We start from the raw sequence: 57,200 nt of genomic DNA on the forward strand, positions 1-57,200 counted from the left end.
GGCGTGCTGCCGCTCGCCATCGCCACCATGGCGCTGGCCATCGGCATCAAGGAAGCGGTCAAGCAGTTCTACAGCGCCGAGGCCTCGCCCTTCCCGTCGCTGATCCCCGGCGGCGAAATCGCCGTGTTCGGCCGCCCGGTGGCGGTGCAGAGCATCGGCGTATTGATCCTCGCCATCGTGGTGGTGCTGGGGCTGACCGCCTTCCTCAACCGCACCTCGATCGGCCACCAGATGCAGGCGGCGTCGCAGAACCCGACAGTGGCGCGCATCATCGGCGTACCGGTCGAGCGGATGATTCTCCTGACCTTCGTCATCAATGCGGCGCTGGTGGCGATCGCCTCGATTCTGATCACGCCGATCTATCTCGCCAAATTCTCCAGTGGCGAGGTGCTCGGCCAGGCCGCCTTCATCGCCGCCATCGTCGGCGGCTTCAATCAGGTGCGCGGCGCCATCGCCGGCGGGCTCCTGATCGGCGTCGTCGACAATCTCGGCGCCGCCTATGTCTCGACCCAGTATCGCGCCGCCATTCCGATGATTCTCCTGATCGTCATCATCCTGTTCCGGCCGCAGGGCCTGCTCGGCCGCGCCGAGGAGCGTACGGTATGACCCGCACCGCCACCCTGATCCGGATCGGCATTGGCGCGGCCGTGATCGCCGCGCTGATCCTGGTGCCGATGAATTTCAACCGTTACGGCCTGTTCATCCTCAGCCAGTGGGCGGTGATGACCATCGCCGCCATGGGCCTCAACCTCACCCTCGGCTATGCCGGGCAGGTGTCGCTGGCCCAGGGCGCCTTCGTCGGCATCGGCGCCTACAGCGCCGCCATTCTCACCACCCAGGGGATTCCCGGCATCGGCCCGCTACCGCTCCTCGGCGCGCTGGTCGTCGCCGTGGCGCTCTGCTTCGTCGTCGGCTGGATCCTCGGCTATCCTGCCCTGCGGGTGCAGCACCATTATCTCGCCTTCGTCACCCTGGCGTTCTCGACCCTGGCCTTCCTGGTGTTCCGCAACGAAGACTGGCTCACCAAGGGCATCTACGGCATCAGCGGCATCCCGCGGCCCCATATCCTCGGCTTCGCGACCGGCAAGCCGTTGCCGTTCTATTATGTCTGCCTCGGATCGCTGGCGCTGGTCTCGCTCGCGGTGTGGTGGCTGATCCGCTCGCCCTGGGGCCGCGCCTTCGTCGCCTTGCGCGAAAATCCGCTGCGGGCGCTATCGCTCGGCATCGATACCCGCCGCTACACGCTGATGGCCTTCGCCATCGGCTCGGCGCTGGGCGGCGTTGCCGGCACCCTCTACGCGCCGCTGACGCAATATATCGATCCGGTGCCGTTCGGACTGTCGCTGTCGCTCGATCTGCTGATGATGGTGATCGTGGGCGGCTCCGGATTCTTCTTCGGACCGTTCCTCGGCGCCATGATCGCCGTGCTGCTGCCGGAGTGGCTGCGCTTCACCCAGGGCTATTACCTGATGCTGTACGCTGTCGCCGTGATCGCGCTGCTGATCTATTCGCCATCCGGCATTCTCGGCATCCTCGACCGCATCCTCAACGAGCGGCGCACCCGCGCCGCCTCGGCCAAGCGCGCCTCTGCCAAGGCCCAGCTGGAGACCGCACCATGAGCCCGGTCCTCCAGGTCAGCGGCATCGAGAAGCATTTCGGCGGCATCACGGCCGTCAACGGCGTCAGCTTCGAGGTCCAGGAAGGCGAGATCCTCGGCCTGATCGGCCCCAATGGCTGCGGCAAGTCGACCTTGTTCAACTGCATTCTCGGCCAGCTCACGCCCAGCGCCGGCGAGGTCAAGGTGGATGGCCGCGTCACGACCGGCATGCGTCCATCCGAGCTCAACCGCCTCGGCGTCAGCCGCACCTTCCAGCTCCTGCAGGTGTTTCCGAAGCTGTCGGTGCGCGAGAACCTCATTCTCGCCGGCCAGGAGCACCAGGGCAGCATGCTGTCGCGCCTGTTCGGATCTTCCGATGCCGGCCTCGGCGGGGCGGCCGACCAGATGATCTCCTTCTTCAAGCTCGACCATCTCGCCACCGAGCCGGCCGGCGGCCTGTCCTACGGCCAGCAGAAGCTGCTCGACGCCGCCATGGCCTTCATGGGCGGGCCACGCCTCGTGCTGCTCGACGAGCCTGCCGGCGGCGTCAATTTGTCGATGCTCGCCGACCTCAAGGAGCGGCTCGCCGCCATCAACCGCGAGAAGCGCGCAACCTTTGTCGTCATCGAGCACAACATGGAATTCGTGATGTCGCTGTGTTCCCGCGTCATCGTCATGGCCGAAGGCAAGGTTCTGGCCGAAGGCAGTCCCGACGCGGTGCGGCGCGACCCGGCCGTGATCGAAGCCTATCTGGGGCATTGAGAGCCATGCGACCTCAAGCACTCGTCCAAGGTTCAATGGCCAGGCCCCGGCCGGGCAGGACGTCGGTAACGGGGGCGCACCATTCGCCCGACACTGACCTGAGGAACGCAGCATGAGCGACACCATCCTCGAAGTGCAGGGCCTGGTCGGCGGCTACGGCAAGATGACCATCCTCAACGGCACGACATTCAGCGTGCCGGCCGGCACGATCACGACGGTGATCGGCCCCAACGGCGCCGGCAAGTCGACGGTGTTCAAGGCGATCTTCGGACTGCTCAAGCTGCGCGAGGGGCGCATCGTCTTCAAGGGCGAGGACGTCACCGGCTTCAGCCAGCGCAAGCTGCTGGCCGCCGGCATCAGCTACGTGCCGCAGGGCCGCAACATTTTCCCGGAACTCTCGGTGCGCCACAACATCGAGCTCGGCGCCGTCGCCGCCGGCAGCGGCATCCCCGACCTGCACGGCCGGATCGAGGCGGCGCTCGACCGTTTCCCGGCGCTGCGCCGCAAGGCCGGCCAGCAGGCCTCGACCCTGTCCGGCGGCGAGCAGAAGCAGCTCGAAATCGTCCGCGGCCTGCTGCTCGCCCCCAAGCTCGTGCTGATCGACGAGCCCTCGATCGGGCTGTCGCCGCTGATGGTGCAGGAAACCTTCGCGATCCTGCGCGAACTGCGCGACCGCGGCGTCTCGGTGCTGATGATCGAGCAGAATGCGCGCTCGGCGCTGGAGATCTCGGATTACGGCATCGTCCTCGAACTCGGCCAGACCCGCCTCGTCGACCACGCCCAGAAGGTGCTGAACGATCCCCGCATCGGCCAGCTCTTCCTTGGCGGCGCCATGGGCGGTGAAACGGGCGGTGAAGCGGCATGACACGGCCGCGGCTCGGCATCGCGGGTTTCGGCGCCATCGGCCGCAAGCACGCCGAGGTGATCCGGGCCCATGACGGCGCGGACATCGCCGGCGTTGCCGATCCCTCGCCCGAAGCCGAGGCCTTCGCCACCGCCGCGGGGCTGCGCTGGTATCGCGCGCCCGAGGCCCTGATGGAAGCGATGCCGCTCGACGGCGTCATCATCGCCACGCCCAATGCCCAACATGTGCCGGTCGCCTGTCACTGCCTCGCCCGCGATATCCCGGTGCTGATCGAAAAGCCGGTGGCCGAGAGCGTCGCCGCGGCACGGCCGCTGGTCGAGGCGGCGGCGTCGAGCCGCGCCGCGGTGCTGGTCGGTCATCACCGCCGCCACAATCCGCGCGTGCGCGCCATGCGCGACATCGTCCGCTCCGGACGCCTGGGCCGGCTCACCGCCGTGACGGCGCTGTTCCTGATCAAGAAGCCGGACGCCTATTTCGACGTCGCCTGGCGCCGCGAGGCGGGCGGCGGGCCGATCCTCATCAACCTCATTCACGACGTCGACAGCCTGCGCTTCATCTGCGGCGAGATCACCGAGGTGCAGGCCATGACCGCGGATGGCGCCCGCGGTTTCGCCGTCGAGGACACTGCCGCCCTGACTTTGCGCTTCGCCGGCGGCGCGCTCGGCGCGGTGACGCTGTCGGATGCGACGCCGGCGCCGTGGAGCTGGGAAATCGCCTCGGGCGAGAACCCGATCTATCCGCATTACGATGAACCCTGCTATCTGTTCGCCGGCGCGTCGGCCTCGCTGAGGGCGCCCGGACTGGAATTGTGGGATTATGCCGGGGAGGCCGGCTGGCACGCGCCGCTGCGCCGCGAGCGGCTCGACGTCGCCGACGCCGATCCGCTGATCGCGCAGATCGGCCACTTTCTCGACGTCGTCGCCGGGCGGGCGGCGCCGGAAGTCTCGCTCAGTGATGCGCTCGGCACGCTGACGGTCATCGAGGCGATCAAGAAGGCGGCAACGAGCGGGACGCGCGTTGCCCCCCAGGCATCCATGGAGCAGGCGACATGAACAAGCGGGCGATTGCCACCGTATCGCTGAGCGGCGCGTTGGACGAGAAGCTGCGCGCCATCGCGGCCGCCGGGTTCGACGCGGTGGAGATCTTCGAGAATGATTTCCTGTCGTTCGACGGTGGACCGCGCGACGTCGGCCGGATGTGCCGCGACCTCGGCCTGGAGATCTGCGCGTTCCAGCCGCTGCGCGATTTCGAGGGCATGCCCGAACCGCAGCGCAGCCGCAACTTCACCCGCGTCGAGAAGAAGTTCGAGCTGATGCAGGAGCTCGGCACCGATCTTCTGCTGATCTGCAGCAATGTCTCGCCGGCCTCGCTCGGCGGCATCGACCGCGCCGCCGACGATTTCCGCGAGCTCGGCGAGATCGCCGCGAGGCACAGGCTGCGGGTCGGCTTCGAGGCTTTGGCCTGGGGGCGGCACATCAACGACTATCGCGACGCCTGGGAGGTGGTGCGCCGGGCCGACCACCCCTCGATCGGGCTGATCCTCGACAGCTTCCACGCGCTGGCGCCGAAGCTGCCGACCGCCGCCATCGCCTCGATTCCGAAGGATCGCATCTTCCTGGTGCAGCTCGCCGACGCGCCGAAGATCGACCTCGACGTATTGTCCTGGAGCCGGCATTTCCGCTGCTTTCCCGGACAGGGCAACCTGCCGCTCAACGACTTCATGCAGGCGATCGCCGCCACCGGCTACGGCGGCCCGCTGTCGCTGGAGATCTTCAACGACCAGTTCCGAGCCGGATCCGCCGCCCGCGTCGCCGTCGACGGCCTGCGCTCGCTGATCCTGCTCGAGGACGACGTGGCGGCGCGGGCGCAGCCGCCGCGGCCCTCGCGCCTGCCGCCGAAACAGGCCAGCCGCGGCGTCGGCTTCATCGAATTCGCGGTCAACGAGGACAAGGCCGGCGACCTTGCCGCGCTGTTCGGCCAGCTCGGCTTCACGCAGACCGGCCAGCATCGCAGCAAGGCGGTGCAGCGCTGGACGCAAGGACAGATTGATCTCGTGATCAACTGCGAGTCCCACGGCTTCGCCCATTCCCACTACATCACGCACGGCCCAGGCGTCTGCGCCATCGCCCTCGAGATCGACGACGTCGATACCGCCATGGCGCGGGCCGAGGCGCTGCACACCCGCACCTTCCATCAGCCGGTCGGCTCGGGCGAACTCGAGATCCCGGCGATCCACGGCGTCGGCGGCAGCCTGCTCTACTTCCTGACGCCGGGTGGCCAGAACTGGGACCGCGATTTCACCGCGCTTGCCGCCGGCGCCGCCGGCGGCCTGACCCGCGTCGATCACATCTCCCAGTCCATGCCCTACGAGGACATGCTGTCCTGGCTGTTGTTCTACACCGGGCTGCTCGACCTCACCCGCTCGCCGCAGATGGATGTCGCCGATCCGGGCGGCCTGGTGCAGAGCCAGGCGATCAGCAACGCCGACGGCTCGCTGCGCCTGATCATCAACGGCTCGGTCGCCAATCGCACGTTGTCGGCGCGCTTCCTGTCGGAATTCTTCGGCGCCGGCGTGCAGCACGTCGCCTTCGGATGCGACGACATCTTCACCACCGTGAAGGCGATGCGGGCGCGGGGCGCGAGCTTCCTCGCCATCCCGGACAATTACTACGACGACATCGAGGCCAAGTACGATCTCGCCCCCGATGTCATCACGCTGCTGCGCGAGAACCAGATTCTCTACGATCGCGAGGGCGACGGCGAATTCTTCCAGATCTATACCCACGCCTTCGACGACCGTTTCTTCTTCGAGATCGTGCAGCGGCGCAATTACCAGGGCTTCGGCGCCGCCAATGCCGCGATCCGCCTCGCCGCCCAGGCGCGCGAGGCGCGCCCGGTGGGCATGCCGCGGATCGGGTGAGTTGAACGGGCGAACGATGTACCGACACAGATCGCGTCGATGAGCCCCTCACCCGGCGCGCTGACGCGCGCCGGGTGAGGGGCATGAGCGAGGCCGCGGGACGGCAGCAGGCCTATCCCCGCCCCTTGTTGACGCGGAAGATCACCGGCACCGTGAAGCTCAAGGTTTCGTCGGCGATCAGCGGCGGCGGCGCCGGCACCGGATCCGAGCGCTTGAGCATCGCCAGCGCGGCGGCGTCGAACGCCGGATCGCCCGAGCTCCTGGCGATGCTGCTCGCCAGGATGTGACCGCGCCGGTCGAGGGTGAAGGACACCAGGATTTCGGCCGCCTTCTCCGTCCGCTCCGAGGGATAGCGTTTGTGGCGATCGAGGTGGGCGACCAGTTCCTTCTGCCAAGTGGTGCGGACCCGCTGCTTGGCTGCGCCGATGCCCTGGGCCGGCGTGGTGGCGCGATCCGACGGCTTGGCGGTTTCCGAGGTCGGCCGCGCGGTGGCTTCGGAAGCTGCGGATTCCGCCGCCGGCGCCGCCTGGGCCGCGGGCTTCACCGGCTCGTCCTTGGGCGGCTTGTCGGTGGCATTGGGGGCGACGACGCGATCGGGCTCCTCGCTCTCGACCGGCACTTCTTTCGGCAACTCGCTCGGCATCAGCTCCGCCTTCTGCGCCGAGGCCGCATTGGACGCCGGCGAAGCCTCGCTGTCGGGACCGGGCGGCAGGTCCGAGGGCGGAGCCTGAGGCGCCGCGAGTTCAAGGCTGATCTCCATGCCCGGCGCGCCGAGCTCCTCATCGACCTCGGCTTCGCTCAGATGCGCGAACGCCAGCACGGCCCCGCCGACATGCAGAAACAGCGCCACTGCGGCAGCGCTCATCCAGAGCACGCGGGAGGGGGAGGCAGGTGCGTCGGCAAAGCTCACGGACGTCGCCTCACGGCTTGGCGGCCGCCGCCGCGCCGCCCGGCACGCCCTCGAGGGCGATCAGCGCCACCTTGAGGTAGCCGCCGCTGCGCAGCAGATCGAGGATGTTCATCATCTCGCCATAGGGCACGGTGCGATCGGCGCGCAGGAAGATGCGCCGATCCTTGCCGCCGTCGCCGCCCTGGCCATCGAGGGTGCTGACCAGATCGACACGTTTCACCGGTGTCTCGCCGATCGCCACCGCGAGGTCGGCCTGGATGGTGACATAGGTCGGCTTGTCGGGCCGCTTCTGCGGCGTCGCCGTCGAGGACGGCAGGTCGACCGGCAGGTCGACCGTCGACAGGGGCGCCGCCACCATGAAGATGATGAGCAGCACCAGGATCACGTCGATGAACGGCGTGACGTTGATCTCGTGGGTTTCGCCGAAATCGTCGGCGTCGTCGACGTCGGTGAAGGTGACGCCCATGGTCGACCTCCGCTATTCCGCCGCCGTCCGCATGCCGCCGCCATGGGCGCGATCGAGATCGCGCGACAACAGCCGGCCGGCGGCGCCGGAAGCACGGCTGACCATCTCGAGATAGGCCTTCGTCACCCGGGCGAAATGATTGTAGATGATCACCGCCGGAATGGCGGCGACGAGCCCGATCGCCGTCGCCAGCAGCGCCTCGGCAATGCCCGGAGCCACCACCGCGAGATTGGTGGTCTGCGCCTTCGAGATGCCGATGAAACTGTTCATGATGCCCCATACGGTGCCGAACAGCCCGACGAAGGGCGACGTGGCGCCGATGGTGGCGAGCACACCCATGCCGAAACGCATCCGCCGCGCCTCGGCGCGGGAAATTTCCGCAAAGCTCGATGCCGCGCGCTCCTTGATGCCGGCGTCACTGGAGATGCCGGCGGACAACCGCGCCTCGCGCAGGGCGGCGGCAAGGAACCCGGCCAGGATACTGGACCGGTCGCCGAGGGCGGACCGCGCCTCCGCGATCGAGCGGGCTTCCGCGATCGCCTCGAGCGCGCCGCGCAGCCGGCGCTGCGCCAGAAGCTGTTCGACGAACTTGCCGATGAAGACGGTCCAGGTCACCAGCGAGGCGAAGGCGAGGCCGACCATGACCGCCTTGACCACGATGTCGGCCGCCATGAACATCGACCACGGCGACAATTCATGCGGTACCGCCAGTGCCCGGATCTGGTGCGGGCCGGCGTCGGTGGCCGCGACCGGCGGCGGTGCGGCGCTCTCCACCGGCGCGGCGACGACAGGCGGCGGCGCCGCAGGAGTTGCGGTCACGGCGGGAGATGCGGCGATCGGCGCGGGCGCCGGCGACGCAAGAGCACCTGGCCGGGCCGCGCCTTGCTGGGCCGCGCCCTGCTGAGCCGCGACTGGAACGGCGAGCAGCGCCGCAACCAGACCGGCAGCAAGGACAGAAATCATACGCCTCATCATGACCGCCTTTCGCAATCCCACTCAGACCTCGGCCCAGTAGCGGATCAGGTTGTGATAGATGCCGGTCAATTTGACCGTTTCAGGGTCGCCGCGCCCGAGCCGCCCGCTCAGGCCCTGGATGGCTGCGTCCAGGTCGAAGATCATGCTGCGAGCGCGGTCGTCCCGTATCATGCTCTGCAGCCAGAAGAAAGATGCCACCCGCGCGCCCCTGGTCACCGGCGTGACCATGTGCAGGCTGGCCGAGGGATAGAGCACGAGATGGCCGGCCGGAAGTTTCACCTCGTGCGAGCCGTAGTCGTCCTCGATCACCAGATCGCCTCCGTCATAATCCTCCGGCTCCGACAGGAACAACGTCACCGACAGGTCGGTGCGGATGCGCAGTCCGGTCAGCGGATCGCCGCGCACGGCATTGTCGACATGGATGCCGAAGTGATGACCGCCGGACGCCGCGTAGCGGTTGAACAGCGGCGGAAAGATCTGCCGCGGTATGGCGGCGGAGACGAACAGCGGATTTGCCGTCAGCGCCGAGATGATGCGCTGGCCGAGGCGGCGCGCCACCTCGCCGTCCGGCGGCAGCTGCTCGTTGTGCTTGACCATCGCGGACTGGCCGCCGGCCGTGGCACGGCCGTCCTCCCACTGCGCCGCGTCCATGACGCGGCGGAAGTCGGCGACCTCCTGCTTGCTCAGCACATCGGGGACACAGATCAGCATGATCAGAACTTCGCAGTGGTGACGAGATAGGCGGCGCGGCCGGGGCCGACTGCGACGAACGGCGCCGCGCTGCGATAGAGCGTGTCGTAATAGAGCGCGTTGGTGAGGTTCTGGACGTAGAGCTTCATGCTCAGATTCTCGTTGACCTTCTTTTCGACGAAGGCGTCGAAGCGCCAGTAGCTCGGCAGTTCGGTGCCGGTGTTGGCGGCGAAGGTGCCGCCGTAGATCTTCGAACGGTAGATCGCCTGCCCGCCGATCTCCCAGCCGCCGTCGAGCTTGTATTTGGTGAGCAGGCTGAAGGATTCGTGGGCGATATTGGCGAGCTGCAGCCCGACATTGCCGGCGATCGCCGTCTGCGTGACCTTGGACTTCATCAGCACGAGGCCGCCGAACAGGCTCCAGCGATCGGTGATGTTGCCGCCGGCCTCCAGATCGATGCCCTGGATGCGATAGGCCGCGCCCGACTGGAGCACGTTGTTGACCGTCTCGCGGGCGTTGGTCTTGTCGGTCTGGAACAGCGCGCCGCTCACCAGCAGATGGCGATCGAACAGCTCCCACTTGGTGCCGATTTCGACGCCCTTGTTGCGCTCGGGCCCGAGGATCTGGGTCGGCGACAGCGTCGGACTGAAACCGCCATAGTCTGCCGCCGTGCCGTCAAGTTCGGCGCCGAACGGATTGGAGGAGGTGGCATAGGCGGCGTAGATGCTGCCGATCGGCAGCGGCTTGTAGACGACGCCGCCGTTGTAATTGACGAGATCGGCGCTGGTGGCGTTCGAGGCGGTGTTGTTGGACGACGTGATGCTGTAGCCGTCGTAGCGTACGCCGCCATTGAGAATGAGAAGATCGTCGTAGTTGGCGGTCTCGATCAGGTAGACGCTCTTGGTATCGACGTTGTAGCGCGTCGGATTGCCGATCAATGTCGGCGACGAATAAAACGGCAGGTCGGTATAGGCCGGACTGAAGATCGACTGGTTCGCCAGCGCGCCGGACCCGCTGAAGGCGCTGGAACCGGCCGCCTCCGAGGCGAGGCCGGTATAGCGGTCGATCGAGACCTTCTCGTTGGCGAATTCGGCGCCGACGACCGCGGTGTGCTTCCAGGGGCCGGTGTCGAACTTGTAGGTGGCATCGCTCTGGTTGGCGAGAACGTCAGTGACCTGGTAGCGGCTCTGCGGATTGGCCGAGAAAGTCCACAGCGCCGGATTGGGGTTCGACGTCTTCGGCTGCTCGGGCAGCGTGCCGATATAGTTGAGCACCGAACGCTCGGCCCGCGACCTGTTGCTGAGGGTGAGGTTCTCGTTGACCCTGAACTCGCCGGTGACGGTGCCGAAATCCTGCTTCACCTTCTGGAAGTCGCGGTAACGGAAGCCGTACCAGGCCTCGCGAGGCACGCCGACCTCGGTCACCGGCACGTTGCCCTGCTTGTAATAAGGCACGCCGAAATCCGGGATCCCGCTCAGATCGGTATGGACGTAATTGGCGGTGATCTTGACGTTATCCGTCGGCGTCCACTTGGTTGCGATGAAGCCGCCCCAGCGGTTGTCGGTGGTGACATCGCGACCGGCGACGCCGGCATCCTGGAACATGCCGCCGGCGCGCATGGCGAAGGTCGGACTGATGACCTGGTTGACGTCGAGGGTCAGGCGCCTGGTGCGATCCGTGCCGAAGGTCGACTCGGCGTTGTAGAAATTGCGGTCGGCGGCCTGCTTGGTGACGATGTTGATGGCGCCGCCGGCCGTGCCACGCCCTGCATAAGACGACGCCGGGCCGCGCAGGATCTCGATCTGCTCGGTGAAGAAGTTCTCGCGGATGCTGACCGCCGGGTCGCGGATACCGTCGATGAAGACGTCGTTGCGCGCATCGAAGCCGCGAATGAAGAAGCGATCGCCGAAGGCGTTGCCGCCTTCGCCGGAGCCGAGAGTGACGCCCGCGGTGGTCCGCCCGATCTCGCGCAGGCTGGTGGCGTTCTTGTCGTCGAGCAGTTCCTTGGAAAGGACGGTGATGCTCTTCGGCGTATTGACGATCGGCTCGGTGAACTTGCCGGACGACAGGCGGTTCACCTTGTAGGGCGCCGCCGCATCCGCATAGGGGTCGGCATCGGGCGGCGCCAGTCCGCCGGCATTGGGGAACGGCACCGGCTGAGCCGCGGCCTCGCGCTGGCGCCGGGCGGCGCGGCGCAGCGCGGTGCGGGCACGAACCTGATCGGCGGTCGGCCTGGATGCCGGTTTCGGTCGCGCGACCGGCGCATCGACTGTCACCGCCGGCAGGGTCGACTGCTGGGCCTCGGCGCCACCGATCGAAGCCACCGCGATCAGGCCCGCGACCGCGGTGACGCGCCGCGCCGGGTAGTCGGCTTCATTCGGAATTGCGATGACGATGTTCGACCGCAGCGATCGCGGCGCCCTGACCCCACTCATGAATAATGCCCCAAAGCCCCAGTGATATTCGCATGTTCGGACGATCTCGCGCCGCAATCGCGATGATGACCGACAGCCGAGGTCTCACATGCGGCGGCTTTGCGGAGCAATTCGAATAGGTCTAATTGGCGGCAAAGCCGCCTTGAATCGTTCCAGATCAAAACCGTTCTAAACTTGCAGGCCGCGGAATGCGCCATCGAGGCCGGGATCGGCTCCAACCCCGCCCGCAGCAGTTGTGGCAAGGCGCCACTTCACGTTTCTTCGCGTGTCTCTTCGGGATCGGGTTCGCTCGGCGGCTTCATCAGGGAGAACAGTTCGTCGACCGTGACCATGGCCGCGCGCCGCACGCGCTCGGTGTCCTCGAGCCCGGCGATGTTGACGCCCTTCACCACGGCGCGGATCTCGTCGCGAAAATCGGTGAGGAAGCGCACCGGATCGGCCTGCTGGTTGGCGACGCGCGCGATCAGGCCGGCGACGAGGATCTGGCACGCGATCATGCGGCCGTTGAGTTCATCCATGAGGAGCTCCAGCGGCGAGACGGACACCATCGACCGCCATCCCGAGGCGCGGCCTGAAGGGCGCGTCTCAAAGGATGAACGATCCTGGCTTCGCTCGCACTTTTGGCCACGCCGCCCTTCGAGGCCCGCCGTGCAGGCGCCGCGGGTGACGTGGGCATGGTTTGTCCGATGCGTTACACGGCAAACCAGCCGAGGCGAAAGCTCGCCTCGGCTTGAATCTCTCTAAATCTGACCGCCATGAGCGCGGTGAGCGCCTCAGTCGTCATCCTGCTGCGCCAGGAGCGCGGCGTTGCCGCCGGCAGCGGCGGTGTTGATGGTGTGCGTCTGCTCGCGGGCGAGGCGCGGCAGATAGTGCGGGCCGCCCGCCTTCGGTCCGGTACCCGACAAGCCATGACCGCCGAAGGGCTGCACCCCGACCACGGCGCCGATCATGTTGCGGTTGACATAGACGTTGCCGGTGGCGAGTCGCGATGTGACGGCGTCAACCGTGTCGTCGATCCGCGAATGAATGCCGAGCGTCAGGCCATAGCCGGTGGCGGCGAGATGAATGCGAGCGCGCCCCTGCATGTAGCGAGTTCTTCAAACGCGCGTCAGATCCAAAACCGCACTAGCAAATAGCCGGGGCGAGAGCGAGGGCGACGGATCTCGATGGCTTATCACCGCCGGTCAGCCGGCCGCATGGATCGGTCCATCGTCATGCGCGCCCTGCGGGGTGCCTTCGGCCGCGCCTTGGCGTATTGCTGGAAGCTCGATCGGCGAAACGGAAACATCGCGCAATGCTGGAGAAGACGCGGCAACAGCCCGGGGCCGACCGCGGCGGGGCGCGGGAACCGATGTCGCGGCGCGCCACCGAAATTGCGCTTCTGGTCGCCAGCGCCTTCTTCATGGAGATGCTGGACGGCACCGTGATCGTGACGGCGCTGCCGGAGATGGCGAAAAGTTTCGGCGTCAACCCGGTCGATCTGACGCTCGGCATGACCGCCTATATGCTGACGCTGGCGGTATTCATCCCGCTGTCGGGCTGGTTCGCCGACCGTTTCGGTTCGCGCCGCGTCTTCGTGCTGGCGCTTGCGATCTTCACCCTCGCTTCGGTGCTGTGCGGACTTGCAACGGGCACCTGGAGCTTCACCCTGGCGCGGGTGCTGCAGGGTTTCGGCGGTTCGATGATGGTGCCGGTCGGCCGTCTCGCGGTGCTGCGCACGACGCCCAAGCAGCATCTGATCCGGGCCATCGCCGTCATCACCTGGCCGGGCCTGATCGCGCCGATCATCGGCCCTGCGGCGGGCGGCTTTCTCACCACCTACGTGGACTGGCGCTGGATCTTCTTCCTCAATGTGCCGCTCGGCCTCGCCGGCATGGCGTTCGCCTGGCGCCTCATTCCCGAGGGCGAGGACAGCCGCGACCGGCCGCTCGACCGCGCCGGATTCGTGCTGAGCGCCGCGGCCTGCCTCGCCTTCACCTACGGCCTCAACCTGTTCGGCAATGTCGACGTGCCCGTGGTTCTCGCCTCGCTGCTGGTGATCGCCGGCCTCGGCTTCGCCGTGGCGACCTACATCCACGCCCAGCGCCACCCCTCGCCGCTGCTCGACCTGTCGTCGCTGAAGATCCAGACCTATGCGGTGAGCGTCGGCGGCGGCACCCTGCTGCGCACCGTCATCAGCACCGCCCCGTTCCTGCTGCCGCTGATGTTCCAGGTCGGATTCGGCCTCGATGCCTTCGAGGCCGGTCTGCTGGTGCTCGCGGTATTCGTCGGCAATCTCGGCATCAAGCCGCTGACGACGCCGATGCTGCGCCGCCTCGGCTTCCGGCGGCTGCTGCTCGGCAACGGCCTGTTGTTCGCGGCGACGCTGGTCGGCTGCGCCTTTCTCACCCCGCAGACGCCGCGGGTGCTGCTGCTGCTCCTGCTCCTGATCAGCGGTGCCAGTCGCTCCACCCAGTTCACCGCCATCGCCACCATCGCCTTCGCCGATGTGCCGCAGCAGCGCATGAGCGGCGCCAATACCTTCTTCAGCCTGATGTTCCAGCTCAGCCTGGGCTTGAGCGTCGCGGTCGGCGCGGTGTGCCTGAAGATCGCCTCGCTGCTGCTCGGCCATCCCGCCGGATCGCTCACCCTGGCCGATTTCCGTCTGGCGTTCCTGCTCACCGCGGGACTGGTCCTGATCGGGCTGATCGACAGCTTCCGTCTGCCGGCCAATGCCGGCGAGGCGGTCAGCCGCAAATCCTGATCCCGATCGACGTTCGATCGGAACGCAATCCCCGACTTTTGTTCGATGCGTCTTCTTCACGCCAAGGAGGCCCGCCTCGCTTGAAAGCGCTTCAGGCCCCGCGCAGCAGGTTGGCGCAGCGCTCCGGCACCTCGACGGCAAAGCCGAGGATCACGGCCGACAGCGCCTTGCCGTAATTGTCGAGGCTGAGGCTGCGCGACACTCCGCCGCCGAGCGCCCCACCAGGCCGAACCCGCCCCGATCCGCAGTGCCGGCACCTTCTCTCCTCCCTTGCGCGAGCGCTCGCGTTTTCTTGTGTCACATTTTTGTGGACCTTCACCGCTTGCGCGGCGGCGCGATCCGAAGAACAATTGCCGCCATGAAGCTGGTTTCCCTTGCGACGCTTGTCGCCCTCGCCCTGGCGCATACCGCCCCGGCATCCGCGGGCGAACTCGCGCCCTTCACGACATCGCTGTCGAACAACACGCCGCTCGCCTTCGGCATGACGGCCGCCGACGCCGCGGCGGCGCTCGGCGCGCCGCTGACGTATGTCCGCGGCCGTCCGGGCGATGAAATTCTGGTTGCGGTCCGCGGCAACGGCGGCAGCGGCTTTTTTCCGCGCGGCGACCGGCTCTATCTCCAGTTCCGCAAGGGCCGGCTCACCGGCTGGAAGGGCGACTGGGGCCGCAACTGGATGTGGCGGTAGCGCAAAGCGCCTCCAGCTGCGGCGCTCCGACGTATCGTGCCGCTGCACGGCCAGCTCACCTGCAGGCGACACGACTTTCCATCGAACGCTCGAGGACATTCTTCATGGGACAGGACATTCAGCTCACCGCTTCCGATGGCTTTCAGCTCGGCGCCTATCGCGCCGATCCGACCGGCGCGCCCCGGGCCGCCGTCGTCGTCATCCAGGAGATCTTCGGCGTCAACCATCACATCCGCAACATCTGCGACCGCTTCGCCGTCCAGGGCTATACGGCGGTGGCGCCGGCGCTGTTCGACCGCAGCGAGCGCAATTTCCAGTCCGGCTATTCCCCGGAGGAGGTGGCGGTGGCGCGCAAGTTCATCGCCAAGCCGGATTTCGAGGCCTTCCTGCGCGACACCGAGGCGGCGGTGAAGGCGGTCGCCGATGTCGGTCCGGTGGGCGTCATCGGCTTCTGTCTCGGCGGCAGCGTCGCCTATCTCGCCGCCACCCGTCTCGACGGCCTCAAGGCTGCGATCGGCTATTACGGCGGGGCCATCGTGCGTTTCGCCGACGCGCCGCCGAAGGTCCCGACCCAATTGCATTTCGGCGAGAAGGACACCGGCATTCCCCTCGCCGACGTCGAGACCATCCGCGCCAAGCGGCCGGACGTGGAGGTCTTCGTCTACGAGAACGCGCAGCACGGCTTCGGCTGCGACGAACGGGCGAGCTATCACCAGCCAAGCGCCGAACTGGCGCGCCGACGCAGCCTCGACTTCTTCGCCAGGCATCTTGAGCGCTGAGCGGCCGGCACACGATCTTGGATCAGCCGACCCGTCCCCGCCGCGCCAGAAAATCGAGCAGCACCCGGATGCGTGAGGGCAGCGGCCCGCCGTTGCCGACATAGACCGCGTGAAAGGCCTCGCGGTCGCCGGGGTTGAGATGCTCGAGAACGGGCACCAGCGATCCCGCCGCAATGTCGCGGCGGACGGTGAAGCTGGCGAGCCGGGCGAGGCCGGCGCCGCCCAGGGCAAGATGGCGCAGCCCTTCGCCGTCGCTCGCCTGTACCCGGCCGCGCGGCGGCACGATCACGATCTCGCCATTCTCCTTCAGCGGCCAGCCCGCCAGGCTGCGGTCGTAGCCGAAGCCGAGACGATCGTGCCGGTCGAGATCGGCGACGGCTTGCGGCTCGCCGAACCGCTCGAGATAGGCCGGCGCGGCGACGATCATCATCGACGTATCGCCGAGCTTGCGGGCAAGCAGACTCGAACTCTTCAGCGGACCGGCGCGAACCGCCACGTCGGTGCGCTCCGCCAGCAGATCGACCACGGTGTCGGTCTGGACGATGTCGAGCGTCACCTCCGGATGAAGGGCGATGAACTCCGGCAGGGCCGGCGCGAGGATGTGGTTGGCATAGGATGCGCTGGTGTTGAGGCGGATGCGGCCGACGGCGTGCTCGCCCGAGGCAACGCGGCGCTCGGCGTCGTCGAGATCGGCGAGGATGCGGACCGCCCGTTCATAGAAGGCGCAGCCCTCCTCGGTGAGAAGGAATTTGCGGGTCGACCGATTGACGAGACGGGCGCCGAGGCGGTTCTCCAGCCGCGCCACCAGCTTGCTGACCGCCGATGGGCTCATGCGCAAGGCGCGGGCCGCGGGCGAAAATCCGCCCGTCTCGACGACGCGGACGAACACGTCCATTTCTCCGGAGCGGTTGATGTCGCGGCGCGACATGTGACGCCATTTCATAAATGATGTTCCAACACGCCTTCTATATCATCCAGACGCTTCGGCCTATCTCCCCTGGCGCATTGCAGCATTTGCAAGAAGGGGAGATCCATCAATGCCTTTGGCTCTTTATGCCCTGGCCGCGGGGGCCTTCGGCATCGGCGTCACCGAATTCGTCATCATGGGGCTGCTGCTCGATGTCGGCCGCGACCTGCAGGTCTCGATCGCCTCGGCCGGCCTGCTGATCTCCGGCTACGCCCTCGGCGTCGTGGTCGGCGCGCCGCTGCTCACCGCCGTGCTCAGCCGGCAGCCGCGCAAGCGCGTGCTGATCCTCTTGATGGCGATCTTCACCATCGGCAATGCGGCCTGCGCGCTGGCGCCGAGTTATGGATTCCTGATGGCGGCCCGGGTGCTGACCTCGCTGGCCCACGGCTCCTTCTTCGGCATCGGTTCGGTGGTTGCGACCAGCCTCGTCGCCAGGCAGATGCGCGCCTCCGCCATCGCCGTCATGTTCGCCGGCCTGACGATCGCGAACGTCCTCGGCGTGCCGTTCGGCACCTGGCTCGGCCAGCAGTTCGGCTGGCGGGCGACCTTCTGGGCGGTGAGCCTCGTTGGGATTGTCGCCCTCGCCGTCATCGCCGCCGTGCTGCCGAAAGACGATGGCGGTACTGACGCTGCGAACTGGCGCACGGATCTCGAAGCGCTGGCGCGGCGTCCGGTCCTGCTTGGGTTTGCCACTACGATTCTCGGCTATGCCGGCGTCTTCGCCGTCTTCACCTACATCGCGCCGATGCTGACGCGGATCAGCGGCTTTCCGGAAGCCGCGGTGTCACCGATCCTGCTGCTGTTCGGCGGCGGCCTCGTCCTCGGCAACCTGCTCGGCGGCCGGCTCGCCGACCGCAATCTGAACGCCAGCGTGCTCGGCAGCCTCGGCGCCCTCGGCCTCGTGCTGGCGCTGATGACGCTGGCACTGCACGACAGGATCGCGGCGGCGATTTTCGTCGGCCTGCTCGGCGCCGCCGCGTTTGCCACCGTCGCGCCGCTGCAGATGTGGGTGCTGTCGAAGGCAAAGGGCGGCAGCCAGAGCCTGGTCTCGAGCTTCAACATCGCCGCCTTCAATCTCGGCAACGCCATCGGCGCCTTCGCCGGCGGCCTCGTCATCGACCACGGGCCGGGCCTGCCATGGGTGCCGCTCGCCGCAACGCTGCTGCCGCTGCTCGCCGTTGTCACCGCGCTCGCCGGCATTCGCGCCGGGCGGAGCGAGAGCATGGCCTGCCCGTCCGCTGCCGTCTGACATTTCGCATCGACCACGCAACGAGGAGATATCCGATGGACTATCGTCGTCTTGGCACCTCGGGACTGAAGGTCCCCGTTCTCAGCTTCGGGGCCGCGACTTTCGGCGGCACGGGGCCCCTCTTCGGAAATTGGGGCACATCCAACGCACGCGAAGCCCGGCGCCTGGTGGACATCTGCCTCGAGGCCGGCGTCAATCTGTTCGACACCGCCGATGTCTATTCCAACGGCGCCTCCGAGGAGGTGCTTGGCGCCGCCATCCACGGCCGGCGCAACGACGTCCTGATCTCGACCAAGATGACGCTGCCCATGGGCGAGGGGCCCAATGATGCCGGCTCGTCGCGCTTTCGGCTGATCAAGGCGGTGGACGATGCGCTGCGCCGTCTCGGCACCGACTGGATCGACCTCCTCCAGCTCCATGCCTTCGATGCCGGAACGCCGGTCGAGGAAGTGCTCGCAACCCTCGACCAGCTCGTTCGTACCGGCAAGCTGCGCTATGTCGGGGTGTCCAACTTCCCCGCCTGGCAGCTGATGAAATCGCTCGCCGTGGCCGACCGCCACGGCTGGCCGCGCTATGTGGCGCACCAGGTCTATTACTCGCTGGTCGGCCGCGATTACGAATGGGAGCTGATGCCGCTCGCGAAGGACCAGGGCGTCGGCGCGCTGGTGTGGAGCCCGCTCGGCTGGGGCCGGCTGACCGGCAAGATCCGCCGCGGCCGGCCGCTGCCGGAGAATAGCCGCCTCCATGCCACCGCGAGCTTCGGCCCGCCGACCGCCGACGACTATCTCTTCGGCGTGATCGATGCCCTCGAGACCATCGCCGCCGAGACCGGCCGAACGGTGCCCCAGGTCGCGCTCAACTGGCTGCTGCAGCGCCCCACGGTCGCCTCGGTGATCATCGGCGCCCGCACCGAAGCCCAGCTCCGCGACAATCTCGGCGCGGTCGGCTGGCAGCTGACGCCGGAGCAGGTCGGCAGGCTCGATCGCGCCAGCGACGTGATGCCGCCCTACCCGACCTTCCCCTATCGGCGCCAGGAAGGCTTCGCCCGGATCAATCCGCCGATGATCGCCCCGCCCGCCTGAGGCGTCGCGCGCGTCCAATGGAGCGGGTTTAGAACCAGCGCTCGCTGACGACGACGGTATCGCCGGGCTTGAGCAGGGTGCCGAGCGGTACCGTGGCGCGCACCGGTCCGCTCGCCTCGGTGCGGGTGATGTCGACGCTGCCCTTCTGGGCGCGGGGCGAGAAGCCGCCGGCGATCGCCACCGCGCTCTCCACCGTCATGTTGGGCACGTAGGGGTATTGGCCCGGCGCGGTGACCTCGCCGAGGATGAAGAAGGGCCGGTAGGCCTCGACCTCGGCGGCGACATAGGGCTCGCGGATATAGCCGGCGCGCAGCTTGGCGGCGATGGCATGGGCGAGTTCGGCGGGGGTGAGACCGCGGGCCTTGACCGTGCCGATCAGCGGCATCGTCACCGCGCCGCCGGCATCGACGGAATAGGAATTGGTCAGGCCTTCCTGGCCGTAGACGACGATGCGCAGCCGGTCGCCGGCATCGAGGCGATAGGGCGAGTCAGCTCTGGCATAGGCGACCTGGGCCATGGCGGCGCGCGCCGCTGACGGCGGTCCGGCATAGGCGAGATGATCGAGATCAGCGGCGCGCGGGTTGGAAGGCGCCGCGACGGTCGCCACCGGCGGCGGCACGGTGATGCAGCCCGACAGGGCGAGCGCGACGGGCAGAGCGAACCAGGCCCGCCGCCGCGCGCATCGGCCACGCTCGCCGGACAGCAGCGTGAATATCGTCGACAATGCCTGAAGCCACCCTACGCAGGCGTGCCAGAACCGCACCGGACCCATCCCCCACAAGAGAGGCGTCTGGTGTGCACCAGTTATGGTTAACAAAACGTATCAGGCGCCGACGCCGGTGCCGACGGGACAGGCGACGCCGGTGCCGCCGAGACCGCAATAGCCGCCGGGGTTCCTGGCGAGATATTGCTGGTGGTAATCCTCGGCGAAATAGAACGGCCCGGCCGGCGCGATCTCGGTGGTGATCGGATCGAGGCCGCGGGCAGCGAGCGCCCGGCCATAGGCTGCTTTCGACGCCTGTGCCGCGGCGGCTTGGGCGTCATTGAAGGTGTAGATCGCCGAGCGATACTGGGTGCCGATGTCGTTGCCCTGGCGCATGCCCTGGGTCGGGTCGTGACTCTCCCAGAAGGTCTTGAGCAGCGTCTCGTAAGAGATGCGTGCCGGATCGAACACCACCAGCACCACTTCGGTGTGGCCGGTCAGGCCACTGCAGGTCTCTTCATAAGTCGGGTTCGGCGTCAGGCCGCCGGCGTAGCCGACGGCAGTCACTTCAATACCGTCGCCGAGCTCCCAGAACTTGCGCTCCGCGCCCCAGAAGCAGCCCAATCCGAACACCGCCTGCTCGGTGTCGGCAGGATAGGGCGGCTGCAATCGCCGGCCGTTGACGAAGTGATGGGTTGAGGTCGAGATCGGGCTTGCTCGGCCCGGCAGCGCGGTCGCCGCCGTCGGCAGTTCCAGGGGCTTGCGCGTAAACAGCATGATCAATCTCCTGCGGTCGGGACCATGCACTATATAGGTATCGCCCGCGGAGACGGCAGCAGGCTTCCGGGCGGAGGCCGCGGTCAGCCGCGGCTGTAGCCGATCAGCGCGCGGCGCGGCCGGAACAGCAGCATCAGAAGGATGCCGACGACGCCGAGCACGACCCAGGTCGGCTGGTCGAGCACCAGTTTGGCGACATTATTCCAAAGCCAGGGCGAGGCATCCTCGACGAGGCTGCGGAAGCTCTGCTGGCTGGCCTGATTGATGTCGTTCCAGAACTCGCCGAGCCGGGTCAGCCTCAAGGTCTGGTCGGCGATGGAGCGGGCGCCGTCATAAACCAGGAAGATGAAGCCGCCGGCCAGCAGCAGGAGGCCGATCAGGCGGAAGAAACCGCGGATCATATGTCACCCGTCCTTGGCCGGAGCGGTCGCCCTCGAACCGAGCCGCCCATCCGCCCCGAATCCCACCTCTTCCTACTGGCGCATCCATTGCAGCCGCGCAATGGTCTGGCGCGGCAGCCCGCAAATGTTTGACCAGCCGTTTGACCGCCAGCGGGCCGGTATCCCGCGCCGGCCGCTGGCCCGCCACCCGGAGCGCCCATTCCGGCCGGAACCCGGCCGCCGGCCGGCCAGAACCCGAGGCCGCTCGGCGTTGACGGGGCAAACCGGCCCCTCTATAAGACCGCCAACTGGCGGCAGGTCCATCCTGCCGCCGCTGTTCTTTGGGCGCGTGAATACCCGAATTCGATTGCCGGATTCGCCGCCTGCCCGGGGACATCAGTCTTTCATTCAGAGGTCGCAGGCTCTGCGACATCGGCAACCCGCCCCGGCCCCAATTGGAGTCGCGGCTGCAGGATCGTGAGTATGGCCAATACCTCTTCCGCCAAGAAGGCGACACGCAAGATTGCCCGCCGCACCGCCGTCAACAAGTCGCGGCGCACCCAGATGCGCAACTCGGTGCGTCTGGTCGAGACCGCGATCGAGAAGGGCGACCGTGAAGCCGCCCTCGCCGCCTTCAGCAAGGCCGAGCCCGAACTGATGCGCGCCGCGCAGCGCAACATCGTTCATCGCAACAATGCAAGCCGCAAGGTCTCGCGTCTTGCGCACCAGATCGCCAAGCTCGCCAAGTAAGGCGCGCCGAGCGACGCTGGCGAAGGCAACGCTCGCCAAGTCACACGGCGACGCAACCAATCTTCTGCAAAAGGCCCGGCTCACGCCGGGCCTTTTCTTTTCATTCCGATTACGTTTCATTCCCGAGTCTCACATCGTTCTCGATCGCACGCATGCTTGCGCTGTATCAGCGCACCGACCCGCACACCGTTCGTCACTTTCCTTCATGTCGATCGCGTTCGAAGCGCAGAGTCATTGCCGTGACACGGCTTACTGCATTGCACTTACAACGCTGCGCACGTGGAGAAACGCGGATCGCGGTTTTAAAAAATTTGCAAGTGCGGATCGATGCGGAAGCAAATTACCGAGCGACGGCTACCCGGGAAAAATGATCAGGAAAAGATGCGGCCCACTAATCACTTATCAACAAAGCGCGGAGAGGTAGCTTGAAAATCCAAAGATGCGACATCGCTGGATGAAGGAATTGTAAAACTTTTTTTGGGCTGTAACGAACGCTGTCATATCTCGCAAGTCATTCGATTCCGCGCGAAGATTCAAAACCTTGTCCACAAGGCGCGCGACGTCGCGGAACGATTCGAGCAGGCTGGCAATTTTTGCGCCTTCGCTGCGAAGAATCATTTCGTTGCGGCTGCGGTCCCATAGTGTATCTCTAATCGTGTTCGCGGCGCTCGCGGCTCGTCAGGTCAGTGCGATCTGAGACCCTCGGGGGCGCGCAAATCAGAGATGGTGTGCGCGTAGGCGAAGTTTCCCAAGCGATGATCGGACGACTCATAGCGATATGAGAACGGTTCTGCTGTACCAAAATTTCTCAAGCGACCGGCTTGCCCGGTTCGCCACCGACAAGGCCGACCACAAGGCTGGTGAAGAAATGAGTGCACGGCAGATCGCGCCCGGCGGCGACGGAAATGGGGACAGGTTTGTAAGGGGCTTTCAGTAGACGGCGTAACAGTCCGGACCCGACGCGGCGATCATGTGATCAAGAGCGAAGGCCGGCAGTCCGACATCGAGCAAAGCGACTTCGAAACTGAGATAGAGGACATACCTTGCCGCGCTGACGCGCGGCGAGTGGGGGATACCTATGACTTTTGCAACGGCCACGGTTTTTCATCGTTCGACACTGGCGCTTGTCGCCCGTGCATCGACGACGCTCGTCGCCTTCCGAGCTCCCTGCTCCAATCATTATCTTCCGGCATCCGCCGCCGATTCCGGCCCTAGTAGCAGCTGACCTCACCACCAGCCTTCTTTCCACAGCGCATGTGAGGCGACGGCATCCGTGATGCCGAAGACGTCGCCATGCGTGAACGGATCGTGAGGCGTGGGGCGGGGTTGGCTTGCCGCGGCAACGCGGGGCTGTCGTCGGCGCGAGCCGTCAACAACAACACATTCAAGAAAAGACCGAGACATGACAAGCATGGAACACGATCGTTGGACCAAGGTTCAGGGCCGCCTGCGCTCGATCGTCGGAGAAGACGTCTACACGAGCTGGTTCGCCCGCATGGATCTCGAAGGCATTCAGGGCGAGAGCGTTCACCTGTCCGTTCCGACCCGCTTCCTGAAGAGCTGGATTCAGGCCCATTACGCCGATCGCGTGCTGTCGTGCTGGCAGGCCGAACTGCCGGAAGTGCACCGCATCGATCTGACGGTGCGCTCAGCCATGCGCTGCGCCCCGCCGGTCAAGGAGACCAAGCCCCAGGTCGAAGAGCGGCGCGTCGAGCGCTCCGGCTCGACGTCCGATCTGCGCAGCGGCAGCTACGCGCCCGCCTCCGCCGGACACGACGCGCTGGGCGGATCGCCGCTCGACCCGCGCCTGACCTTCGAGACCTTCGTTCTCGGTCGCTCCAACACCCTCGCCCATGCCGCCGCGCGCCAGGTCGCCGAAGGACGGCGCGGCGATCCGGTGATGTTCAACCCGCTCTATATCCATGCCGGCGTGGGCCTCGGCAAAACCCACCTGCTGCAGGCGGTGACCTGGGCCGGCAACGCCTCCGGCGAGCGCAAGGTGCTCTATCTCACCGTCGAGAAATTCATGTACGGCTTCGTCGCCGCGCTGAAATCCCAGACGGCGCTGGCCTTCAAGGAAGCGCTGCGCGGCATCGACGTGCTGGTGATCGACGACCTGCAATTCCTCCAGGGCAAGACCACCCAGGCCGAGTTCTGCCACACCCTCAACGCCCTGATCGACGCCGGCCGCCAGGTGGTCATCGCCGCCGACCGACCGCCGTCCGAGCTCGAAACCCTCGACGACCGCGTCCGCTCGCGCCTCGCCGGCGGCCTCGTGGTAGAGATGGGATCGCTCGGCGAGGAGCTGCGTCTCGACATCCTCAAGTCGCGCGTCGCCGCAGCCCGCACCCATCACGCCGGCTTCGACGTGCCGCTGCCGGTGCTCGAATATCTCGCCCGCTCCATCACCCATAACGGCCGCGACCTCGAAGGCGCCGTCAACCGCCTGCTCGCCCACAGCAAGCTCAATGCCACGCCGGTGACGCTGGAGATGGCCGAGCGCGAGGTGCGCGACCTGATCCGGCCGCAGGAGCCCAAGCGGGTCAAGATCGAGGACATCCAGCGTGTCGTCGCCCGGCAGTACAACGTCAGCCGCTCCGACCTGCTGTCGTCGCGCCGGACCGCCAATGTGGTGCGGCCGCGCCAGGTGGCGATGTATCTCGCCAAGACGATGACGCTGCGCTCGCTGCCGGAGATCGGCCGACGCTTCGGCGGCCGCGACCACACCACCGTGCTGCATGCGGTCCGCAAGATCGAGGGCCTCGTTGCCAAGGACACCACCCTCGCCGACGAGGTCGAACTGCTCAAGCGCCAGCTCCAGGACTGAGCAAGGAGCCTGAGCAAGGAGACTGAACGGAGAGAAGGATCGAGCAATCGAGCGGCGATCCCCACCGGATCGCCGCCGTCCCCGTTCCGCCCCCCTGCCCGAAGCGGCGGCGGAACGGCAAAAGCGCTGTTCTCAATCATGAATTTCGCGGGAAACCCCCACCCGGCGGGGGGTGGGCCCCTTGCACTTGTCCGCTGTCCACGGCACCTTGCCGTCCCCCTGCGGTCCGACTTGACGACCGCCGGGGCCGAGCGGCTGCGGCGCCTCCATTGGGGACCGCCACCGCAACCGGGACACGACCACCCAGCCGGAACAGGATCGGACGGAAATTGCGATGAAGGTTACCGTCGAGCGGGCGCAGCTCCTGAAATCTCTCGGCCACGTCTATCGCGTGGTCGAACGCCGCAACACCATCCCGATCCTCGGCAACGTCCTTTTGCGCGCCGAGGCCGGCAAGCTCAGCCTCAAGGCCACCGACCTCGACCTCGAAGTCACCGAAACCCAGGCCGCCGACGTCGCCGGTTCGGGCTCGACCACCGTGCCGGCGCACATGTTCTACGACATCGTCCGCAAGCTGCCTGACGGCTCGCAGGTCGTGCTCGAAGCCGACGGCGAACGGGCCGTGCTGGCGATCCGGGCCGGCCGCTCGCGCTTCACCCTGCAGACCCTGCCGGAGAGCGATTTCCCCGATCTCGCCGCCGGCGACATGACCCACGCCTTCCGCGTGCCGGCAAGCTCGATCAAGCGCCTGATCGACCGTACCCAGTTCGCGATCTCCACCGAGGAGACACGGTACTATCTCAACGGCATCTATCTGCACTGTGCCGGCAGCGGCCCGACCGCCACCTTGCGCGGTGTCGCCACCGACGGCCATCGCCTTGCCCAGATAGACCTGCCGCTGCCCGCCGGTGCCGAAGGCATGCCTGGCGTCATCGTGCCGCGCAAGACGGTGGGCGAGGTCCAGCGCCTGATCGAGGACAACGAAGCCGAAGTCGCCATCGAATTGTCCGGCGCCAAGATCCGCCTGACGCTCGATCACGTGGTGCTGACCTCGAAGCTGATCGACGGCACCTTCCCCGATTACGGCCGCGTCATTCCCCAGCACAACGACAAGGAGCTGGTGGTCGACAAGAAGGACTTCGAGGCGGCGGTCGACCGCGTCTCGACGATCTCCAGCGAGCGTGGCCGCGCAGTGAAGCTGGCGCTGTCGCCCGGCAAGCTGGTGCTCTCCGTGACCAATCCGGATTCCGGCAGCGCGACCGAAGAGATCGAGGTCGAATACGCCGCCGAGCCGCTCGATATCGGCTTCAACTCGCGCTACCTGCTCGACATCGCCGCCCAGATCGAGGGCGAGGTCGCGGTGCTCAAGCTCGCCGATCCCGGCTCGCCGACGCTGATGCAGGATCGCGACTCCAAGGGCGCGCTCTATGTGCTGATGCCGATGCGGGTGTGAGGGGCCCGCCGGGCGACCCAGTACACCGTGTCGTTCCTAGTGCGGTGGATCTGACGCTCGTATCAGCATTGCAGCGAATTCGTCGTACGAGCGTCAGATCCAAAACCGCACTAGAATCATAACTCTACTAGTGTCCCTTTGGTTCTAACGTTCGTATGAGCGCTCGCTTCAAAGGGGTACGAACGTTAGAACCGGGACACTAGTGTGGCGTCTCGCAATTGCCTATGCCCTTCGCGGCAAGCCCCTGTAGGCAATTGCGAGACATAAGCCGCACTAGCTTTTTGATTTTGCTAGTGTCCTGATGTCTCCGAATTACCGTGTGAGGGTGAGGCAAATGAAGCGGTAATTCGGAGACAGGACACTAGTGTGGCGCACCGTGGTGTGATCGATAGGATTGGCGCCACCCTGCCTAATTGTATCCTCACGGAGTACTTGGTCCCGCGCTTGAAGCGGGGGGGCGACGCAGAACGCGAGGCGGGCGCCACGGTTCGAAGCGGCTGCAGTTGCCTGTCTCGAACCATGAGGCCGGGACAGCCGCACTTGGCGCCGCGCCGACAGGACAATCGCGAGCCGATCCACCGATGACCGCCTGCCGCATCCGCCGCCTCAGCCTGACCCATTTCCGCAGCTACCGCGCCGCGAGCCTTTCGACGTCGGCCGATCTCGTGGTGCTGGTCGGGGCCAACGGCGCCGGCAAGACCAATTGCCTGGAGGCGATCTCCTTCCTTACACCCGGTCGCGGCCTGCGCCGCGCCACCCTCGAGGACGTCGCCGACAACGAGGGCGATGGCTCATGGGCGGTGTCGGCCGAGGTCGAAGGCGCGCTCGGCCTCGCAACGCTCGGCACCGGCATCGATCCCACGCCGGACGGCTCCGGCAGCGCCCGGCGCTGCCGGATCGACCGCGAGCCGGTCTCCTCGGCGGCCGCTTTCGGCGATCACCTGCGCATGGTGTGGCTGACCCCGGCCATGGACGGGCTCTTCACCGGCCCGGCCTCCGAACGACGGCGCTTCTTCGACCGTCTCGTGCTCGCCGTCGACAGCGGCCACAGCGGCCGCGTCGCCGCGCTGGAGCGCTCGCTGCGCTCGCGCAACCGCCTGCTCGAGGAACGCAATTTCGACACCCATTGGCTCGATGCCATCGAGCGCGAGACCGCCGAACTCGCCGTCGCCGTCGCCGCCCTGCGCGGCGAGACCCTGGCGCGCCTCGCGGCGAAGCTGCGCGTCCGCGCCACGCAATCGGCTTTTCCCTCGGCCGAGATCGCGCTCGACGGCTGGATCGAGAACGCCTTGCGCGACGAGCCGGCGACCGCGGTCGAGGATCGCTATCGCCAGCAGCTGCGGGACGGCCGCGCCCGCGACGCCGCCGCCGGCCGCACCCTGGAGGGACCGCATCTCACCGATCTCGATGTGGTCTATGCGCCCAAGCACATGCCGGCCAGGGACGCCTCGACCGGCGAGCAGAAGGCGCTCCTGATCGGTCTCGTGCTGGCCCATGCAAGTCTCGTCGCCGAGATGACCGGCATCACGCCGCTGCTGCTGCTCGACGAGGTGGTCGCCCATCTCGATCCGGGCCGCCGGGTCGCGTTGTTCGATGAACTCACCGCGCTCGGCGCCCAAGTCTGGATGACCGGCGCCGATCCGGCAAGCTTCGCCGATGTCGGTGCAGGCGCGGGGATCTTCGAGGTCGCCGGCGGGCGCATTGAGCCGCGCAAGTCTTGATGCGGCGGTCAAACCTGCTCGCAGGGGGTACGGAACCGGCTCGCGGAGGGCATTTTCGGGGGCGTCTTCAATGGCAGATTCAGGCCTTGAAAGAAGCGCAAAAATGACCATTTATTCAATAACTTGAGGGCGACCGATTCGCCCTGTACGCACCCTCTGTTTCATGGCACAAATTCACGACTTGGCCGCGCATTCGCGCGCTGATTCGCCGATCCTCGCTCAGGCACCCAGATGACCGAACCTGCCCGGCAACCCATTGCCGATCCTGCCGCCGTGATCCCGGAATACGGCGCCGAATCCATCAAGGTCCTGAAAGGTCTCGACGCCGTCCGCAAGCGTCCGGGGATGTATATCGGCGACACCGACGACGGCTCGGGTCTGCACCACATGGTCTACGAGGTGGTGGACAACGCCATCGACGAGGCGCTGGGCGGTTATGCCACTCAGGTGCTGGTGACGCTGAACGCCGACGGCTCGGTAACCGTCTATGACGACGGCCGCGGCATTCCCACCGACATCCACAAGGGCGAGGGCATCTCCGCGGCCGAGGTCATCATGACCCAGCTCCATGCCGGCGGCAAATTCGACCAGAATTCCTACAAGGTCTCCGGCGGCCTGCACGGCGTCGGCGTCTCGGTGGTCAACGCGCTCTCCACCAAGCTGATCCTGCGGATCTGGCGCGGCGGCAAGGAGCACTACCTCGAATTCGCCCATGGCGAGGCGGTGGCGCCGCTCAAGGTGATCGGCGACGCCCATGGCAAGCGCGGCACCGAGGTGACGTTCTATCCGAGCTCCGAAACCTTCACGATGGTGGAGTTCGACTACGCCACGCTGGAGCACCGGCTGCGCGAACTCGCCTTCCTCAATTCGGGCGTGCGGATTCTCTTGTCCGACAAGCGCCACGCCGTCGAGCAGCACGAGGAGATGCTCTACGAGGGCGGCATCGAGGCCTTCGTGCGCTATCTCGACCGCAACAAGACCAGCGTGATGCCCGCCCCGATCGTGATCCGCTCCGAGCAGAACGGCATCGGGGTAGAGGCCGCGCTGTGGTGGAACGACAGCTACCACGAGAACGTGCTGTGCTTCACCAACAACATTCCGCAGCGTGACGGCGGCACCCATCTCGCCGGTTTCCGCGGCGCGTTGACGCGCCAGATCACCGGCTATGCCGACACCAGCGGCATCTCCAAGAAGGAAAAATTCTCCCTCACCGGCGACGACTGCCGCGAGGGCCTGACCGCGGTGCTCTCGGTGAAGGTGCCGGACCCGAAATTCTCGTCCCAGACCAAGGACAAGCTGGTGTCCTCCGAGGTTCGGCCGGTGGTCGAGGGCGTCGTCAACGAGATGCTGGCGGCCTGGCTCGAGGAACACCCGGCCGAAGCCCGCGGCGTGGTCGGCAAGGTGATCCAGGCGGCGGCGGCACGCGAGGCCGCGCGCAAGGCCCGCGAACTCACCCGCAAGAGCCCGCTCGGCGTCACCTCGCTGCCCGGCAAGCTCGCCGACTGCCAGGAGCGCGATCCGGCCAAATCCGAACTCTTCATCGTCGAGGGCGACTCGGCAGGCGGCTCGGCCAAGCAGGGCCGCAACCGCGAATTCCAGGCGGTGCTGCCGCTGCGCGGCAAGATCCTCAATGTCGAGCGCGCCCGCTTCGACAAGATGCTGTCCTCCGAACAGGTCGGCACCCTGATCACCGCGCTCGGCACCGGCATCGGCCGCGAGGATTTCGATCTTTCCAAGCTGCGCTACCACAAGATCATCATCATGACGGACGCCGACGTCGACGGCGCCCATATCCGCACCCTGCTGCTGACCTTCTTCTTCCGCCAGATGCCTGATCTGATCGAGGCCGGTCATCTCTACATCGCCCAGCCGCCGCTCTATAGGGTGAGCCGCGGCAAGTCCGAGCAATATCTCAAGGACGAGCGGGCGCTCGAGGACTACCTGATCGAGACCGGGCTCGAGGACTGCGTCTACCGCCTCGCCACCGGCGAGGAGCGGGCCGGCAAGGACCTTCTGGCGCTGGTCGAGGATGCCCGTGTGGTGCGCTCGACGCTGCAAGGCTTGCACAGCCGCTACAATCGCAGCGTGGTCGAACAGGCCGCCATCGCCGGCGTGCTCAATCCACGCGTCACCAGCGACGTCGAAACCGCCAACGCCGCCGCCGACTACATCGCCAAGCGTCTCGATGCCCTGGCCGACGAGGTCGAGCGCGGCTGGGTCGGCCAATTCATCGAAGGCGAAGGCTTCGCCTTCGAGCGCACTGTCCGCGGCGTGCGGGAACATGCCATGCTGGATGCGGCGCTGCTCGGCTCGGCCGAGGCCCGCAAGCTCGACGAATTCGCGCCGCGCCTGCAGGAAGCCTATCCCCGGCCCGGCATCCTGCGGCGCAAGGACAGCGAGACCTTCGTCCATGGCCCGGTCGGCCTGTTCGAGGCGGTGACCGATGCCGCCCGCAAGGGCGTGGCGCTGCAGCGTTACAAAGGCCTCGGCGAGATGAACCCCGAGCAGCTGTGGGAGACGACGCTCAACAGCGATGTCCGCTCGCTGCTCCAGGTCAAGGTCAAGGAGGCCGACGAGGCCGACGACATCTTCACCAAGCTGATGGGCGACGTGGTCGAGCCGCGCCGCGAGTTCATCCAGGACAACGCGCTCGCCGCCAGCGTCGATGTGTGAGCGGTCGGGGCGGCTTATCTCCTCGGCGCTCACCAGATGACGGCGTGCCGCACCGGTGATGGCCCGCTATCACCGATGCGAGGCGGCAATGCGAAGCCAAATCAGAGATCACACTGATATTCTGCGTGTGCCACGTCTCAACGTCGACCTTTACTCCCGGGTGGACAGGCCACCCACCGCTCGCATCGCATCTGCTTCTCGGATTGCAGGCATTCTTTGCTGGGTCTGGCGCAAATGTTGTTCTTGGAGTCCCATTCTAGACACTCCTTGGAATATCGGATGCAGGTTTCGACCGCGCGCCACTGCTCGCAACATTGGCCGCCTCCCGGCGCGGGGAAAGGTCCATATTCCGGCGGCTTCGGTGGCGCTTGGGCGATGGCGCTGGAAACTCCTCCGGCGCCCAGAAGCGCGAACAAAAGCAGGGCGGTTCGCCATGTTAATCGGATCATGGAGCACTCCTTAAGGCCACCCTTGTGGCTGCCATCCTCTCGCGTCTCTGCGATGTCGCGCTCGCGAAATCATTGCCGGCATGGAACTGCCGCCGCTTGGCAGCATGTCCGTGCGCCCTCCGGTTGGCAGCGAATGCGGCCCTTGGCGTTGGACCACGAACTCCACCCGCGACCGTATTTGAGACCGGCGGCCGTCTGCCACATCCGGATAGTCCGGTCCTGTACGGCAACCTCGTTCGGCTTTTGCACGGCGCATTGGTTGACCTCTATCGGGTCCTCCTTGCACTCAGCGCCACGTGCCGAGTGCGGTGGCAGGGCAGCGATCGCCGGCGTGATGGCCACAAAGACGGCCAGGATCTGGATCCGTTCATACTTCATGGTCACCCAACCACGCTCCAGGCAAACCAGTTCGACGATCGCAAGTTTGCGCCGTGCAATGCAAACCTGCCCTCCTTGACTTGAAGTCAGACCACTGGTCTCGGCCCTGCGCGGGGATAAGCACTACCGGCCGGTGCCCCAATCGGTGTGGTACTTGTCAATGCAGCCTTGGCGGGCCTTCTGATCGCTTCCAGCATTTTTGATGCAGTCGCGGAATTCCTTGCCGGTATCTTTGCATTTTTTGCTGCATTCTTGGGCGGCATTGTCGCAGGCGGTTTCACAGGCTGCACCGGTGATCCCCGGCCCGCATCTGCTGGCGCAAGCAGCGTAGACCCGTTGGCAGCGGGCTTCGCAGGTCGGGTTCTGCGAAAATCCCGCGGTGGTCCCCAAAACCACCAGCAGGAATGCCGTGGCCACAACCATCGATTGCTTCACCATCGCCGTCTCTCCGTACGTTCATTGAAACCTTGATTTTCGTTATTAGTCTGCCGCAAGACGGGAGCCGCCTTGCGCTAGATCAAGCCGATCGGCGAGCAGCGATACCGGCGATCCCGGCATTCAGGGTGGGATTACAGGGCTCGCGACGATTCCCGCCCGACGGTTACGCCGTCCCCACGGCTTCGTAGATGTCCTCCTCCTGGGCGGTATGCATCCGCACCAGGGTTTCGATGGCCTCGATGACCCGCTGTGCGTCGCGGACGAGATAGCGATCGATCTGTTCTGATGGCAGGTCCTCCGCCACGCGAGCGAGCAGTCGCGCAAAGTGCAGGATTTCGCGATGCGCGCGGCTCATGGCAGAGAGGCCGTGACGTTCGCGGAGCACAGCCGCGAGCTGCGGATAGACATGGCCCTCGTCGTCGCGCTCATGAGCCACGATCCGGTCCTGCACCAGGCGATTGGCTTCTTCGATCAAGGCTGCGCCGACCTCAGGCGGCGTCTCGTCGAGGGCATCGGCGATGCCGCGGAGCCGATCGAGATCTTGGCGCAGCGCCTCGTGATCGTGATGCAGCTCAAGACCGTGCTCCGAGGTAATACGCCTGCGGCCCCAGTCATGAGCCGGACTCAAGGCGCGCAGCGCATTGAGGATCACCGCGACATCGATCACCTCCTGGACGATTGCCGCCGGCACCGGTCCCAGCCATCCGACGGTAGCCGCGCCCATTGCCGCGAATGAAAGCCCCATGCCGACCATGATGCTTTCGACTGCAATGCGCCGGGCACGCTGGGCGATGATGATCGCTTCGCCGACACGGTCGAGCCTGTCGGCGAGGATCACGACATCGGCCGCTTCCGACGACGCGCTGGCGCCACGAGCGCCCAGAGCCACCCCGACATCGGCTGCGGCAAGCGCGGGCGCGTCGTTGATGCCGTCCCCGACCATGATGGTCGGATGCAGCCGCTGCTCGGTGCGCACGGCCTCGACCTTGTCGGCAGGCGCCCGGTCGGCAAGCACCACATCGAGGTCGAGCGCGGCACCGATCATTTGCGCCGCGGCGGCGCGGTCGCCCGTAATCATGACCATTCGCGCGATGCCGGCGTCGCGCATCAGCCGGATCGCCCGCGGCGTATCGGACCGGAGCTCGTCGGCCAGCAACAGCGCGCCGATCGGCCGGCCTTCGACGGCGACAAAAACCACCAGCGCCGAGCGCCACGACGCCCGCCGGATGGCTCGCAGCTCCCAGGGCGAAAGCGGCCGGCTGCCGAGGATCATCTCGCGCGAGCCCGCAGCTACCTGCTGGCCATCGATCGTCCCATGCAGGCCGGCGCCCATGGCCTCCCTGACCTGCTCCGGCGCTCTCAGCTTCAAGCCGCGCTCGACCGCCGCCGCGACAATGGCCTTCGCCAGCACATGGTGAGACGCCTGCTCCAGCGATGCGCCCAGCGCCAGCACCTCCTGTGCGCTCTCGCCCGGCGCAACCTGCACCGACAGCAGCCTTGCGCCGCCAACCGTCAGGGTTCCGGTCTTGTCGAACAGCACGGTATGCGCCCGCGCCACCACTTCCAAAGGTCCGCCGCCTTTTACCAGGATGCCTCGCCGAGCCGCTTGCGCCACACCCGCGATGAAGGCGACCGGTGCTGCCAGAATGAGCGGACAGGGCGTCGCCGCCACCAGCACGGCAAGGCTCCGGATCAGTTCGCCGGAAATCAACCAGGCGACCAGCGCCACCGCGAGGGTCACCGGCAGGAAGATCAGCGCATAACGATCGGCCAGCCGGATGAAAGGCGCCTTTGCAGTCTGCGCCGCCGTCACCATGCGGACGATACCCGCATAGGTGCTCTCGCCCGCGGGCGAGGTCACCGCCAGCTGGAATGTTTCGCCGGCATTGAGCGAGCCGGAAAGGACTGCCGCGCCGCGCGCCTTGGTGACCGGGATCGGCTCGCCGGTGAGCGCCGACTCGTCGATCGTCGCCGCTTGCGAGTCGACGACGCCATCGACCGGGACGACCTCTCCGGCCCGCACCACGAGTTGGTCACCAACCACCACGGCCTCGATCGGCACCTGCTCGATCCGCTCTCCGACCCGGCGATGCGCCTCGCGTGGCGCCCGGTCGACCAGTGAGCGCAAATCGTGTTCGGCCCGCGCGATCGCGATATCCTCGAGCACATTCCCGCCCGAATACATCAGCGCGACCACCACGCCCGCGAGCGGCTCGCCGAGCGCGATGGCCGCGCCCATCGACAGCAGCGCGATCGCGTCGACGCCGAGACGGCCGGCAAGAATGTCGCGCGTCATCGAGATCGCAAGTCCCGCTATCACCGGCGCAGTCCCGGCCGCCCATGCGAGGTCGGCAAGGGCTGGCTGACCGGCGGTGCGCGCGGCAAGTCCCGCCGCCAGACCCGCGACCGCGATCGAAACGAGGATCCATCGCAGGGCGCGTTCAAACCGCATCGGTGACGTCCGTTGCTCTGGAGCGTTTTCCCGCGAAGTGGATACCGGTTCGCGGGAAGACGCTCTAGTGCGGTGGATCTGACGCTCGTTTCAGCATTGCAGCGAGTTCTTCAAACACGCGTCAGATCCAAAACCGCACTAGAATCATATTGATGCTAGATGTCCCTTTGTTTCCAACGTTCGTACGAGCGCCTGCTGCAAAGGAATACGAACGTTGGAAACGGGACACTAGTGCGGTGGATCTGACGCTCGTTTCAGCATTGCAGCTTGCGCAAAATCAATGGCGGGAGCGGGGGCGGCTCGCCCATTCGAACTCGGCGCGGGCGTACGGAGCACCGGGTTCCTGCCGGGGCAGCCACCCTTCGCCCGCGATGACAGCAAACTGTCAGGCAGAAAGGCGCATTATCGGCGTATCCGGAGGATGACAGCTCCGGACGGAGGCCAAGCCTCCGTCCCGCGGCTACGGCTTTTGGCCGCCGGATCTGGTTGATCCGATTGAGGGAAATCAACTCCCGCAAAGCGGATCCGGTTAAACGAAGGACATGCAATTGGGTCGCAGCCTGGAGATCAGAGTTTCGAAGATGCATCGCCGTGAAGCCGGCCTGCGTCTCATGCCCCGCCGCCTGTACGGAGCGATCCTGGCGCTCGCGTTGCTCGGCACGCCCGGCATGGCCGCCGACGAGGTGGTCAAGCTTACCCCCAGCCAGGCCCAGAGCCTGGGCGTTCGAGCCGTCCATCCGGTCACGAGCCGGAACGACCAGACGCTGCCCTATCCGGCCCAGATCGTCATCCCCACGCCCCAGCAATGGGTTGTCAGCGCTCCGGTCGCCGGAATGGTCAACAGTCTGTCCGTCGCGCGGGGCGACCGCGTCCGGACCGGTCAGCCGCTCGTCACCATGGAGAGCCCGAACTTCGTATCGCTGCAGCGCGAGTATCTGCACGCCGTCGCGCAGGACGCCCTTGCCGCACAGCAGCTCAAGCGCAACACGGACCTCTTCGAAGGAAAAGCCGTTCCGCAGCGCGTCCTCGAGTCCAGCCAGACGGAAGCGCGCCAGGCCAGCATTGCGGTGGCCGAGCGCAAACAGATGCTGCGGCTGAGCGGCCTCTCGGACACGGCGATCGGCAAGCTGACGAGCGAGGCCGCCATCAGCGCGACGCTTTCGGTATCTGCGCCCCAATCGGCGACGGTCGTCGAGATCGTCGTCGCTCCGGGCCAGCGGGTCGAGCAATCGGCCCCCCTCGTCAAACTCGCGGGCCTCACGCCGCTCTGGATCGAAATCGCAATCCCGGCGTCGAGCGTCCGCGCCATCAAGCCAGGCGCGAAAGTCGAGGTCGACGGCTATGCAACGACCGGGCGCGTCATCCTGGTTTCCGAGACCACCGATGCCGCAAGCCAGACCGTTCTGGTACGGGCCGAAGTGCCGAACAATGGCGAGCTGCGCCCGGGACAAGCCGCCGCGGCCCGGATCGGCTTCGTCTCATCCGATGAAGGGGCCTGGGAAATCCCCTACAGCGCGCTCGTCCGGCGCGGCGAGCAGGCTTCGGTGTTCGTGGCGATCCAGGACGGCTTCCGTCTCGTGCCGGTCTCGCTGCTCGCCGAGGACCAGGAGCATGTGGTGGTGTCGGGGGCATTCACCGACAAGGACGAGGTGGCCGTCAGTGGCATCTCCGCGCTGCGCGGAATCCTGCTGCACCTCGGAGCGGAGTAGTGATGCTTCAGCGTCTCGTCGCATTTGCGCTTTCACAGCGGCTGTTCGTCGCCCTCGGCGTGCTGCTGCTGATCGGAGCCGGCCTGGTTCTCCTGCCGAGCCTGCCGATCGACGCCTTTCCCGACGTTTCGCCGGTCCAGGTCAAGGTGATCATGAAGGCGCCGGGCCTGACCCCGGAGGAGGTCGAGCAGCGCATCACCGTCCCGATCGAACTCGAGCTGCTTGGACTGCCCAACAAGAAGATCCTGCGTTCGACGACCAAATACGCGCTCGCGGACATCACCGTCGATTTCGAGGACGGCACCGACATCTACTGGGCACGCAACCAGGTTACCGAACGATTGTCGAACATCTCCCGCGACCTGCCCGAAGGCGTCACCGGCGGGCTGGCTCCGATCACGAGCCCGCTTGGCGAGATGTTCATGTTCACCATCGACAGCCCGGAGCTGTCGCTCGCCGAGCGGCGCAGCCTGCTCGACTGGGTGATCCGGCCCGCGCTCAGAACCGTCCCCGGCGTCGCCGACGTCAATTCGCTCGGCGGCTATGTCCGGGCCTTCGAGATCGTGCCGATGACCGATGCGCTCGCGGCACGCGGCATTTCCTACGACGCCTTCCGAAAAGCCCTCGAGGCGAACAGCCGCAATGACGGCGCCGGTCGGGTCAATCAGGGCGAGGACAGCGCTCTCGTTCGCATTCAGGGCAGCATTCAATCCGTCGACGACATCAAGGCGATCGTCGTCGATACCAAGGACGGCGTTCCAATCCGGGTGAAGGATGTCGCCCGTGTCGAGGTCGGCGCGCTGACGCGCTACGGCGCCGTGACGGCCAATGGCCGAGGGGAGACGGTCGAAGGACTCGTGCTCGGGCTGCGCGGCGCCAATGCCGGCCAGCTCGTGAAGGATGTTCAGCGGCGCCTGGAGGAACTGAAACCCTCGCTGCCCAAGAGCGTCACCATCAACGTCTTCTACGACCGCAGCCGACTGGTCGGTCGCGCCGTCGGGACGGTGGTTCGGGCGCTGGGCGAGGCGACCGCCATCGTCGTCGTCCTCCTGCTCCTGTTCCTCGGCAACTGGCGGGCCTCCCTGGTCATCGCGCTGAGCCTGCCGCTTGCCATCATGATCGCCCTCATCGTGATGCGCCTCGTCGGCATGTCGGCGAACCTGATGAGCCTCGGGGGACTGGCGATCGCCATCGGCATGCTGATCGACGCACTGGTGGTCGTCGTCGAAAACATCGTCGGCAACCTCGGCAAGGCGGGACACGAAAAATCGGCTCCGCTCGTCCATGTGATCTTCCGCTCGGTGTGCGAGGTGCTGCAGCCCGTCGCCTCGGGCGTTCTCATCATCATTCTCGTGTTCGTGCCGCTGCTCACGCTTCAGGGACTCGAGGGCAAGCTGTTCATCCCGGTCGCGCTGGCGATCATCTTCGCGCTGTCCGCCTCGCTGCTCCTGGCCCTCACCGTGCTCCCGGTTGCGACCTCGTTTCTTCTCAAGACCGCCTCCCACGGCGACCCGTGGCTGATTCGCATGGCGTTGCGCCTCTACGCGCCCGCCCTGGACTGGGCGCTGAGGAACGAGCGCAAGGTGATCATCGTTGCCCTCGCCGGCCTCGCCGCCGCCGGCTGGGGCTACACCCAGCTCGGCAAGACATTCATGCCGACCATGGACGAGGGCGACACGATCATCAGCGTGGAAGCGCTGCCGTCGATCAACCTCGACACCATGATCGCAATGAATACGAGGCTGCAATCCGCCATCATCGCAAAGGCGCCCGACGTGGCGGGGATCGTGGCACGCACCGGCTCCGACGAGCTCGGCCTCGACCCCATGGGACCCAATCAGACCGATACGTTTCTGGTCCTGAAACCGGCCGAGGAGAGAAAAACGACCGACCAGGCCGCCTTGATCCAGTCACTTCGCGCCGTGCTGGCCGACTTTCCCGGGCTGTCGCTGAGCTTCACGCAGCCGATCGACATGCGCGTGCAGGAGATGATCAGCGGCGTTCGCGGCGACGTCGCCGTCAAGATCTTCGGGCCGGACATCGGCAAACTGAACGAGATCGCGAGCAAGCTCTCCGGCATTCTGTCCGGGATCGACGGCGCCGAGGACGTCTACACCACGATCAACGAAGGCGCGCAATATTACACGGTGGCGGTGAACCGGATGGAGGCCGGGCGTCTCGGATTGAGCGTCGACGCGATCTCCACCTGGCTGCGGACCCAGATCGAAGGGCGCACGATCGGCACGGCTCTCGAGGATGGACGTCGTACGCCGATCCTGATTCGTGGCAGCGAAAGGACGCGGGAGGCGCCGACGCTGCTGGCGAACCTGCCGGTGACGCTGCCGTCGGGAGCTCACGTCGCACTGTCGCAGGTCGCCCGCATTCAGAGGATCGACGGCCCGGTCAAGATCGACCGCGAGAACGGCAATCGCATGAGCGTCGTCCGGACGAATGTGCGCGGCCGCGACATGGTCGGCTTCGTCGAAGCGGCCCAGCAGAAGGTCGCGGCGGAGCTGCCGCTGCCGCAGGGCTATCGGCTGACCTGGGGCGGCCAGTTCGAGAACCAGCAGCGCGCCGCAGCCCGGCTGGCGGTGGTGGTGCCGATCGCCGTCGGGCTCATCTTCGTGCTGCTGTTCACCACCTTCGGCTCGATCCGCCAGGCACTCATGGTGCTGGTCAACATTCCGTTCGCGCTGATCGGTGGCGTTTTCGCCCTGCTGATCACGGGAGAGTATCTTTCCGTTCCGGCGTCCGTCGGTTTCATCGCACTGCTCGGCATCGCGGTTCTGAACGGCGTCGTCCTGGTGTCGTATTTCAATCAGCTTCGGGCCCATGGCGTGCCCGAGGAACGGATCGTCGTCGACGGCGCGAATCGCAGGCTCCGACCCGTGCTGATGACGGCCAGCATCACCGCGCTCGGGCTCATCCCGGTGCTGTATGCGACCGGCCCCGGTTCCGAGATCCAGCGGCCTCTCGCCATCGTCGTCATCGGCGGCCTCATTTCGTCGACCGCCCTGACGCTGATCCTGCTGCCGATCCTTTATCGCCGGTTCGGCGGTGCCGCCAAGGAGGCGAAATGAGCGCTGCGCCGGTCTGCCTCACCCTGATCGCGGCACGATCGCTGCGCGATGATCTGTTCGATTTTCTCAGCGAACAGAGCGACCTCGTGTCCGGCTTCACGGCCTCCGAGGCAGCCGGACACGGCGTCGATGTGCACCTTGAGACGACGGCCGAACGGGTCAAGGGTCACGCCGACGAAATTCTGGTCCGCCTCGTCCTGCCGCAGGACAGCGCCTCGCGGCTGCTCGAGCGGCTGAGGACCTCCTTCGCCGGCACGCGACTCGTCTACTGGATGATGCCGGTGATTGCCTATGGTCGGCTTGACGAGCGGAAGCGCTGAAGCCGGTCGGCCGGACGAGCAGCCGTTGTCGGGGCCGCGACCGCGGATACCAGTGTCCCTTTGTTTCCAACGTTCGTAGAAGCGCCTGCTGCAAGGGAATACGAACGTTAGAACCGGGACACTGGAGGGCCTTCAACCGATATAGCCTCAGGCTATGGGACGCAATTCGCCTCATGAGCCTGGGCGGCCCCTCGAGTTGCATACGAAAATGTGAAGCTGCAATTTTTTGAAGCTTCCGGTTGTCGGGAAGCCGCGGTAAACAGCGACGAGGCTCGGACTTGCCCCTATCAACCTTCCGAGATGGCCTGAATGCGGAGCTCCGGAAAAACGGGGAACGCGATGACAATACGACCACAAGATGTGATCGCGAACGCACTCTTCGGCGGCTTGCAATTCCAGGCTGGAACAGACTCGGCGACGAATGCCGTGCCTGACATCCCTGCTGAGATATGCGCGGAATTGGCAAACGTCGTCCTCGAGGCGCTCACGCGCGCCGGCTATCGCCTTGTGACCGAGCGGACGTCTTCGCGCATTCCCGCTGCGGCGCTGTAAGCGCAGGGCCGGCGCCACATCGCCAGGCGTCTCGTGGAGAGTCCGGCTCCATCGCCGCGAGGACGAAAAGTCGGCGACGTCCTCCTTGAGATCCCGACCACACTGAACGAGCGCTGTCCCGGCACAGTTCCAGCTGATGGAACCAATGCCAGTTTGTCGCGTTGCATGCTGTTCCCGCCCCGCGCAAAGGACACGACATTTTGAGATGACGCAGGAATTTTGCACGGCAGACGTTGCCAACGCCATTTTTCATAGCTTGCGCGAGGTCCATGGCCCAGACACTGCACGCGTCATGGTGACCGATGGCCTGTCGCTCGCCGTGCTGTTTGACGCCCTGGTCCACGCGCTACCCAACAACCGCGACGTCGTCCGACTGGTCACGAGAGTACTGCAGGACGATGCCTTTGTCGTCAGTCCAGATCTTGGTCCGGTCTGGCACCTCAAGTACTTCTATGACGAGGCCGTGCCGCTCAACGTCGTCGATATCGCCATCCTGACCATGGATCGCGGTACCCTCGCCAGCACCGACGTCCGCTTTCGGTTCACAAATCTCGCCGCCGACGTCCCGCAGGGATCGTCCTGAGCGGTGTGGCGCCGCGCCGGAGGCGTCGCTGCGCAGGCATGATCGGCAAAGAACTGGCACTGGCTCCCTCGATACGCAGACCTCGAACTGTCGTCGGCGCAAGGGAATATCGCAGTTGATCGGGACCAGGACCCGATCACGCCAGATGCCCCGCCTGGCATCGCGGCGAGCCGGAAGGGGCCGACGACAGCGCTTCAGACCGGCGGCATGGCGATCCAGCCTCGTTGACCGCGTCCGCCGGCGACAGGGAAACGGCTGTGTCCGGCCCATCGCTGGCGGCGATGCGGTTCCGGCCATGTAATTTGGCCAGATAGAGCCGCCGGTCCGCTCGCTCGTAGGTATCGTGCAGCGGCTCGTCCCGCTCGCCGTCAGCAATGCCGAAGCTGGCGGTAACAGGACGGGACGCCGGCACCGCCGCAAACGCCCGTCGTTCGAGAGCGGAGCGAATGCGCTCGGCAAATCGGGCGGCCTCTTCCAGCGTCGTGCCGGGCATCAGGATGGCGAACTCCTCACCGCCAAGCCGGCCGGCAAGATCGCTGCCACGTATCGCCTCACCAAGGATCGCGCCGAATTCCTTGAGGACCTCGTCCCCGGCGCCGTGTCCGTAGCTGTCGTTGATCGACTTGAAATGATCGAGGTCGCACAGCACCAATGCGAGCGGCGATGCCGACCGTCGCGCAAACAGCGGCCTCGCCCTTTCCTCGAAGCCTCGCCGGTTGAGAACGCCGGTCAGCGGATCGAGATCACGCTCTCGTCGCAGATCGTCGATAATATCGACGACCGTAGCCGCGAGGATGGCAAAGGCCAGCGCCGCGCCGAGTACGGCAAGAGACAGCTGCAGGACCTGCCAGAAGGACGAGGCGCCGAACGCCTTCGCGTCGCCGGGCGCATGGGCGCCGATCGTCAAAACCGTTCTCGGGAAAAAGTGCAGCGCAAAGACGAGCAGGACCCAGAACAGGACGCGGTCCGACACGCGAGCGGCGGAGACCGGAACGAGCCGCAGCGCCGCCACCAGGAGGATCGTGCCATAGCCGAAATTCTGGATGTAGACGCGGGCAAGAAGCGAGGGGGCGACATAGGCGTAATACCAGAGCAGCGCCGTCACGATGGCGATCGCCGCCATGTCCGCCCGCAGTCCCAGAGATCGTTGCGAGCGCTGCAGGATGCCCTCCGCGGCGCTGACCACCGCGGACGTGTAGAGCAGGCCGGAAACCACGGCATTGGAATAGGTGTCGCCCGGCATGGCCAGGATCTGCGACACGGCCGCCAGGCCAAACAGGAGGCCGGCAAGCGCAAGCAGAAGCAGATAGTGGCGCGTCTTCTCAATCAGCCAGGCGCAGACGAAAACGATGGCGAAGACGGCGAGAATGCTCGGCCCGATCAGGGCCATGGTGACGTTGAAACCTGGTCCGTTCATCGCAAGTCAACCTGCGCCACGATGCATCAGCCGGTTGTCCGGCTTCGTTGAAATGAGCTGCCGCCAGATGCCAGACGCAGCCCCAAGGAAGACTGAGGACGGTTGCTAAAATTGTAGCAACTACCGCATCTCACCGGCGCATGGCCCGCATCAAAGCACAATCTCGAGTTGTCTTTCATGCCTGCTTTCCCACAGCCGCAGGCCCTCGCGTCAAGAAGTGCTGATCAGGGATGAGCTTCGCCTCACCGCTTGCTAGTGCCAATTCGTCCGCGCCATACGACTTTTGGCCAAGCGACGCGTTCCACCTGTGGAACGTTATATATTTCCAATGAACACCTAGACGTTGTAGACAAGTCGGCGGATTTCTGACGATCATTTTTCAGATTTTCCCGCGAGCTTTTCGCAAACAGGGGTAGGCTATGCAGCGGTATCGCCGTAACGTCGTTGCGGATCGTCCTTGCACGCCGGGGCACCAGGACAAGGCGACGGCCCGTCAAGCCCTGTATCGGTTGACGATCGGCGACGACGACCGGGTCACGCCCTATCCGAACAAACGCGATGTGCCAGGGCCGAGAATCGACTGCTGCGGGGCGCGCATTGCGAGGCAAAAGCTCATCGTCGAGCAGCTGAGCGAAGATGGCCTCGACCCCGCGCGGGATAGAGAGCTGCTGTCCGACCTCATCGAACTCAAGAACACCCTGGAGAAATTGCGCCAGCAGGTCTGTGGCAGGGCTGCCGCTCAGCACGTCGTCAGTTGCCGCGTTCCCGACCGCCTTCGCGCCGATAGATCCGATCATTGAGTATCGGCGGAGGTGCGGGCAGCGCCCTATTGCCGCATCATTCGATCCATGGTTGCGTGCGGCGACCCGCCATCGAGCGCCGGCAGGGCGAAGGTAAACGTCGCGCCTTCGTTCACCTTCGCCTCGGCCCAGATCCGTCCACCGTGCCGAGTGATGACGCGCTTGGCGATGGCGAGCCCGATACCGGTGCCGGCGAATTCGGCGCCATGCAGGCGATGAAACACGCCGAACAGCTGGTCGGCATGTTTCATGTCGAAGCCGACACCGTTGTCCTTGACGACATAGATGGCGTCCGCGGCCTCGATCCTGCCGCCGATCTCGATGACCGCACGCTCCTTGGGCGCGGTGTATTTGATGGCGTTATCGAGGAGATTGGTCCAGACGCGCCGGATCATGGCGGCGTCGCCGCGCACCTTCGGCAGCGGCCCAACCTCGACCTTTACGTTGCGCCCGGCCATCGCCGACTCTAAATCATGGAGCACGGAATGCACCAGCTCTCCCATGTCGATCTCGACGGCAGTCATATCCTGCCGCTGAATGCGCGAGAATGAGAGAATGTCCTGGACGAGCAGGTCCATCCGCTTGGCGCCGTCGCTGACGATATTGAGCAGCCGTATCCCTTCGGCATCGAGCTTCCCGCTGTACTCCTCGAGCAGGATGCGGGAAAAGCCGTCGATCGTCCGCAGCGGCGCCCGCAGATCGTGGGAAACGGAATAGGCGAAGGTCTCCAGATCCCTGTTGACCGCCTCCAGTTCGGCAGTGCGATCCCTTACCCGCTGTTCCAGATCGGCATTGAGACGTTCGATCTCCGCCTCGCGGCGCTTGCGTTCGGTGAGGTCGCGCGCCACAGCGATGGACCTAGACTGTCCCCCACTCTCCAGCGTCACGGACACCCGGCCCTGCACGACGAACTGACTGCCGTCCTTCCGCTGCATCCCGAACTCGTTGCCGGACACGCCGCCAGCTTTTTCCAGTTCGCGCAGATCGTCGATACAGGCCTGGCGATCTTCGGCAATGACGAAATCCATCCAGCTCCGACCGATCAATTCCTCGGGACGGTCATATCCGAGGAGCGTGGCCGCGGACGGGTTGACCGCCTGGACGATGCCGTTCTGGTCCCATTCGAAGATGGCGTCGGGCGAGGCTATGAACAGGCCGCGATAGTCGCGCTCGCTGTTGTGCAGGGTCTTCTCGAGCAGTTCCTCCCTGGCCCAGTCGCGATTGAAGGACCGGCCGATATCCGCCGCCGAGATCCGTCCGAGCGCTCTCGCTTCGCGCCCGAGATGGCGCGCCACATGAGCCTCGATCCGGGAGGGTGGCGCCATGATGAAACGGCATGCCTCATCGCCCCTGGCCCGGCAGCTCACTTCCCTCGCAACCAGAGGCAGGCCGAAACTCTCCTCGCACCAGCCGGAGGAATAACCCGCATTCATCAGGCAGACCGGGAACTCGCTGTGCCTGCCGGCGGCGATCCAGGCCTCGGCCTCGAACGACCGGGGATGATCGTAGATAAGATAGTAATTCTCGTCAGGCACGGGATTCGATTGGTCCGAAATGTCGACGAAGGCCCAGCCGGTGTGGGAAAAGAACACGGGGCCGGCCGACAGCTTGCTGATCGGTTCGGTCAAGCCCATCGCCCGGTGGAAATGGTTGGCGTCGGCCTTGCCGAGCGCATGGGCGATGTCGAACAGCACCTGGCTGGCGATGTCGGTGGCCTCATGCTCCGAATGGGAGAACAGGCGCTTGACGACGTCGAAGAATTCGACCGACATCGCCGCACCGCGCACGAGGATGTAGCGCTCGTCCGCGATCTCGATCGTGCCCTGGGTCGGATCGTACCGCTGGTCTTGGAAAAACCGGTTGAAATGCTCTTCGGCTCTGGCGAAGACGTCGGCAAATTGCGGTGGGATCTTGACGGTTCGTGGCATCGCCGGACCTCATCTTCGGCCAGTCGATAGATCTATTCGCCGACGACCGCTGGTTGTGTTGACGCAAATCAACAGCACGGGCTGTCGCGGCACCAGGGTGCCGGCGCCGCCCGTCTCAACCGCGCCTCGCCGCCGCTTCGGGCCGACTACGCGCTGTCGACGCTGGCCAGAAATGTGTTGGGGTTGAGCGGCGCCGCGATCCGCACCGATGCCCTCGAACTCGCCGGCCTCACCGCCGGCCTGATGCTCACCGGAGCGATCGTCGGTCGACGGCGGCACGGCGGCGGGGATCGATGAGGCATCCTTAGAGGGCCGCCTTGCACCTCGCGCGATCAAAGAAATCTGCCGCCGCAAATTCGACCGCTCTCACTCGGCGTCACGCCGAGGCGCGCGGCTCGGCCGCGCTTCGCACCTCGGGATGATGGAGCCGCGGAAGGAGCCGATTACCTGATCGCGATGATCTCGGCCTCGCCGGCGCCGACCTTCACAATCTCGCCGACCTCCCTGCCGAACAGCGCCCGCGCCAGCGGCGAGACATGAGAGACGGTGCCGCGCGCCGGATCGGCCTCGTCTTCGCCGACGATGCGGAAATTCTGCTCGCGGCCATCGTCGCGGCGGATGGTTACGGTGCTGCCGAAACGAACCTGGCTGCTGTCGGTCGGGGGCGGCACGACATGGGCCGTCGCCTGCCGCGCGCTCCAGTAGCGCAGTTCGCGCGCGGTGCGCGCCACGCCCTCGCGGTCATCGGCGGCGACACAGGCGCTGTGAGCCTCGCGCCATTTCGCCACTTCGGCCTCGATCTGGGCGAGGCCCTCGGGCGTGACGTCATTGGGATGGGGCGAGATCGGCCGGTCCGGCAGATCGTCGGTGAATTCCTGTTCTTTGACGAAGGCTCTGCTCATGCCGAACAGATGGGGACGGGAAATCGGTCCCGCCAGGACATTCCGCCAGCCGTGCACTGCAACATGAGCGACCCGGCGGAGCGGGCTTCGCGCTCGACCGCCCCGGGTTTGACCTGTCTCAATACCGCCGCGCCAAGCGCTGGTCTGATGGCGCCATGACCAGTTCCAAGATCAACTACATCCGGTCCTTTCTCGAGATCGGCCTGCACGATGTCGGCCTTGTCGGCGGCAAGAACGCCTCGCTCGGCGAACTCTATTCGGTGCTGTCCAGGGAAGGCATCGCCGTTCCCAATGGCTTTGCCGTGACCGCGGATGCCTATCGCGACATGCTGGCGAGAGCCGGCATCGCCGACGAATTGCACGAACTCCTCGACGGCCTCGACAAGCGCAACATCAAGCAGCTGGCGGCACGCGCCGCCAGGGCGCGCGTGCTCGTCCATGCGGCGATGGACACGACCGAGCTGCGCGAATCGATCGCAGCGGCCTATCGGCGTCTCGAGCAGGAGGCCGGGCGCGGCGTCGCGGTGGCGGTGCGCAGTTCGGCCACCGCGGAGGATCTGCCGACCGCGAGCTTCGCCGGCCAGCACGAGAGCTATCTCAACGTGCGCGGCGCGAAGGCCCTGTTCGAGGCCTGCCGCCGCTGCTTTGCCTCGATCTTCACCGATCGCGCCATCTCCTACCGCATCGACAACGGCTTCGATCATTTCAAGGTCGCGCTGTCGGTGGGCGTGATGAAGATGGTGCGGGCCGACCTCGCTGCGAGCGGCGTCACCTTCACTCTCGACACCGAATCCGGCTTTCGCGACGTCGTCTTCGTCACCGGTGCCTATGGTCTCGGCGAGACCATCGTCCAGGGCAAGGTCGATCCCGACGAATTCTACGTCCACAAGCCGACCTTCACCGACGGCTTTCGCTGCGTGATGCGGCGCCGTCTCGGCCGCAAGCAGATCCGCATGATCTACGGCAAGGGCGGCGGCAGCCGCGCGACGCTGACGCGCGCCGTCGCCAGACCCGACCAGACCCGATACTGCGTCTCCGACGACGAGGTCCTCGGCCTCGCCGACGCGGCGATCCGGATCGAGGCGCATTATTCGCGCGAGGCCGGCACGCCGACGCCGATGGACATCGAATGGGCCAAGGACGGCAAGGACGGCAAGATCTACATCATCCAGGCACGTCCCGAGACGGTGGCGTCGCGGCGCAGCGCGGAGGTCTATGAGACCTACGGGCTCAAGGGTCGCGCCCCGGTGCTGGTGAGCGGCCGGGCCGTGGGCGAGAAGATCGCCACCGGCAAGGTTCGCCGCATCGCGTCCCGCCGGGATCTGTCCGCCTTCAGGCCGGGTGAGATCCTGGTGGCGCCGGCAACCAGCCCCGACTGGGAGCCGGTGATGAAAATCGCCGCCGGCATCATCACCGACAAGGGCGGTCGTACCTGTCATGCCGCCATCGTCGCCCGCGAGCTCGGCATTCCCGCGGTGGTCGGCGCCACCGGCGCCACCACGAAGCTCAAGACCGGCACGCAGGTCACGATCTCCTGCGCCGAAGGCGATGTCGGCAATGTCTATCGGGGCAAGGTCGATTTTGAGGTCACGCGCATTCCAACCAGCGCGTTCAAGCAGCCGCGCACCGAGATCATGGTCAATCTCGGCACGCCTGAAATGGCGTTTCGCACCGCCATGCAGCCCCAGGCCGGTGTCGGCCTCGCCCGCATGGAATTCATCATCAGCGAGCACATCGGCGTGCATCCCATGGCGCTGGTCGATCCGAAGAAGGTCGCTTCCGCCAAGGCGAAGGCGGCCATTGCCCGGCTCACAGCCGGGTACAAGACCGGCGCCGATTTCTTCATCCGGGAGCTGTCCGAAGGGGTCGGGACCATCGCCGGCGCTTTCTTTCCCAAGCCGGTGATCGTGCGGCTGTCCGACTTCAAGACCAATGAATACGCCAGCTTGATCGGCGGCGACGACTTCGAGCCGAAGGAAGAGAACCCGATGCTCGGCTTCCGCGGCGCCAGCCGCTACAGCCATCCCGCCTATGCGAAGGGGTTCGCGCTGGAATGCGCCGCTCTGCGCCGGGTGCGCGAAGAGATGGGCTTTACCAACCTTCGCATCATGGTGCCGTTCTGCCGCACCGTCGCGGAGGGACGGCGCGTCATCGCCACCATGGCGGAGCATGGCCTCAGGCGCGGCGAAGGCGGCCTCGAGATTTACGTGATGTGCGAAATTCCCAACAACGTCATCCAGATCGATGCCTTCGCCGAGATCTTCGATGGCTTCTCGATCGGCTCCAACGACCTGACCCAGCTCACCCTCGGGGTGGATCGCGATTCCGATATCGTCGCCTTCGACTTCGACGAGTCCGATCCGGGCATGCTGGAGATGTTCAGGCTGGCGGTCACCGGCGCCAGGCGCAACCACCGCCACGTCGGGATCTGCGGCGAAGCCCCGGCCAATGACCCACAGATCGCGCGCTACCTGACGCGGCTCGGCATCAATTCGATCAGCGTCAATCCGGCCAGCGTGTTCCGCACCATGACGGCGGTGGCCGAGGCCGAGCAGATGGGTACAGAGACTTCGAAGATCATTGCGGAGACGGCGGCCTGACAACGGCGGCCCTGGTCAAGTCGCTTTGGCCAAATCCTCGGCCCGCGCCAGATCCTCGGCAGCCTGCAGCGCGGCCGAATTGGCATGGAGGCGCTCCGCCGCGGCATTGACCCGGGTCATGGTTGCGGTGAGTTCGGCATAAATCTCGTCGTCGATGGTCACCACGCCGAAATTGGAGTCTTCGCCGTCGAAACGCCCCTCGGCCGGCTCGTCGGCATGCTCGAACCAGTGATAGCCGACCACGCCCGGCTTGCTCAAAGCTGCCTGAACGTAATCCTCGAAGCAACGGGCCCGGTCGACCTGGTTGACGACGCGCGGTCCGCCGCCGCGGCTGTTGGGCAGGCCGGCATCGTCGCCGCGGAAGGCGAATTCCGAGATCAGGCACGGCTTGCCGCTGATGGCATAGGCATCGATGATGCCGCTCGGATCGAATTCGTAGCAGTTGAGCGAAATCACATCGAGATAGCGGCCGGCCGCGGCGATGACGCTGGGCTGCGGCTGGTAGCCGAAGCGCGAACCGATCACGAGGTGATTGGGATCGGCTGCCTTGATCGCCGCGACGCATTGCTCGAAATAAAGATCGGCGACGACGGCAAGAAAGGCGTCGCAATCGGCGGAGAATGCCGCGCGCCGTGGATTGTCCAGGTTGCACTTGTTCTCGAGGATGTCGTTCAAGCCGCCCGGCGGCATCCGGAAGAAGGGCGGCTCGACGCCATGCATTCGGCCAAGCTCCTCCCAGGAATTGGCCGGCAACTGCCAGACCGTGTTGAACTGCGAGAAATCGCGATAATGCTCCTGCAGCATGGCGATGGCAGCGATGCGGCCAGGCCGCCGCGGCGGCAGATTGAGGAAGAGCGTCAGCAGTTCTTCGGCGCCGCGCCAGTCCGGCGACCAATACAATTCATTGTCGATGAAATAGCCGAGCAGCGACGGATCATTGCGCCGCAGCGTGCAGCGCCGGCGGGCGCAGTCACGGATATGTGCGCCGAAGTCGGGATCGAAGACGTCGGGGAAGACCTGCTCCCTGCGGTGGAAATGGAAGGAAGCGCCGAGCTCGGCGATCGGCGCCGTGGCGAGCGGCGAGGCGCCGGCACCCGCCACCAGTTCGTCCGACCAGCAGCCCAGGGTATTGAAGTTCCAGCCCCGCAGCCGATCCGCCGCTGCGGCCCGCCAGGCCTGCTTGCTGCCGTATTTCCTCGCGCAGGCTTCGGCATAGGGCCGCCGCCCGCTGCCGCCGATCTCGTCCTGGTCGAAACGGACCGTATTGACGCCCTTGGACAGGAAGCGGCCGCCCTCGGGATCGACCAGCCAGAACACGCCCTCGTGCTGACCAACCCGGAAAAATCCGCTGGCCGCGAAGCGTTCGTCGGCGATCCCGCCCCATTTCGTCCGTCGCAATCGGGTTGCTCCCGCCTCAAGACGGTAAATCATCGCACCACCTTGTGCGAAACGGTTGATTTATCTCAAGATCATCTGCCGCGCCTTCGGCTCGACTACATTCGTCGTCTCCGGACGACCAGGAAAAATGACCGGCACGGGAGATCACCTGGTCGCCGGATTCTGTCAGCAGGTCATCATCGCGGTCAGCGGAACATGAACAATCGGATTGAGACGGCTGAACATCTCTCCCTGGCCAGCCTGCGCCCGGACTTCATCTGGGGCGTTTCGACCTCCAGCTTCCAGATCGAGGGCGCAACCAGGGAAGATGGCCGCGGCCTCTCCATCTGGGACATCTATGGCCAGAGCGGCGAGATCCAGAATCACGACACCGGTGACGTCGCCTGCGATCACTACCATCGCTATGGCGAAGACATCGCCCTGATGAAGCAGCTCGGGATCCAGGCCTACCGCTTCTCGGTGGCCTGGCCGCGCATCCTGCCGACCGGCCAGGGCGAGATCAATGAACGCGGCCTCGCCTTCTATGACCGCCTGATCGACGGGCTGCTCGCCGCCGGCATCGAACCCTGGCTGTGTCTTTACCACTGGGATCTGCCCCAGGCGCTGGAAGAGCGCGGCGGCTGGCTCAACCGCGAATCGGTCGAGTGGTTCGCCGACTATGCTCGCATCGCCGCGCGGCGCTTCGGCGACCGCGTCAAGCGTTTCGCCACCTTCAACGAGCCGTCGATCTTCACCTTGTTCAGCCGCGCGATCGGCCGTGACAAGACCGCCGAGGACAAATTCCACCGCACCATCCACCACGTCAATCTCGCCCATGGCGCCGCCGTCGACGTGCTGCGCGCCACGGTGAAGGGCGCCTCGATCGGCAGCATTCACAGCCGCCAGCCGTGCCGGCCGTCCAGCAGCGAAGAGGCCGATGCCGCGGCGGCGGCCCGTCTCGACGTCTACTGGAACGACGCTTTTCCCGAGCCGCAATACCGCGGCGAATATCCGCCGCTGCTGCGCCCCGGCATCGAGCCGCATCTCCTGGCGGGCGATCTTGCGCGGATCTGCCGGCCGCTGGACTGGTTCGGCCTCAACCACTACAGCCCGGTCTATGTGAAAGCGAATCCCGGCACCATGCTGGGCTACGACTTCGGCGACAAGCCGCCGGGCACGCCGTTGACGCCGATCGACTGGCCGATCGAGCCCGATGCCTTTCGCGAGGTGCTGGTCGCCGCCCACGAGCGCTACGGCCTGCCGATCTACGTGACGGAAAACGGCTACGGCGCCCACGACCGGCCCGATGCGAGCGGCGCTGTCGACGATCCCGAGAGAATCCGCTTTCTTGCCGATTACACCGCGTCGATGGCTGCCGCGGCCGCACAGGGCGCCGACATCCGCGGCTACTTCGTCTGGTCGCTGCTCGACAATTTCGAATGGGATTTCGGCTACAGTCACCGCTTCGGCATCACTTATGTGGACTACGCGACACTGCGGCGAATTCCGAAATCGTCGTTCCACTGGTACAAGAACCTGATCACGGCGACCCGGCACGCCTGACGATGACGACGAATGATGACGATGACCTGCCCGCATCCGACGATGGAGCAACCCGGGATGGAGCAAACTGGCCGTGGCTGACGCTGCCCTCGCTCCGATCGCGACCCTGACGATCAATCCTGCGGTCGACGTCTCGACCACGGTCAAGAAGATCGTGCCCTTCACCAAGATGCGCTGCTCGCCGGAGCACCGCGATCCAGGCGGCGGCGGCATCAACGTCGCGCGCGTGCTCAAGCGGCTCGGCATCGACGCCGCGACCATCTACCCGGCCGGAGGCGGGACCGGGCAGCTGCTTTCGAGTCTGATCGAGCGCGAGGGTCTGCGCAGCGTCGTCATCCCGACGACGCATGAGACGCGGCAGGACATCACCGTGTTCGACGAGATGTCCCGCCAGCAGTATCGCTTCGTCTTTCCAGGCGAACCGCTCGCGGAGATGGAATGGCAGACCTGCCTGAAGCTGATCGGCGCGCTATCGCCGCCGCCGCGCTTCGTGGTCGCCAGCGGCAGCCTGCCCCCCGGTGTGCCGGAGGATTTCTTCGGCCGGGTCGTCCTCGCAGCAAAGGAGATGGGCAGCAGGGCGATCATCGATACCGCCGGCCCCCTGCTCAAGCCGGCGCTGGAGCACGGGGCCTATCTCATCAAACCCAATCTCGGCGAATACCAGACGCTGGCGGGCACGGCTTCCGCCGACGAAGCCGCCCTGATCGGCGCCGGCCGCCACCTGATCGAGCGCTACCACATCGAGATCATCGCCCTGTCGATGGGACCGGCGGGGGCACTGCTGATCACGCGCGACATCGCGCTGCGCGCCAAGGGGCTGCCGATCGAGCCCAAGAGCGTCTCCGGCGCCGGCGACAGCTTCCTCGCCGCGATGATCTGGAGTCTGATGACTGACGACAGCCTCTCGCGCGCGCTGCGCTACGGCGTCGCCGGCGGCTCCGCGGCATTGCTCAATCCGGGCACCGAACTGTGCCGCGCCGAGGACGTCCATCGCCTCGCCTCCGAGGTCGTCATCGTGCCGGCCGGCAACCACCGTCATGACTGACCACCATTCGCATATGGTCCTTCGATTCCAACATTCGCAAACACGCCCGCCGAAATGCCTCCGAATGAAGGTCCGACCGTGCGGCAGATGGAGCGGTCATTCGGAGACAGGACACTAGTGTGGCGTCTCGCAATTGCCTACCGCCTTCACGGCAAGCCTCTCTTAGGCAATTGCGAGACATAAGCCACACTAGCACTTTGATTTTGCTAGTGTCCTTATGTCTCCGAATGACCGTGCGAGCATCAGGCAAATGGAGCGGTCATTCGGAGACAGGACACTAGTGTGGCGTCTCGCAATTGCCTACCGCCTTCACGGCAAGCCTCTCTTAGGCAATTGCGAGACATAAGCCACACTAGCACTTTGATTTTGCTAGTGTCCTTATGTCTCCGAATGACCGTGCGAGCATCAGGCAAACGGAGCGGTCATTCGGAGACAGGACACTAGGGATTTGAACGAGGACGACGGGCGCGGCTGCGGCCGGCAGAAAGACTCCGTGCGATGGAGAAGGAACTCCAGCCATTAGAGCAGCGCCTTGGACGGCTCCATGCCCGCCAGCGCCTCGGGATCGAGACCGATCACGAGGCGCAGATCTTCGGCCAGGGGCTCAACTTCTTTCACATCGAGAACTGGTATTCCGTCCACTCGGTCATCCGCAACGTATTGCGCCTGACGGGGCTCTACTGGCGCGGCCGCAAAAACGCCGAGCGCCTCGTGCTCCGCCACAACCACGTCACCCGCGCCAATCTGCCGGCGAGCTTCGACGGCTTCACGCTGCTGCAGATCAGCGATACCCATGTCGACATGAACGAGCGCGCCATGCGCCGGCTGACGGAGATGGTGGCTGATCTGCCTTACGATATCTGCGTGCTTACCGGCGACTATCGCGGCAAGACCTTCGGACCTTATGACGAGACCCTGCGGGGGATGGCGCGGATCAAGGCCCAGCTGCGCGAACCGGTCTACGCCGTGCTTGGCAACCACGACACCATCCGCATGCTGCCCGGACTCGAGAGCATGGGCATCCGCATGCTGCAGAACGAATCCGTCATGATCCGGCGCGGCGAGGATCAGATCTATCTTGCCGGCATCGACGACGCGCATTTCTATCGCGTCGACAATATCGAGAAGGCCGGCGCCGAGATGCCCGATGGCGCCTTTGCCATCCTGTTGTCCCACACCCCTGAGATCTACCGCCAGGCGGCCCATGCCGGCTTCGACCTGCTGCTCAGCGGCCATACCCATGGCGGCCAGATCTGCCTGCCCGGATCCATCCCCCTGACGCTCGACTCGGTGCTGCCGCGGCAGCTCGGCGCCGGCGCCTGGGAGTATCACGAGATGGCCGGCTATACCTCGGTCGGCGCCGGCTCGAGTGTCGTCGCAGTGCGCTTCAACTGCCCGCCGGAGATCACGCTGCATCACCTGCATCGAAGGTGAGCGGCATGATTTGAGCTCGACCTGAAGAACGTCGCCCGCCGCTCCATCGTCATGCCCGCGCCCGCCCGCCTTCGCTAAGAAGCTCCGGCGACCCCATGGACGTGAACGGTGATCACCAAGCCTCAATAGGGCTCGTCGCGGAGGCGCAGCATGTAGAGCACGCGCGAGAGAATCAATTCGCCGAGCAGGAACGCGACCGTGCCGGCGAGGATGTCGCCGTAGCCGAGCGCCAGCTCCGAGCGGCAGGCGAGAAAGGCAAACAGCGATTCCGGAATCTGGTCCAGCCCCACGGCCTGGCTGCTCGGTGCTAGCCCGAAGCGGCGCTTGATGAAGCTGGAGAGGAGGTCGCCGGCCATGGCGGCGATTGCAACGAGCCCGCCGATCTCGGCGTCAAGACCGAGCAGCGGCGCAGCGAGGGTGGTGACGCCGAGCGCGGCGACGATGCCGCGCAGCGTCTTCGAGCGACCAAACAGCGGCCGGCCGTCGGGCAGCACCAGGCCGCCGTCGAGCGGCCAGGCAAAGCGATCGCCGAAGATCTTCTTCGCCGCCACGGGCGTGCCGTTGGCGACGGTGAGGAGGATCAGGAGTTTCAGAATCGGCAGCCATGACATGGCTGCCAGACTAAAGGATGTTTAGAAAAGTTCGAGACGCATTTCGGCGCGCGCACGACGCGCTCGCCCCGCATTCTGCGTCGTCCCCCGCTCCAAGCGGGGGACCCAGTACTCCGTGACGGTTAGATTGGGCAGAACGGCCGGCCGTTGTGCATACCGCAAGCGACACAGCGTACTGGATCGCCCGCGTTCGCGGGCAATGACGACAGACTGTGACGAAGCTGCGTCGGCCAGAAAAGACAGTCGCCGGTCCGACCTCACACCGCCGGCTCGAGCAGCATCAGGCCCGACGCGGTGTTGGAGATCGGGATGTGGTAGTTGGCGTGGGCCTTGCGCACCTTGTCGGGCAGCGTGGCGCGCGCCGCGAGCCAGTTCAGGAGTTCGACGCCCTGGGTGCCGGACAATTCCACCAGCTCGGTGGTCGAATACTGGGTGGCCCAGGCCGGGTCCTCGATCATGCTGTCCATGAATTTCAGATCGAAATCCTTGTTGATGAAACCGGCGCGCTCGCCGTCGAGCTGATGGGACAGGCCGCCGGTGCCCATCACCACGACATGCTCCTTGCCAGGCCACGACCGGATGGCGCGACCCAGCGCCTGGCCGAGCTTGAAGCAGCGCTTGGCCGAGGGCAACGGCCCCTGCACGGTGTTGATCACCACCGGCACGGTGCGCACCGGCCATTTCATCTCCGGCCAGCACAGCGCCATCGGCAGGGTGAAAGCGTGATCGACCACCATCTCCTGGCAGGAGACGAGATCGAAATCCTCGTCCACCACGGATTCGATCAGGTGCCAGGAGAATTCGGGATCGCCGGCAAAGGGCGGCGTCTGCGGAATGCCCCAGCCCTCGTCGGCGTTGCGGTACTCCGGCGCCGCGCCGACGGCGAAGGTCGGCATCTTGTCGAGGAAGAAATTCAGCCCGTGGTCGTTGTAGACCATGACGACGATATCCGGCTTCTTCTGCGCCAGCCACTGCCGGATCGGCGGGAAGCCGTCGAAGAAGGGAGCCCAATAGGGGTCGTGCTGCAGTCCCTTGGCGATGGCGCCGCCGATGGCGGGCACATGGGACGTGGTGATGACGCCGACGATCTCAGCCATGGTGCTTACCTCCCCGCCGCGACGAGCTTGGCCTTGAACGCGTCCTTGCTCATGCCGGTCTGCTGGGCGCCGATGTCCTGCATGTCGAGGCCGAAGATGCCGGCGAATTTGGCGAGGTAGTAGGCGTTGCCGCCGGCGGCGATCAGCTGAAGCACGTTGCGGTTGCGGATTGCATCGCGCTGTTCGGCATTGAGCCCGTATTTGGCGCAGTAGGCATCCTCATCGGCGACGAAGGCCTTGCGGTTGGCCGCGTCGTTGAAGGAGTAGCACATCTTGTTGAGCGCATAGCCCTTTCGGGCCTGGACGCTGTCGAAAATGGTGGTCCCCGGCACCGGCTGCCGGTTCTTGGCTGGGCTCATCTTCGGTTTCCTCTGTGGCCACCGACCGGCAGTTTTGTTCTGGATCAATTCCGGCACGGTCGGCGTGGGCAAGATTGGCCGCGGGACGGAGGAAATAAACGCCGGGATCCAGATTTCATTCATGAGCCAATTTGATCATTTGGATATTGATGGCCACCTGCTCCAGCTTCTGGTGGCGGTGATCGACGAGGGCTCGATTACCCGCGCGGCCCAGCGCCTCGACGTCACCCAGTCGGCGGTCAGCCATCTCCTGGACAAGCTGCGCGTCATCGTCGGCGACCCGCTGTTCGTCAAATCGGGCCGCGGCATCGTGCCGACCACGCGCGCCCAGCAGCTCGCGGCGCGGGCGCGCGGCCTGCTCGACGAACTGCGCAGCTTCAGCACGGCCACCGGCTTCGATCCGGCGACGCTGTCGACGACCTTCACCATCGCCGCCAACGACATGCAGCGCGACCTGCTGCTGCCTCCACTGTTCCGCTGCCTGCGGGCGCGGGCGCCTGGCTTGAGGCTGCGGGTGATTTCCTCGAGGATTCCAGGCGCCGAAATGCTGCGCGACGAGATCTGCCAGTTGATCGTCACGCCGCGGCCCCCGGAAGGCAGCGACATTCTGCAGAAACGGCTGTTCGAGGATCATTACCGGGTGTTCTACGATGCCCGCGAGCGCACCGCCCCCGCCGACCTCGAGCAATATCTTGCCGCCGAGCATGTCACAGTGCTCTATGAGCCGCACCGCCGCCTCGACATCGACGAGGTGCTGGCCGATGCCGGGCTGAAACGGCGCTTCGCCGTTCAGGTGCCGGGCTTCGCCGGGATCGGTCCCTTCCTCGCCGGCACGCCCTTTCTCGCCACCCTGCCGTCCCTGACCCGCGTTCACATGCTGCGCGGCTTCGCCAGCGTGCCGGTGCCGGTGCCCTGCCCGCCGATGCCGATGTATCTCGTCTGGCACCTGCGCCATCAGGCCGACGCGCTGCACCGCTGGCTGCGCGAGCAGCTCGAGATCATGGTGGCGCCGGCGCTCGCCGCGGTCAGCGGGATCGATCAGCCTTCGTCCGACGCATCTGTACCTGCTGTCGCGCGGCGATAGTCGCGCGGGCTCTGCCCGGTGTGGCGCTTGAAGAAACGGCAAAAGTAAGCGGGATCCTCGAAGCCGAGCTCGAAGGCGAGACGGGAGATCGGCGCGGCAATATACGTCAGGCGCCGCCGCGCCTCGCGGGCGAGGCGGGCATGAACGAGATCGAGCGCCGCCTGGCCGGTTTCGGCCCGCACCAGGCGATTGAGACGCTCGGGCGAAAGGCCGAGCGCCTTGGCATAGCGCGTGACCGGCCAGTGGTCGCGGTGATACGCCTCCACCAGCACGACGAAACGCGTGAAGATGTCGGTCCGCTGGCCGGCGGCGCGCCGCCGATGCCGGGCGCTGGCTTGCGCGAGGCGCCAGACGACCGATCGCGCCAGCCAGAGCGGCACCGGCGAGCCCGGCGAATCGGCGGCGGCGAACTCCTCGGCAAGGTCCTCGAACAGCGTCGTGATTCGCCGGCCCGCGGTGGACGCGGCATCGACATGCAGCACCGCGGGCTGGGCGAACAGGTCGCGCAGCGCCTCGCCGGTGGCCGGCACGTCGCCCTCGACCACAGCGTGGGGATTGAAGGTCAGCACCGCGCCGTCGGTGTCAGCCGCAAAGCGGAAGGTATGGACGACGC

General features: G+C 65.9%; 49 protein-coding genes and 1 pseudogene (2 of these 50 only partly in view). 29 read left to right on the forward strand and 21 right to left on the reverse strand.

Annotated elements, in window-relative coordinates:
- The 6 genes from DB459_RS07415 to DB459_RS07440 all read left to right on the forward strand — a co-directional run.
- Positions 1-606, forward strand: the 3' portion of a protein-coding gene (locus DB459_RS07415; protein WP_253712250.1) for a branched-chain amino acid ABC transporter permease. The gene continues 270 nt to the left of window position 1, outside the view; only the last 606 of its 876 coding nucleotides appear in the window; its start codon lies off the left edge, out of view; the stop codon is at positions 604-606.
- Positions 603-1,619 (forward strand): branched-chain amino acid ABC transporter permease, encoded by a 1,017-nt coding sequence (locus DB459_RS07420; RefSeq protein ID WP_253712251.1) that lies wholly within the window; start codon positions 603-605, stop codon positions 1,617-1,619. Before DB459_RS07415 ends, DB459_RS07420 begins: the two co-directional genes overlap by 4 nt.
- Complete coding sequence (locus DB459_RS07425) at positions 1,616-2,359, forward strand: ABC transporter ATP-binding protein (protein WP_253712252.1); 744 nt, start codon at positions 1,616-1,618, stop codon at positions 2,357-2,359. Before DB459_RS07420 ends, DB459_RS07425 begins: the two co-directional genes overlap by 4 nt.
- Positions 2,360-2,471: 112 nt before the next feature.
- On the forward strand, positions 2,472-3,224 hold the full coding sequence (locus DB459_RS07430) for an ABC transporter ATP-binding protein (protein ID WP_253712253.1): 753 nt from the start codon (positions 2,472-2,474) through the stop codon (positions 3,222-3,224).
- Complete coding sequence (locus DB459_RS07435) at positions 3,221-4,276, forward strand: Gfo/Idh/MocA family protein (protein WP_253712254.1); 1,056 nt, start codon at positions 3,221-3,223, stop codon at positions 4,274-4,276. The genes DB459_RS07430 and DB459_RS07435 overlap by 4 nt, the downstream gene beginning before the upstream one ends.
- A complete protein-coding gene (locus DB459_RS07440; RefSeq protein WP_253712255.1) occupies positions 4,273-6,144 on the forward strand; it encodes a bifunctional sugar phosphate isomerase/epimerase/4-hydroxyphenylpyruvate dioxygenase family protein in 1,872 nt (623 codons plus the stop codon). The genes DB459_RS07435 and DB459_RS07440 overlap by 4 nt, the downstream gene beginning before the upstream one ends.
- 112 nt (positions 6,145-6,256) lie before the next feature.
- Here the strand turns inward: DB459_RS07440 and DB459_RS07445 are convergent, their stop codons facing one another.
- The 7 genes and pseudogenes from DB459_RS07445 to DB459_RS07475 all read right to left on the reverse strand — a co-directional run.
- Positions 6,257-7,054, reverse strand: a complete 798-nt coding sequence (locus tag DB459_RS07445) for an energy transducer TonB (RefSeq protein WP_371926890.1) — start codon at positions 7,052-7,054, stop codon at positions 6,257-6,259.
- 10 nt (positions 7,055-7,064) lie between these two features.
- Positions 7,065-7,520, reverse strand: coding sequence for a TonB system transport protein ExbD (exbD, locus tag DB459_RS07450; protein ID WP_253712256.1), 456 nt, complete (start codon positions 7,518-7,520; stop codon positions 7,065-7,067).
- 12 nt (positions 7,521-7,532) lie between these two features.
- Positions 7,533-8,492 carry a tonB-system energizer ExbB gene (gene exbB / locus DB459_RS07455; RefSeq protein ID WP_253713460.1) on the reverse strand — a complete coding sequence of 320 codons (960 nt, stop codon included), beginning with the start codon at positions 8,490-8,492 and terminating at the stop codon, positions 7,533-7,535.
- Between the two features lie 24 nt (positions 8,493-8,516).
- On the reverse strand, positions 8,517-9,206 hold the full coding sequence (locus DB459_RS07460; protein WP_253712257.1) for a Fe2+-dependent dioxygenase: 690 nt from the start codon (positions 9,204-9,206) through the stop codon (positions 8,517-8,519).
- Positions 9,207-9,208: 2 nt separating this feature from the next.
- Positions 9,209-11,620 (reverse strand): TonB-dependent siderophore receptor, encoded by a 2,412-nt coding sequence (locus tag DB459_RS07465; protein WP_253712258.1) that lies wholly within the window; start codon positions 11,618-11,620, stop codon positions 9,209-9,211.
- A gap of 251 nt (positions 11,621-11,871) precedes the next feature.
- Positions 11,872-12,138, reverse strand: a complete 267-nt coding sequence (locus tag DB459_RS07470; RefSeq protein WP_253713461.1) for a hypothetical protein — start codon at positions 12,136-12,138, stop codon at positions 11,872-11,874.
- Between the two features lie 255 nt (positions 12,139-12,393).
- A pseudogene (locus tag DB459_RS07475) lies at positions 12,394-12,681 on the reverse strand (aldehyde dehydrogenase family protein); the annotation flags it as partial.
- Positions 12,682-12,914: 233 nt separating this feature from the next.
- On the opposite strand from DB459_RS07475, the gene DB459_RS07480 reads away from it, so the two are divergent.
- The 3 genes from DB459_RS07480 to DB459_RS07490 all read left to right on the forward strand — a co-directional run bounded on the left by DB459_RS07480 (position 12,915) and on the right by DB459_RS07490 (position 15,827).
- Entirely contained in the window at positions 12,915-14,363 is a 1,449-nt protein-coding gene (locus DB459_RS07480; RefSeq protein ID WP_253712259.1) for an MFS transporter, read from the forward strand.
- 358 nt (positions 14,364-14,721) lie between these two features.
- Positions 14,722-15,048: a hypothetical protein gene (locus tag DB459_RS07485; RefSeq protein ID WP_253712260.1), complete on the forward strand. Its 327-nt coding sequence runs from the start codon at positions 14,722-14,724 to the stop codon at positions 15,046-15,048.
- Between the two features lie 104 nt (positions 15,049-15,152).
- Positions 15,153-15,827 (forward strand): dienelactone hydrolase family protein, encoded by a 675-nt coding sequence (locus DB459_RS07490; RefSeq protein ID WP_253712261.1) that lies wholly within the window; start codon positions 15,153-15,155, stop codon positions 15,825-15,827.
- A 22-nt stretch (positions 15,828-15,849) separates the two neighbouring features.
- On the opposite strand, the gene DB459_RS07495 is transcribed toward DB459_RS07490, so the two are convergent.
- Positions 15,850-16,755, reverse strand: a complete 906-nt coding sequence (locus tag DB459_RS07495; RefSeq protein WP_253713462.1) for a LysR family transcriptional regulator — start codon at positions 16,753-16,755, stop codon at positions 15,850-15,852.
- Between the two features lie 109 nt (positions 16,756-16,864).
- Here DB459_RS07495 and DB459_RS07500 point away from each other — a divergent pair, with 109 nt between their 5' ends.
- Both DB459_RS07500 and DB459_RS07505 read left to right on the forward strand, forming a co-directional pair.
- Positions 16,865-18,043, forward strand: a complete 1,179-nt coding sequence (locus DB459_RS07500; protein WP_253712262.1) for an MFS transporter — start codon at positions 16,865-16,867, stop codon at positions 18,041-18,043.
- 35 nt (positions 18,044-18,078) lie between these two features.
- The gene (locus DB459_RS07505) at positions 18,079-19,125 is read left to right on the forward strand and encodes an aldo/keto reductase (protein ID WP_253712263.1); all 1,047 of its coding nucleotides are present in this window, start codon (positions 18,079-18,081) and stop codon (positions 19,123-19,125) included.
- Between the two features lie 28 nt (positions 19,126-19,153).
- Here DB459_RS07505 and DB459_RS07510 read toward each other — a convergent pair whose 3' ends face one another.
- From DB459_RS07510 to DB459_RS07520, 3 genes are all read right to left on the reverse strand, one after another.
- Positions 19,154-19,828, reverse strand: a complete 675-nt coding sequence (locus tag DB459_RS07510; protein WP_371926962.1) for a polysaccharide biosynthesis/export family protein — start codon at positions 19,826-19,828, stop codon at positions 19,154-19,156.
- Positions 19,829-19,948: 120 nt separating this feature from the next.
- Positions 19,949-20,605, reverse strand: a complete 657-nt coding sequence (msrA, locus tag DB459_RS07515) for a peptide-methionine (S)-S-oxide reductase MsrA (RefSeq protein WP_253712264.1) — start codon at positions 20,603-20,605, stop codon at positions 19,949-19,951.
- A gap of 83 nt (positions 20,606-20,688) precedes the next feature.
- The gene (locus DB459_RS07520) at positions 20,689-21,006 is read right to left on the reverse strand and encodes a hypothetical protein (RefSeq protein ID WP_253712265.1); all 318 of its coding nucleotides are present in this window, start codon (positions 21,004-21,006) and stop codon (positions 20,689-20,691) included.
- Positions 21,007-21,468: 462 nt separating this feature from the next.
- Between DB459_RS07520 and rpsT the strand changes: the two genes are divergently transcribed.
- From rpsT to gyrB, 5 genes are all read left to right on the forward strand, one after another.
- Positions 21,469-21,735, forward strand: a complete 267-nt coding sequence (gene rpsT, locus DB459_RS07525) for a 30S ribosomal protein S20 (RefSeq protein ID WP_253712266.1) — start codon at positions 21,469-21,471, stop codon at positions 21,733-21,735.
- A 1,402-nt stretch (positions 21,736-23,137) separates the two neighbouring features.
- On the forward strand, positions 23,138-24,562 hold the full coding sequence (dnaA, locus tag DB459_RS07530; protein ID WP_253712267.1) for a chromosomal replication initiator protein DnaA: 1,425 nt from the start codon (positions 23,138-23,140) through the stop codon (positions 24,560-24,562).
- A 334-nt stretch (positions 24,563-24,896) separates the two neighbouring features.
- Entirely contained in the window at positions 24,897-26,015 is a 1,119-nt protein-coding gene (dnaN, locus tag DB459_RS07535) for a DNA polymerase III subunit beta (protein WP_253712268.1), read from the forward strand.
- A gap of 581 nt (positions 26,016-26,596) precedes the next feature.
- A complete protein-coding gene (recF, locus tag DB459_RS07540) occupies positions 26,597-27,736 on the forward strand; it encodes a DNA replication/repair protein RecF (RefSeq protein ID WP_253712269.1) in 1,140 nt (379 codons plus the stop codon).
- 231 nt (positions 27,737-27,967) lie between these two features.
- The gene (gyrB, locus tag DB459_RS07545) at positions 27,968-30,409 is read left to right on the forward strand and encodes a DNA topoisomerase (ATP-hydrolyzing) subunit B (RefSeq protein WP_253712270.1); all 2,442 of its coding nucleotides are present in this window, start codon (positions 27,968-27,970) and stop codon (positions 30,407-30,409) included.
- A gap of 950 nt (positions 30,410-31,359) precedes the next feature.
- Here gyrB and DB459_RS07550 read toward each other — a convergent pair.
- Complete coding sequence (locus DB459_RS07550; protein WP_253712271.1) at positions 31,360-31,674, reverse strand: hypothetical protein; 315 nt, start codon at positions 31,672-31,674, stop codon at positions 31,360-31,362.
- A 163-nt stretch (positions 31,675-31,837) separates the two neighbouring features.
- Positions 31,838-34,126, reverse strand: coding sequence for a heavy metal translocating P-type ATPase (locus DB459_RS07555; RefSeq protein ID WP_253712272.1), 2,289 nt, complete (start codon positions 34,124-34,126; stop codon positions 31,838-31,840).
- Between the two features lie 611 nt (positions 34,127-34,737).
- On the opposite strand from DB459_RS07555, the gene DB459_RS07560 reads away from it, so the two are divergent.
- The 5 genes from DB459_RS07560 (at position 34,738) to DB459_RS07580 (ending at position 40,370) form a co-directional block, all read left to right on the forward strand.
- Positions 34,738-35,835: an efflux RND transporter periplasmic adaptor subunit gene (locus tag DB459_RS07560; protein ID WP_371926963.1), complete on the forward strand. Its 1,098-nt coding sequence runs from the start codon at positions 34,738-34,740 to the stop codon at positions 35,833-35,835.
- Positions 35,836-35,837: 2 nt separating this feature from the next.
- Entirely contained in the window at positions 35,838-38,915 is a 3,078-nt protein-coding gene (locus tag DB459_RS07565) for an efflux RND transporter permease subunit (protein ID WP_253712273.1), read from the forward strand.
- Positions 38,912-39,235 (forward strand): DUF3240 family protein, encoded by a 324-nt coding sequence (locus DB459_RS07570; protein WP_253712274.1) that lies wholly within the window; start codon positions 38,912-38,914, stop codon positions 39,233-39,235. The genes DB459_RS07565 and DB459_RS07570 overlap by 4 nt, the downstream gene beginning before the upstream one ends.
- A 339-nt stretch (positions 39,236-39,574) precedes the next feature.
- The gene (locus tag DB459_RS07575) at positions 39,575-39,787 is read left to right on the forward strand and encodes a hypothetical protein (protein WP_253712275.1); all 213 of its coding nucleotides are present in this window, start codon (positions 39,575-39,577) and stop codon (positions 39,785-39,787) included.
- 292 nt (positions 39,788-40,079) lie between these two features.
- On the forward strand, positions 40,080-40,370 hold the full coding sequence (locus tag DB459_RS07580; protein ID WP_253712276.1) for a hypothetical protein: 291 nt from the start codon (positions 40,080-40,082) through the stop codon (positions 40,368-40,370).
- A 136-nt stretch (positions 40,371-40,506) separates the two neighbouring features.
- On the opposite strand, the gene DB459_RS07585 is transcribed toward DB459_RS07580, so the two are convergent.
- The gene (locus tag DB459_RS07585) at positions 40,507-41,787 is read right to left on the reverse strand and encodes a GGDEF domain-containing protein (RefSeq protein WP_253712277.1); all 1,281 of its coding nucleotides are present in this window, start codon (positions 41,785-41,787) and stop codon (positions 40,507-40,509) included.
- A gap of 419 nt (positions 41,788-42,206) precedes the next feature.
- On the opposite strand from DB459_RS07585, the gene DB459_RS07590 reads away from it, so the two are divergent.
- Positions 42,207-42,587: a hypothetical protein gene (locus DB459_RS07590; RefSeq protein ID WP_253712278.1), complete on the forward strand. Its 381-nt coding sequence runs from the start codon at positions 42,207-42,209 to the stop codon at positions 42,585-42,587.
- Between the two features lie 26 nt (positions 42,588-42,613).
- Here the strand turns inward: DB459_RS07590 and DB459_RS07595 are convergent, their stop codons facing one another.
- Entirely contained in the window at positions 42,614-44,515 is a 1,902-nt protein-coding gene (locus DB459_RS07595; RefSeq protein ID WP_253712279.1) for a PAS domain S-box protein, read from the reverse strand.
- Positions 44,516-44,689: 174 nt separating this feature from the next.
- On the opposite strand from DB459_RS07595, the gene DB459_RS27345 reads away from it, so the two are divergent.
- Positions 44,690-44,812 carry a hypothetical protein gene (locus DB459_RS27345; RefSeq protein WP_256519312.1) on the forward strand — a complete coding sequence of 41 codons (123 nt, stop codon included), beginning with the start codon at positions 44,690-44,692 and terminating at the stop codon, positions 44,810-44,812.
- Between the two features lie 146 nt (positions 44,813-44,958).
- Here the strand turns inward: DB459_RS27345 and greA are convergent, their stop codons facing one another.
- Entirely contained in the window at positions 44,959-45,417 is a 459-nt protein-coding gene (greA, locus tag DB459_RS07600; protein ID WP_253712280.1) for a transcription elongation factor GreA, read from the reverse strand.
- 155 nt (positions 45,418-45,572) lie between these two features.
- On the opposite strand from greA, the gene ppsA reads away from it, so the two are divergent.
- Positions 45,573-48,017, forward strand: a complete 2,445-nt coding sequence (gene ppsA / locus DB459_RS07605) for a phosphoenolpyruvate synthase (protein ID WP_253712281.1) — start codon at positions 45,573-45,575, stop codon at positions 48,015-48,017.
- A 15-nt stretch (positions 48,018-48,032) separates the two neighbouring features.
- Here ppsA and DB459_RS07610 read toward each other — a convergent pair whose 3' ends face one another.
- Positions 48,033-49,448, reverse strand: a complete 1,416-nt coding sequence (locus DB459_RS07610) for an agarase (protein WP_253712282.1) — start codon at positions 49,446-49,448, stop codon at positions 48,033-48,035.
- 22 nt (positions 49,449-49,470) lie between these two features.
- Here DB459_RS07610 and DB459_RS07615 point away from each other — a divergent pair, with 22 nt between their 5' ends.
- The 4 genes from DB459_RS07615 to DB459_RS07630 all read left to right on the forward strand — a co-directional run bounded on the left by DB459_RS07615 (position 49,471) and on the right by DB459_RS07630 (position 53,436).
- A complete protein-coding gene (locus tag DB459_RS07615; protein WP_253712283.1) occupies positions 49,471-49,614 on the forward strand; it encodes a hypothetical protein in 144 nt (47 codons plus the stop codon).
- The gene (locus tag DB459_RS07620; RefSeq protein WP_253712284.1) at positions 49,611-50,957 is read left to right on the forward strand and encodes a GH1 family beta-glucosidase; all 1,347 of its coding nucleotides are present in this window, start codon (positions 49,611-49,613) and stop codon (positions 50,955-50,957) included. Before DB459_RS07615 ends, DB459_RS07620 begins: the two co-directional genes overlap by 4 nt.
- Positions 50,958-51,030: 73 nt before the next feature.
- Positions 51,031-52,002, forward strand: a complete 972-nt coding sequence (locus DB459_RS07625; RefSeq protein ID WP_253712285.1) for a 1-phosphofructokinase family hexose kinase — start codon at positions 51,031-51,033, stop codon at positions 52,000-52,002.
- A 498-nt stretch (positions 52,003-52,500) separates the two neighbouring features.
- The gene (locus DB459_RS07630; protein WP_253712286.1) at positions 52,501-53,436 is read left to right on the forward strand and encodes a metallophosphoesterase; all 936 of its coding nucleotides are present in this window, start codon (positions 52,501-52,503) and stop codon (positions 53,434-53,436) included.
- A gap of 122 nt (positions 53,437-53,558) precedes the next feature.
- On the opposite strand, the gene DB459_RS07635 is transcribed toward DB459_RS07630, so the two are convergent.
- The 3 genes from DB459_RS07635 to DB459_RS07645 form a co-directional block, all read right to left on the reverse strand.
- Positions 53,559-54,047: a CDP-archaeol synthase gene (locus tag DB459_RS07635; RefSeq protein WP_253712287.1), complete on the reverse strand. Its 489-nt coding sequence runs from the start codon at positions 54,045-54,047 to the stop codon at positions 53,559-53,561.
- A gap of 257 nt (positions 54,048-54,304) precedes the next feature.
- A complete protein-coding gene (locus tag DB459_RS07640; RefSeq protein WP_253712288.1) occupies positions 54,305-55,144 on the reverse strand; it encodes a class III extradiol dioxygenase family protein in 840 nt (279 codons plus the stop codon).
- 5 nt (positions 55,145-55,149) lie between these two features.
- The gene (locus tag DB459_RS07645) at positions 55,150-55,503 is read right to left on the reverse strand and encodes a protocatechuate 4,5-dioxygenase subunit alpha (protein WP_253712289.1); all 354 of its coding nucleotides are present in this window, start codon (positions 55,501-55,503) and stop codon (positions 55,150-55,152) included.
- Between the two features lie 121 nt (positions 55,504-55,624).
- On the opposite strand from DB459_RS07645, the gene DB459_RS07650 reads away from it, so the two are divergent.
- A complete protein-coding gene (locus DB459_RS07650) occupies positions 55,625-56,587 on the forward strand; it encodes a LysR family transcriptional regulator (RefSeq protein ID WP_253712290.1) in 963 nt (320 codons plus the stop codon).
- Here DB459_RS07650 and DB459_RS07655 read toward each other — a convergent pair.
- Positions 56,542-57,200 carry the 3' portion of a helix-turn-helix domain-containing protein gene (locus DB459_RS07655; RefSeq protein WP_253712291.1) on the reverse strand. The gene runs 256 nt beyond the window's last position, so only the last 659 of its 915 coding nucleotides appear in the window; the start codon falls outside the window, past its right edge; its stop codon occupies positions 56,542-56,544. The two genes, DB459_RS07650 and DB459_RS07655, sit on opposite strands and share 46 nt — an antisense overlap.

It is taken from the genome of Bradyrhizobium sp. WD16 (assembly GCF_024181725.1).
Classification (GTDB): domain Bacteria; phylum Pseudomonadota; class Alphaproteobacteria; order Rhizobiales; family Xanthobacteraceae; genus Bradyrhizobium_A.

What these genes read in the sequence shown, in the direction of transcription:
- DB459_RS07595 (WP_253712279.1), bottom strand. Translation starts at nt 44,515, where the DNA reads ATGCCACGAACCGTCAAGATCCCACCGCAATTTGCCGACGTCTTCGCC.
- recF (WP_253712269.1), top strand. Translation starts at nt 26,597, where the DNA reads ATGACCGCCTGCCGCATCCGCCGCCTCAGCCTGACCCATTTCCGCAGC.
- DB459_RS07555 (WP_253712272.1), bottom strand. Translation starts at nt 34,126, where the DNA reads ATGCGGTTTGAACGCGCCCTGCGATGGATCCTCGTTTCGATCGCGGTC.
- dnaA (WP_253712267.1), top strand. Translation starts at nt 23,138, where the DNA reads ATGACAAGCATGGAACACGATCGTTGGACCAAGGTTCAGGGCCGCCTG.
- greA (WP_253712280.1), bottom strand. Translation starts at nt 45,417, where the DNA reads ATGAGCAGAGCCTTCGTCAAAGAACAGGAATTCACCGACGATCTGCCG.
- DB459_RS07550 (WP_253712271.1), bottom strand. Translation starts at nt 31,674, where the DNA reads ATGGTGAAGCAATCGATGGTTGTGGCCACGGCATTCCTGCTGGTGGTT.
- DB459_RS07575 (WP_253712275.1), top strand. Translation starts at nt 39,575, where the DNA reads ATGACAATACGACCACAAGATGTGATCGCGAACGCACTCTTCGGCGGC.
- exbD (WP_253712256.1), bottom strand. Translation starts at nt 7,520, where the DNA reads ATGGGCGTCACCTTCACCGACGTCGACGACGCCGACGATTTCGGCGAA.
- DB459_RS07585 (WP_253712277.1), bottom strand. Translation starts at nt 41,787, where the DNA reads ATGAACGGACCAGGTTTCAACGTCACCATGGCCCTGATCGGGCCGAGC.
- DB459_RS07560 (WP_371926963.1), top strand. Translation starts at nt 34,738, where the DNA reads ATGCCCCGCCGCCTGTACGGAGCGATCCTGGCGCTCGCGTTGCTCGGC.
- DB459_RS07480 (WP_253712259.1), top strand. Translation starts at nt 12,915, where the DNA reads ATGCTGGAGAAGACGCGGCAACAGCCCGGGGCCGACCGCGGCGGGGCG.
- ppsA (WP_253712281.1), top strand. Translation starts at nt 45,573, where the DNA reads ATGACCAGTTCCAAGATCAACTACATCCGGTCCTTTCTCGAGATCGGC.
- msrA (WP_253712264.1), bottom strand. Translation starts at nt 20,605, where the DNA reads ATGCTGTTTACGCGCAAGCCCCTGGAACTGCCGACGGCGGCGACCGCG.
- DB459_RS07440 (WP_253712255.1), top strand. Translation starts at nt 4,273, where the DNA reads ATGAACAAGCGGGCGATTGCCACCGTATCGCTGAGCGGCGCGTTGGAC.
- DB459_RS07565 (WP_253712273.1), top strand. Translation starts at nt 35,838, where the DNA reads ATGCTTCAGCGTCTCGTCGCATTTGCGCTTTCACAGCGGCTGTTCGTC.
- DB459_RS07500 (WP_253712262.1), top strand. Translation starts at nt 16,865, where the DNA reads ATGCCTTTGGCTCTTTATGCCCTGGCCGCGGGGGCCTTCGGCATCGGC.
- DB459_RS07490 (WP_253712261.1), top strand. Translation starts at nt 15,153, where the DNA reads ATGGGACAGGACATTCAGCTCACCGCTTCCGATGGCTTTCAGCTCGGC.
- DB459_RS07580 (WP_253712276.1), top strand. Translation starts at nt 40,080, where the DNA reads ATGGTGACCGATGGCCTGTCGCTCGCCGTGCTGTTTGACGCCCTGGTC.
- DB459_RS07425 (WP_253712252.1), top strand. Translation starts at nt 1,616, where the DNA reads ATGAGCCCGGTCCTCCAGGTCAGCGGCATCGAGAAGCATTTCGGCGGC.
- DB459_RS07465 (WP_253712258.1), bottom strand. Translation starts at nt 11,620, where the DNA reads ATGAGTGGGGTCAGGGCGCCGCGATCGCTGCGGTCGAACATCGTCATC.
- DB459_RS07635 (WP_253712287.1), bottom strand. Translation starts at nt 54,047, where the DNA reads ATGTCATGGCTGCCGATTCTGAAACTCCTGATCCTCCTCACCGTCGCC.
- DB459_RS07485 (WP_253712260.1), top strand. Translation starts at nt 14,722, where the DNA reads ATGAAGCTGGTTTCCCTTGCGACGCTTGTCGCCCTCGCCCTGGCGCAT.
- gyrB (WP_253712270.1), top strand. Translation starts at nt 27,968, where the DNA reads ATGACCGAACCTGCCCGGCAACCCATTGCCGATCCTGCCGCCGTGATC.
- DB459_RS07570 (WP_253712274.1), top strand. Translation starts at nt 38,912, where the DNA reads ATGAGCGCTGCGCCGGTCTGCCTCACCCTGATCGCGGCACGATCGCTG.
- dnaN (WP_253712268.1), top strand. Translation starts at nt 24,897, where the DNA reads ATGAAGGTTACCGTCGAGCGGGCGCAGCTCCTGAAATCTCTCGGCCAC.
- DB459_RS07645 (WP_253712289.1), bottom strand. Translation starts at nt 55,503, where the DNA reads ATGAGCCCAGCCAAGAACCGGCAGCCGGTGCCGGGGACCACCATTTTC.
- DB459_RS07470 (WP_253713461.1), bottom strand. Translation starts at nt 12,138, where the DNA reads ATGGATGAACTCAACGGCCGCATGATCGCGTGCCAGATCCTCGTCGCC.
- DB459_RS07430 (WP_253712253.1), top strand. Translation starts at nt 2,472, where the DNA reads ATGAGCGACACCATCCTCGAAGTGCAGGGCCTGGTCGGCGGCTACGGC.
- DB459_RS07630 (WP_253712286.1), top strand. Translation starts at nt 52,501, where the DNA reads ATGGAGAAGGAACTCCAGCCATTAGAGCAGCGCCTTGGACGGCTCCAT.
- DB459_RS07610 (WP_253712282.1), bottom strand. Translation starts at nt 49,448, where the DNA reads ATGATTTACCGTCTTGAGGCGGGAGCAACCCGATTGCGACGGACGAAA.
- exbB (WP_253713460.1), bottom strand. Translation starts at nt 8,492, where the DNA reads ATGAGGCGTATGATTTCTGTCCTTGCTGCCGGTCTGGTTGCGGCGCTG.
- DB459_RS07640 (WP_253712288.1), bottom strand. Translation starts at nt 55,144, where the DNA reads ATGGCTGAGATCGTCGGCGTCATCACCACGTCCCATGTGCCCGCCATC.
- DB459_RS07620 (WP_253712284.1), top strand. Translation starts at nt 49,611, where the DNA reads ATGAACAATCGGATTGAGACGGCTGAACATCTCTCCCTGGCCAGCCTG.
- DB459_RS07420 (WP_253712251.1), top strand. Translation starts at nt 603, where the DNA reads ATGACCCGCACCGCCACCCTGATCCGGATCGGCATTGGCGCGGCCGTG.
- rpsT (WP_253712266.1), top strand. Translation starts at nt 21,469, where the DNA reads ATGGCCAATACCTCTTCCGCCAAGAAGGCGACACGCAAGATTGCCCGC.
- DB459_RS07495 (WP_253713462.1), bottom strand. Translation starts at nt 16,755, where the DNA reads ATGTCGCGCCGCGACATCAACCGCTCCGGAGAAATGGACGTGTTCGTC.
- DB459_RS07435 (WP_253712254.1), top strand. Translation starts at nt 3,221, where the DNA reads ATGACACGGCCGCGGCTCGGCATCGCGGGTTTCGGCGCCATCGGCCGC.
- DB459_RS07520 (WP_253712265.1), bottom strand. Translation starts at nt 21,006, where the DNA reads ATGATCCGCGGTTTCTTCCGCCTGATCGGCCTCCTGCTGCTGGCCGGC.
- DB459_RS07460 (WP_253712257.1), bottom strand. Translation starts at nt 9,206, where the DNA reads ATGCTGATCTGTGTCCCCGATGTGCTGAGCAAGCAGGAGGTCGCCGAC.
- DB459_RS07650 (WP_253712290.1), top strand. Translation starts at nt 55,625, where the DNA reads ATGAGCCAATTTGATCATTTGGATATTGATGGCCACCTGCTCCAGCTT.
- DB459_RS07590 (WP_253712278.1), top strand. Translation starts at nt 42,207, where the DNA reads ATGCAGCGGTATCGCCGTAACGTCGTTGCGGATCGTCCTTGCACGCCG.
- DB459_RS07505 (WP_253712263.1), top strand. Translation starts at nt 18,079, where the DNA reads ATGGACTATCGTCGTCTTGGCACCTCGGGACTGAAGGTCCCCGTTCTC.